General features: G+C 63.0%; 52 protein-coding genes and 2 tRNA genes (1 of these 54 only partly in view). 31 read left to right on the top strand and 23 right to left on the bottom strand.

The window, feature by feature from the left end:
* Positions 1 to 1,973, bottom strand: the 5' portion of a protein-coding gene (locus LB558_RS17010) for a caspase family protein (protein ID WP_224698624.1). The gene continues 1,048 nt to the left of window position 1, outside the view; only the first 1,973 of its 3,021 coding nucleotides appear in the window; the start codon lies at positions 1,971 to 1,973; the stop codon falls past the left edge of the window.
* A 110-nt stretch (positions 1,974 to 2,083) separates the two neighbouring features.
* Between LB558_RS17010 and LB558_RS17005 the strand changes: the two genes are divergently transcribed.
* The 3 genes from LB558_RS17005 to LB558_RS16995 all read left to right on the top strand — a co-directional run bounded on the left by LB558_RS17005 (position 2,084) and on the right by LB558_RS16995 (position 5,831).
* Positions 2,084 to 3,031 (top strand): AEC family transporter, encoded by a 948-nt coding sequence (locus tag LB558_RS17005; RefSeq protein ID WP_224698623.1) that lies wholly within the window; start codon positions 2,084 to 2,086, stop codon positions 3,029 to 3,031.
* A 226-nt stretch (positions 3,032 to 3,257) separates the two neighbouring features.
* Positions 3,258 to 4,715 carry an NAD-dependent succinate-semialdehyde dehydrogenase gene (locus LB558_RS17000; RefSeq protein ID WP_224698622.1) on the top strand — a complete coding sequence of 486 codons (1,458 nt, stop codon included), beginning with the start codon at positions 3,258 to 3,260 and terminating at the stop codon, positions 4,713 to 4,715.
* A gap of 93 nt (positions 4,716 to 4,808) precedes the next feature.
* Complete coding sequence (locus LB558_RS16995; RefSeq protein ID WP_224698620.1) at positions 4,809 to 5,831, top strand: aldose epimerase family protein; 1,023 nt, start codon at positions 4,809 to 4,811, stop codon at positions 5,829 to 5,831.
* Positions 5,832 to 5,841: 10 nt separating this feature from the next.
* On the opposite strand, the gene LB558_RS16990 is transcribed toward LB558_RS16995, so the two are convergent.
* On the bottom strand, positions 5,842 to 6,762 hold the full coding sequence (locus LB558_RS16990) for a sugar kinase (RefSeq protein ID WP_224698618.1): 921 nt from the start codon (positions 6,760 to 6,762) through the stop codon (positions 5,842 to 5,844).
* Between the two features lie 152 nt (positions 6,763 to 6,914).
* Between LB558_RS16990 and LB558_RS16985 the strand changes: the two genes are divergently transcribed.
* Together LB558_RS16985 and LB558_RS16980 are read left to right on the top strand one after the other, a co-directional pair.
* The gene (locus LB558_RS16985; protein WP_224698644.1) at positions 6,915 to 7,364 is read left to right on the top strand and encodes a FixH family protein; all 450 of its coding nucleotides are present in this window, start codon (positions 6,915 to 6,917) and stop codon (positions 7,362 to 7,364) included.
* A 7-nt stretch (positions 7,365 to 7,371) separates the two neighbouring features.
* Complete coding sequence (locus LB558_RS16980; RefSeq protein WP_224698617.1) at positions 7,372 to 8,571, top strand: cytochrome-c peroxidase; 1,200 nt, start codon at positions 7,372 to 7,374, stop codon at positions 8,569 to 8,571.
* 105 nt (positions 8,572 to 8,676) lie between these two features.
* Here the strand turns inward: LB558_RS16980 and LB558_RS16975 are convergent, their stop codons facing one another.
* A complete protein-coding gene (locus LB558_RS16975; RefSeq protein ID WP_127258631.1) occupies positions 8,677 to 9,129 on the bottom strand; it encodes an Lrp/AsnC family transcriptional regulator in 453 nt (150 codons plus the stop codon).
* 163 nt (positions 9,130 to 9,292) lie between these two features.
* Here LB558_RS16975 and putA point away from each other — a divergent pair, with 163 nt between their 5' ends.
* The gene (putA, locus tag LB558_RS16970) at positions 9,293 to 12,904 is read left to right on the top strand and encodes a bifunctional proline dehydrogenase/L-glutamate gamma-semialdehyde dehydrogenase PutA (protein ID WP_224698615.1); all 3,612 of its coding nucleotides are present in this window, start codon (positions 9,293 to 9,295) and stop codon (positions 12,902 to 12,904) included.
* Positions 12,905 to 12,976: 72 nt separating this feature from the next.
* Here the strand turns inward: putA and LB558_RS16965 are convergent, their stop codons facing one another.
* The 4 genes from LB558_RS16965 to LB558_RS16950 all read right to left on the bottom strand — a co-directional run bounded on the left by LB558_RS16965 (position 12,977) and on the right by LB558_RS16950 (position 17,094).
* A complete protein-coding gene (locus LB558_RS16965; RefSeq protein ID WP_023812250.1) occupies positions 12,977 to 13,291 on the bottom strand; it encodes an antibiotic biosynthesis monooxygenase family protein in 315 nt (104 codons plus the stop codon).
* 65 nt (positions 13,292 to 13,356) lie between these two features.
* On the bottom strand, positions 13,357 to 14,454 hold the full coding sequence (locus LB558_RS16960; protein WP_318011649.1) for a TonB family protein: 1,098 nt from the start codon (positions 14,452 to 14,454) through the stop codon (positions 13,357 to 13,359).
* Between the two features lies 1 nt (position 14,455).
* Positions 14,456 to 14,899, bottom strand: a complete 444-nt coding sequence (locus tag LB558_RS16955) for a hypothetical protein (RefSeq protein ID WP_224698613.1) — start codon at positions 14,897 to 14,899, stop codon at positions 14,456 to 14,458.
* Between the two features lie 5 nt (positions 14,900 to 14,904).
* Positions 14,905 to 17,094 carry a TonB-dependent hemoglobin/transferrin/lactoferrin family receptor gene (locus LB558_RS16950; protein ID WP_224698611.1) on the bottom strand — a complete coding sequence of 730 codons (2,190 nt, stop codon included), beginning with the start codon at positions 17,092 to 17,094 and terminating at the stop codon, positions 14,905 to 14,907.
* Positions 17,095 to 17,292: 198 nt separating this feature from the next.
* On the opposite strand from LB558_RS16950, the gene hemP reads away from it, so the two are divergent.
* Genes hemP through LB558_RS16925 form a run of 5 tightly spaced genes read left to right on the top strand, consistent with a single transcriptional unit; the run spans position 17,293 to position 21,396 of the window.
* Entirely contained in the window at positions 17,293 to 17,499 is a 207-nt protein-coding gene (gene hemP / locus LB558_RS16945; protein ID WP_224698609.1) for a hemin uptake protein HemP, read from the top strand.
* A gap of 22 nt (positions 17,500 to 17,521) precedes the next feature.
* Positions 17,522 to 18,583, top strand: coding sequence for a hemin-degrading factor (locus tag LB558_RS16940; RefSeq protein ID WP_224698607.1), 1,062 nt, complete (start codon positions 17,522 to 17,524; stop codon positions 18,581 to 18,583).
* A gap of 10 nt (positions 18,584 to 18,593) precedes the next feature.
* Positions 18,594 to 19,502 (top strand): heme/hemin ABC transporter substrate-binding protein, encoded by a 909-nt coding sequence (locus LB558_RS16935; RefSeq protein ID WP_224698605.1) that lies wholly within the window; start codon positions 18,594 to 18,596, stop codon positions 19,500 to 19,502.
* A 7-nt stretch (positions 19,503 to 19,509) separates the two neighbouring features.
* The gene (locus LB558_RS16930) at positions 19,510 to 20,601 is read left to right on the top strand and encodes a FecCD family ABC transporter permease (protein WP_224698602.1); all 1,092 of its coding nucleotides are present in this window, start codon (positions 19,510 to 19,512) and stop codon (positions 20,599 to 20,601) included.
* A 6-nt stretch (positions 20,602 to 20,607) separates the two neighbouring features.
* A complete protein-coding gene (locus LB558_RS16925) occupies positions 20,608 to 21,396 on the top strand; it encodes a heme ABC transporter ATP-binding protein (RefSeq protein ID WP_224698600.1) in 789 nt (262 codons plus the stop codon).
* A gap of 36 nt (positions 21,397 to 21,432) precedes the next feature.
* Here the strand turns inward: LB558_RS16925 and rirA are convergent, their stop codons facing one another.
* Positions 21,433 to 21,897 (bottom strand): iron-responsive transcriptional regulator RirA, encoded by a 465-nt coding sequence (gene rirA / locus LB558_RS16920; RefSeq protein ID WP_109668725.1) that lies wholly within the window; start codon positions 21,895 to 21,897, stop codon positions 21,433 to 21,435.
* Between the two features lie 273 nt (positions 21,898 to 22,170).
* Here rirA and LB558_RS16915 point away from each other — a divergent pair, with 273 nt between their 5' ends.
* The 3 genes from LB558_RS16915 to LB558_RS16905 all read left to right on the top strand — a co-directional run bounded on the left by LB558_RS16915 (position 22,171) and on the right by LB558_RS16905 (position 24,696).
* Positions 22,171 to 23,466 carry a DUF445 domain-containing protein gene (locus LB558_RS16915; protein WP_224698598.1) on the top strand — a complete coding sequence of 432 codons (1,296 nt, stop codon included), beginning with the start codon at positions 22,171 to 22,173 and terminating at the stop codon, positions 23,464 to 23,466.
* A 111-nt stretch (positions 23,467 to 23,577) separates the two neighbouring features.
* Positions 23,578 to 24,006, top strand: coding sequence for a phasin family protein (locus tag LB558_RS16910; RefSeq protein WP_224698597.1), 429 nt, complete (start codon positions 23,578 to 23,580; stop codon positions 24,004 to 24,006).
* 192 nt (positions 24,007 to 24,198) lie between these two features.
* Positions 24,199 to 24,696 (top strand): MaoC family dehydratase, encoded by a 498-nt coding sequence (locus tag LB558_RS16905; RefSeq protein WP_224698596.1) that lies wholly within the window; start codon positions 24,199 to 24,201, stop codon positions 24,694 to 24,696.
* 191 nt (positions 24,697 to 24,887) lie between these two features.
* Here the strand turns inward: LB558_RS16905 and LB558_RS16900 are convergent, their stop codons facing one another.
* Positions 24,888 to 26,345: an MFS transporter gene (locus LB558_RS16900; RefSeq protein WP_224698595.1), complete on the bottom strand. Its 1,458-nt coding sequence runs from the start codon at positions 26,343 to 26,345 to the stop codon at positions 24,888 to 24,890.
* 128 nt (positions 26,346 to 26,473) lie between these two features.
* Between LB558_RS16900 and LB558_RS16895 the strand changes: the two genes are divergently transcribed.
* Entirely contained in the window at positions 26,474 to 27,367 is an 894-nt protein-coding gene (locus LB558_RS16895) for a LysR family transcriptional regulator (protein WP_224698594.1), read from the top strand.
* A gap of 49 nt (positions 27,368 to 27,416) precedes the next feature.
* On the opposite strand, the gene cml is transcribed toward LB558_RS16895, so the two are convergent.
* Both cml and LB558_RS16885 read right to left on the bottom strand, forming a co-directional pair.
* Complete coding sequence (gene cml / locus LB558_RS16890; protein WP_224698593.1) at positions 27,417 to 28,613, bottom strand: CmlA/FloR family chloramphenicol efflux MFS transporter; 1,197 nt, start codon at positions 28,611 to 28,613, stop codon at positions 27,417 to 27,419.
* Positions 28,614 to 28,845: 232 nt separating this feature from the next.
* Positions 28,846 to 30,249: a PLP-dependent aminotransferase family protein gene (locus LB558_RS16885; protein WP_224698592.1), complete on the bottom strand. Its 1,404-nt coding sequence runs from the start codon at positions 30,247 to 30,249 to the stop codon at positions 28,846 to 28,848.
* 104 nt (positions 30,250 to 30,353) lie between these two features.
* Here LB558_RS16885 and LB558_RS16880 point away from each other — a divergent pair, with 104 nt between their 5' ends.
* The gene (locus LB558_RS16880) at positions 30,354 to 31,244 is read left to right on the top strand and encodes a DMT family transporter (RefSeq protein WP_127258660.1); all 891 of its coding nucleotides are present in this window, start codon (positions 30,354 to 30,356) and stop codon (positions 31,242 to 31,244) included.
* A gap of 18 nt (positions 31,245 to 31,262) precedes the next feature.
* Here the strand turns inward: LB558_RS16880 and LB558_RS16875 are convergent, their stop codons facing one another.
* Together LB558_RS16875 and LB558_RS16870 are read right to left on the bottom strand one after the other, a co-directional pair.
* Positions 31,263 to 32,303 carry a zinc-dependent alcohol dehydrogenase family protein gene (locus LB558_RS16875; protein WP_224698590.1) on the bottom strand — a complete coding sequence of 347 codons (1,041 nt, stop codon included), beginning with the start codon at positions 32,301 to 32,303 and terminating at the stop codon, positions 31,263 to 31,265.
* Positions 32,304 to 32,400: 97 nt separating this feature from the next.
* A complete protein-coding gene (locus LB558_RS16870) occupies positions 32,401 to 32,862 on the bottom strand; it encodes a winged helix-turn-helix transcriptional regulator (protein WP_127291610.1) in 462 nt (153 codons plus the stop codon).
* A gap of 102 nt (positions 32,863 to 32,964) precedes the next feature.
* Here LB558_RS16870 and LB558_RS16865 point away from each other — a divergent pair, with 102 nt between their 5' ends.
* Positions 32,965 to 34,206 carry an MFS transporter gene (locus tag LB558_RS16865; protein ID WP_224698588.1) on the top strand — a complete coding sequence of 414 codons (1,242 nt, stop codon included), beginning with the start codon at positions 32,965 to 32,967 and terminating at the stop codon, positions 34,204 to 34,206.
* Positions 34,207 to 34,209: 3 nt separating this feature from the next.
* Here LB558_RS16865 and maiA read toward each other — a convergent pair whose 3' ends face one another.
* Together maiA and LB558_RS16855 are read right to left on the bottom strand one after the other, a co-directional pair.
* Positions 34,210 to 34,860, bottom strand: coding sequence for a maleylacetoacetate isomerase (gene maiA, locus LB558_RS16860; protein WP_224698586.1), 651 nt, complete (start codon positions 34,858 to 34,860; stop codon positions 34,210 to 34,212).
* Positions 34,861 to 34,864: 4 nt separating this feature from the next.
* A complete protein-coding gene (locus LB558_RS16855; protein WP_224698584.1) occupies positions 34,865 to 35,560 on the bottom strand; it encodes a fumarylacetoacetate hydrolase family protein in 696 nt (231 codons plus the stop codon).
* 175 nt (positions 35,561 to 35,735) lie between these two features.
* Between LB558_RS16855 and LB558_RS16850 the strand changes: the two genes are divergently transcribed.
* Entirely contained in the window at positions 35,736 to 36,419 is a 684-nt protein-coding gene (locus LB558_RS16850; RefSeq protein WP_027039066.1) for a response regulator, read from the top strand.
* 32 nt (positions 36,420 to 36,451) lie between these two features.
* On the opposite strand, the gene LB558_RS16845 is transcribed toward LB558_RS16850, so the two are convergent.
* Positions 36,452 to 37,792, bottom strand: a complete 1,341-nt coding sequence (locus LB558_RS16845; RefSeq protein ID WP_224698582.1) for a hybrid sensor histidine kinase/response regulator — start codon at positions 37,790 to 37,792, stop codon at positions 36,452 to 36,454.
* 15 nt (positions 37,793 to 37,807) lie between these two features.
* Positions 37,808 to 38,992: an FIST signal transduction protein gene (locus tag LB558_RS16840; RefSeq protein WP_224698580.1), complete on the bottom strand. Its 1,185-nt coding sequence runs from the start codon at positions 38,990 to 38,992 to the stop codon at positions 37,808 to 37,810.
* Positions 38,993 to 39,255: 263 nt separating this feature from the next.
* On the opposite strand from LB558_RS16840, the gene LB558_RS16835 reads away from it, so the two are divergent.
* The 3 genes from LB558_RS16835 to LB558_RS16825 all read left to right on the top strand — a co-directional run bounded on the left by LB558_RS16835 (position 39,256) and on the right by LB558_RS16825 (position 43,044).
* The gene (locus tag LB558_RS16835; RefSeq protein WP_224698579.1) at positions 39,256 to 39,753 is read left to right on the top strand and encodes a (2Fe-2S)-binding protein; all 498 of its coding nucleotides are present in this window, start codon (positions 39,256 to 39,258) and stop codon (positions 39,751 to 39,753) included.
* Between the two features lie 129 nt (positions 39,754 to 39,882).
* Positions 39,883 to 42,234 (top strand): xanthine dehydrogenase family protein molybdopterin-binding subunit, encoded by a 2,352-nt coding sequence (locus tag LB558_RS16830; protein ID WP_224698578.1) that lies wholly within the window; start codon positions 39,883 to 39,885, stop codon positions 42,232 to 42,234.
* A 12-nt stretch (positions 42,235 to 42,246) separates the two neighbouring features.
* Positions 42,247 to 43,044 (top strand): FAD binding domain-containing protein, encoded by a 798-nt coding sequence (locus LB558_RS16825; protein WP_224698577.1) that lies wholly within the window; start codon positions 42,247 to 42,249, stop codon positions 43,042 to 43,044.
* A 59-nt stretch (positions 43,045 to 43,103) separates the two neighbouring features.
* Here LB558_RS16825 and LB558_RS16820 read toward each other — a convergent pair whose 3' ends face one another.
* Positions 43,104 to 44,318: an acyltransferase family protein gene (locus LB558_RS16820; protein ID WP_224698576.1), complete on the bottom strand. Its 1,215-nt coding sequence runs from the start codon at positions 44,316 to 44,318 to the stop codon at positions 43,104 to 43,106.
* 478 nt (positions 44,319 to 44,796) lie between these two features.
* Between LB558_RS16820 and LB558_RS16815 the strand changes: the two genes are divergently transcribed.
* Positions 44,797 to 46,176, top strand: a complete 1,380-nt coding sequence (locus LB558_RS16815; RefSeq protein WP_224698575.1) for an OFA family MFS transporter — start codon at positions 44,797 to 44,799, stop codon at positions 46,174 to 46,176.
* A 266-nt stretch (positions 46,177 to 46,442) separates the two neighbouring features.
* Here LB558_RS16815 and LB558_RS16810 read toward each other — a convergent pair whose 3' ends face one another.
* The 3 genes from LB558_RS16810 to LB558_RS16800 all read right to left on the bottom strand — a co-directional run bounded on the left by LB558_RS16810 (position 46,443) and on the right by LB558_RS16800 (position 48,225).
* Positions 46,443 to 46,940 (bottom strand): GNAT family N-acetyltransferase, encoded by a 498-nt coding sequence (locus LB558_RS16810; RefSeq protein WP_224698574.1) that lies wholly within the window; start codon positions 46,938 to 46,940, stop codon positions 46,443 to 46,445.
* The gene (locus LB558_RS16805) at positions 46,937 to 47,695 is read right to left on the bottom strand and encodes a copper homeostasis protein CutC (protein WP_224698573.1); all 759 of its coding nucleotides are present in this window, start codon (positions 47,693 to 47,695) and stop codon (positions 46,937 to 46,939) included. The genes LB558_RS16810 and LB558_RS16805 overlap by 4 nt, the downstream gene beginning before the upstream one ends.
* Before the next feature lie 98 nt (positions 47,696 to 47,793).
* Positions 47,794 to 48,225: a cupin domain-containing protein gene (locus LB558_RS16800; protein WP_224698572.1), complete on the bottom strand. Its 432-nt coding sequence runs from the start codon at positions 48,223 to 48,225 to the stop codon at positions 47,794 to 47,796.
* Positions 48,226 to 48,456: 231 nt separating this feature from the next.
* Here LB558_RS16800 and LB558_RS16795 point away from each other — a divergent pair, with 231 nt between their 5' ends.
* The 4 genes from LB558_RS16795 to LB558_RS16780 all read left to right on the top strand — a co-directional run bounded on the left by LB558_RS16795 (position 48,457) and on the right by LB558_RS16780 (position 50,265).
* Entirely contained in the window at positions 48,457 to 48,945 is a 489-nt protein-coding gene (locus LB558_RS16795; RefSeq protein ID WP_224698642.1) for an Hsp20 family protein, read from the top strand.
* 171 nt (positions 48,946 to 49,116) lie between these two features.
* A complete protein-coding gene (locus LB558_RS16790; RefSeq protein ID WP_224698570.1) occupies positions 49,117 to 49,470 on the top strand; it encodes a hypothetical protein in 354 nt (117 codons plus the stop codon).
* 44 nt (positions 49,471 to 49,514) lie between these two features.
* The gene (locus LB558_RS16785; RefSeq protein ID WP_224698569.1) at positions 49,515 to 49,814 is read left to right on the top strand and encodes a DUF982 domain-containing protein; all 300 of its coding nucleotides are present in this window, start codon (positions 49,515 to 49,517) and stop codon (positions 49,812 to 49,814) included.
* Between the two features lie 205 nt (positions 49,815 to 50,019).
* Entirely contained in the window at positions 50,020 to 50,265 is a 246-nt protein-coding gene (locus tag LB558_RS16780; RefSeq protein WP_224698567.1) for a hypothetical protein, read from the top strand.
* 382 nt (positions 50,266 to 50,647) lie between these two features.
* On the opposite strand, the gene LB558_RS16775 is transcribed toward LB558_RS16780, so the two are convergent.
* Together LB558_RS16775 and LB558_RS16770 are read right to left on the bottom strand one after the other, a co-directional pair.
* Positions 50,648 to 50,896, bottom strand: coding sequence for a hypothetical protein (locus tag LB558_RS16775; protein WP_224698565.1), 249 nt, complete (start codon positions 50,894 to 50,896; stop codon positions 50,648 to 50,650).
* Positions 50,897 to 51,228: 332 nt separating this feature from the next.
* Positions 51,229 to 51,303: transfer RNA gene (locus LB558_RS16770), tRNA-Asn, on the bottom strand.
* 223 nt (positions 51,304 to 51,526) lie between these two features.
* On the opposite strand from LB558_RS16770, the gene LB558_RS16765 reads away from it, so the two are divergent.
* From LB558_RS16765 to LB558_RS16745, 5 genes are all read left to right on the top strand, one after another.
* On the top strand, positions 51,527 to 51,784 hold the full coding sequence (locus LB558_RS16765; protein WP_024503836.1) for a hypothetical protein: 258 nt from the start codon (positions 51,527 to 51,529) through the stop codon (positions 51,782 to 51,784).
* Between the two features lie 261 nt (positions 51,785 to 52,045).
* Positions 52,046 to 52,119 (top strand) — tRNA-Cys (locus tag LB558_RS16760).
* Between the two features lie 90 nt (positions 52,120 to 52,209).
* Positions 52,210 to 52,878, top strand: coding sequence for a protein-L-isoaspartate O-methyltransferase family protein (locus LB558_RS16755; RefSeq protein ID WP_224698564.1), 669 nt, complete (start codon positions 52,210 to 52,212; stop codon positions 52,876 to 52,878).
* 181 nt (positions 52,879 to 53,059) lie between these two features.
* The gene (locus LB558_RS16750) at positions 53,060 to 54,451 is read left to right on the top strand and encodes a TolC family outer membrane protein (RefSeq protein WP_318011647.1); all 1,392 of its coding nucleotides are present in this window, start codon (positions 53,060 to 53,062) and stop codon (positions 54,449 to 54,451) included.
* Positions 54,452 to 54,666: 215 nt separating this feature from the next.
* Positions 54,667 to 55,485: a PopZ family protein gene (locus LB558_RS16745; protein WP_224698562.1), complete on the top strand. Its 819-nt coding sequence runs from the start codon at positions 54,667 to 54,669 to the stop codon at positions 55,483 to 55,485.
* Positions 55,486 to 55,528 lie beyond the last annotated feature (43 nt).

Below are 55,528 nucleotides of genomic sequence, written 5' to 3'. Positions count from 1 at the left end.
ACCGGCACCTTTTCGCGTGTGTATTCCTCAAGTGCCAGCCGGTAGGCCGCCTCGGCTTGCGTCAGATGTTCGCCGGCGGCCTCGCGCTCGGAAAGCGCGTACAGCGCCAGGCCGAGATTGTTCTGCGAAGCGGCCCAGTCGAGCGGCACTTTTTCGCGCGGGCGTTTCTGGAGCGTCGCGCGCATCGCCACCACGGCCTCGTTCAGGCGCTTCGGGTCGCTCTCGCGTTCGCCGATCTTCAACAGCACATTGGCCAGATTGTTCTGCGCGGCGGCCCAGTTGAGATCGTCCTTCTCGCGCTCGAACAGGACAAGGGAATCGCGAAAGATGCGCGCTGCCTCTTCGAGGCGCGCGGTCTCAGTCTCGCGCTCGCCGATGGTCTGCAGCACCACCGCCATGTTGTTGCGGGTGATCGCCCAGTCGCGATTCTGCTCGCCATTGGGAATGAAGTTCAGGATGGTGCGATAGGCTTCGATGGAGTGCTGCAGCGCATTGAGGTCGCGGGTGGCGTAGCCGTAGGCGTTCAACGCCTCGGCTTCCTGGTTCTTGTAGTTCCAGCGCAGCTTGTCGTCCCATTTTTCGGCCAGCGAAAACGCCTTGGCGTAGTCGCCGGCGGCGGATTTGTAGTCGAACACCAGGCCAGAGGCATCGGCGCGCCTCGCATAGATCGCGGCATCGGCAAGACGCTTCTGCTTGACGAGATCTTCGGCCTCATCGACCGCATCGTTGGTCTGCTCGACCCGGCCGACCGCATCGTCGAGGAATTTGCGCGCCGTCACGATGGCGCCCTGGCCGATCGCCTTGTCGGCCGAGGCGACAAGCCGTTTGATCTCCGGATCGTCGGTGCGCAGTGCGGCGCGCTCGGACATCATCTTCTTAAGACGCTCGGCCTGGGCGTCGAGGACCTTTTGCAGGTCGGTCGGATCTTCGGGGACTTTTTCCGTGCCGAGCGCTTTCAGCACGCCATAAAGCGCATCGAGCGGCACGCCTTCCTGCAGCGAGGCCAGTTCCACCTGCGCCCGTTTCGGGTCGGGCAGGTCTGAAATCGTCAGCAGGAGCTGGCGCCTTTCGCCTGTGATCAGCCCGTCGTCGCCGGTCGGCTCCGCCGGCGCGACGCCGAAATAGAGCAGCCGGCGCAGGCTTTCATTGACCCAGGGGCGCTGCTTTGCCTTTGTGTCGAGATAGACCTCCTCGGTCACCATGCGCATGACCGAGCCGAACTCCGTGCCCTTCATTGCCCCGAGGTGGCGCAGCAGGGCGGATGCGTAAGGGCTGTTTTCGCCGGCGGCACCATCGAGCGCCGGACGACCCGGTTCGGCGGCAAAGCCGACCACCGTACCCAGGCTCGCGTCGGCCGCCGGCGCATTGCCGAGCGCCTTGGCACCGCGTACCGGTTCCAGCCCGCCGGCACCGATGGGCGAGGCGGAAGCGGTCGGTGAGCGCCGTACCACTGCATCCGCGGGGAATGGATTGGTGCGGCAGGCATCGAGCAGCACGATCGTTACCGGCACTGTCTTTTTCAATGCCTCCATGACGGCGGATATCGGCACAAGGCTGGTGCCGGCATCCTTCAGCGACGAGACGTCGGCGTCGACCGGAACCAGATAGTTTTCGCCGCCGGCCTCGATGCCATGACCGGAATAATAGATGAAGGCGACATCGGCGCCGTCGGCATCTTCGGTGAACCGCTCCAGGTCGCGCTTCAGCTTGGTGGCGTCACGGTCGGTGACGCTGCGCGCGTCGAAGCCGAGGTCGGTCAGCATCTTGGCCATGTCGCGGGCGTCGTTGGCGGGGTTGGGCAGGGCGGCGATGTGCAGGTAATTCGACTGGCCGATGATCAGCGCCACGCCCTTGAGGCTTTTCGTCTCGGCAACTGCAAGCGCGGTCGCGGCAAGACAAAGCAGTGCGGCGACGAAAGCCGTCAGCCATGCCCGCAGCAAAAGATTAAGCTTCCTGGTTTCGACAAAGGTCATTTGTCGTTCGTGCCCGCCCTGATGATCCAAACCTCTATAACGCTGCCAGTGGACCATGATCAAATTCGGGCGCGATTGCGCTGCGGTCGTGGCTCGCCTATCCCTGAAAAATGTCGCCGCTCACCGAAACCGTTCTTTTCGTCTTCAGCCTCGTCGCGCTCGGCTATCTCACCGGGCTCACCGGTTATCTGAAACCGGCCAGCGGGGACGGCATCTCTGAATTCGCCATCAGCGTGGCGATGCCGCTGCTGCTGTTTCGGACGATGGTGAATTCCGATTTCCATGGCGTGGCGCCATGGTCGCTGTGGGGCGCTTACTTCACCGCGGTTGCAATGACATGGGCTGCGGGCCATCTGGTGACGACGCGGATCTTCGGGCGGGACGCACGCACAGGCATCGTCGGCGGAGTGTCGTCGTCCTTCTCAAATGTGGTGTTGCTGGGCATTCCCTTCGTTCTCGGCGTATTCGGGGCCAGTGGGTTCGAAGTGCTGTCGCTGCTCGTTTCGGTGCATCTGCCGACCATGATGATGGCTTCGATCATCATGTTCGAGATATTTGGCCGCGGTGACAGTGAGCCCGTACACCCGCTGCGGATCATCCAGAGCTTTCTGAGGAGACTGTTCACCAATCCCCTGATCATCGGCATTCTGGCCGGGCTGGCATGGCGCCTAACCGGCGCGCCACTGCCGAACCTTGCCACGCGGCTGGTCGATGCGTTGGCTGACACTGCCGGGCCAGTGGCGTTGTTTGCCATGGGGCTCAGCCTGCGCCGCTTCGGCATTTCCGGAAACATCCGACCGGCGCTGGCGCTGTCGGCGCTGAAACTGTTCCTGATGCCGGCTCTGGTTCTCGGTCTGGTCTGGCTGCTTGGCCTGCCGCCATTGACGGCCAAGGTGGCGGTGGTGGTGGCGGCGCTGCCATCCGGCATCAATTCCTATCTCATCGCCGTACAGTTCAACACTGGCCAGGCGCTGGCGTCGAACCAGATGACCATCGCCACGGCGAGCGCGGTTGTTACAACCGCCTTCTGGCTGACGGTGGTGCTCCACGTTTTCTGATAGGGTATGTCGATATTCAGCTGATGCCGCCCCGCGATCGGCATGGCATAGTCCGGCCTGCTCTCGCCTCGGGCTGGTCCAACCCCTATATGCCATCTTGCGATTGCTTGCGGGCCTTGCCCTCGGTAAAGAGCAGTGGCTCCGGCGTGCCGGCTTCAGTCCATGCGCACGCTCACCAAAGAATTCACAGACCGGCCCGTCAGGGCGCCGAAACGGAGGATAGACCATGCTTCAGAAAACCAGCCATTTCATGCGGCAGGCCAATCTCATCAATGGCGAATGGGTGCAGGCCGACAGCGGCCAGACGGTCGACGTCAACAACCCGGCCACCGGTCTCAAGATCGGCACAGTGCCGAAGTCGGGCAAAGCCGAGACCCGTCGCGCCATCGAAGCCGCCGCCGCCGCCTTCAAATCGTGGCGCAAGACGACCGCGCTCGAGCGCTCGAAGCTGCTGCGCAAGCTGCACGACGCGATGATGGACAATCAGGACGTGCTGGCCGAACTGCTGACCATCGAGCAGGGCAAGTCGCTGTTCGAATCGAAGGGCGAGATCGGCTCCGCCGCGGCCTACATATTGTGGTTCGCCGAGGAAGGCCGCCGCACCTATGGCGACGTCGTGCCGTCCCCGTGGGCGGATCGCCGTATCCTGGTGACCAAGGAGCCGGTCGGCGTCATCGCCGCCATCACGCCGTGGAATTTCCCGTCTTCTATGCTGGCCCGCAAGCTCGGCCCGGCACTCGCCGCCGGCTGCACTGCCGTGGTCAAGCCGGCCTCGCAGACGCCGTATTCGGGTCTCGCCTGGGGCGCGCTTGCCGAGGAAGTCGGCTTCCCCAAGGGCGTCGTCAACATCCTGACCGGTTCGGCCAGCGAGATCGGTGACGAGATCTGCGCCAATCCGCTGGTGTCGAAGATCACCTTCACCGGATCGACCGAGGTCGGCAAGCTTCTCATCCAAAAGTCGTCGGTCACCGTCAAGAAGGTGTCGATGGAGCTCGGCGGCAACGCGCCGTTCATCGTTTTCGACGACGCCGATCTCGAGCGTGCGGTTGCCGGTGCGATCACCGCCAAGTACCGCAATTCCGGCCAGACCTGCGTTTGCACCAACCGCTTCCTTGTCCAGGCTGGTGTCTATGACAAGTTCGTCGAGAAGCTCGCCGCCGCCAGCAACGGGCTGAAGGTCGGTTCCGGCCTCGAGGACGGCGTGCAGCAGGGACCGCTGATCGACGAGAAGGCGGTCGAGAAGGTCGAGGAACTGATCGCCGACGCCACATCCAAGGGCGGCAAGATCGTCGCCGGCGGCAAGCGCCATGCGCTCGGCGGTTCGTTCTTCCAGCCGACGGTCATCGCCAACGCGACACCCAAGATGCGCTTCATGAAGGAAGAGATCTTTGGCCCGGTCGCACCGGTGTTCAAGTTCGAGACCGAAGAGGAAGCCATCGCGCTCGCCAACGACACCGAATTCGGCCTCGCCTGCTACTTCTACACAGGCGATCTCGGCCGCGCCTTCCGCGTCATGGAAGGGCTGAAATACGGCATGGTCGGCGTCAATGAAGGCCTCATCACCACGCCGGAGGCGCCGTTCGGCGGCGTCAAGGAATCGGGTCTCGGCAAGGAAGGCGGGCACCAGGGCATCGAGGATTACCTCGACACCAAATATGTCTGCATCGGCGGCCTCGGCCTCTGATAGGCTATCCCGGAGATGGGGCAGGCCAATGGCTTGCCCATCTCTCACGGGAAAACCAGCCGAAGTCTTCTGGATCAACTGGCATTTACGGGCATGGCGATGAAGGACGGCGAGGTTTTCGGCACGACGCAGGCTGGCGAGCCGGTGCGTCGCTTCACGATCAGGGGCGGCGGCATCACAGCCAACATCATCGGCCTGGGCGCGATCATCCAGGATCTGCGCCTGACCGGGCACGATGCGCCGCTGGTGCTCGGCTATGACCGTCTGGAAAGCTACGAGACGGATACGGCCTTCTTCGGTGCTATCGTCGGCCGCTACGCCAACCGCATCCGCGACGGCCGCTTCACCATTGGCGGCAGCCGCTACCAGACCGAGCAAAACTTCCTCGACAAGCATACGCTGCATGGCGGCTCGCAAGGCTATTCCCACCGGCCGTGGACGGTTTCCTTGCATGGCAGGGATTTTGTCACGCTGACCCTGCACGATCCCGACGGCACGATGGGTTTTCCCGGTGCGCTTGATGTCACCTGCACCTACCGGCTGAAGATCCCCGGCACGCTCAGCGTCGAGCTGACGGCTACCTGCGAGGAGCCGACGCCGTGTAATCTCACCCAGCATTCGTATTTCAACCTGGATGATGGCGGCGCCGGCGACATTCTCGACCACAGGATGATGCTGAATGCCGGCGCCTACCTGCCGGTCGATGGCGACATGATCCCCACAGGCGTGGTCAAGCCGGTTGACGGCACGCCGTTCGATTTCCGCCAGGCACGGCCGCTGCGCATGGAAACCGAGGGCGAACAGCTGCCCTACGACCAGAATTTCTGCCTCGCTTCGGCACGCGGGCCGCTCAAGCAAGCGGCATGGTCGCAAGGCGCCAGTTCCGGTGTCGAGATGGAGGTCTGGACCACCGAGCCCGGCGTTCAGCTCTATACCGGCCAGTATGTGACCCCGCGAACCGGGCTGGAAGGGCGGAATTACAAAGCCTTTTGCGGTTTCTGCCTGGAGCCGCAGGTGTGGCCGGATGCGCCGAACCGGCCCTATTTCCCGCAGGCAACGCTGTGGCCGGGCGCGATCTACCACCATGTGACGGAATACAGGTTCCGACTGCCCTAGTTTTCAGACCTTAGCCTTCAAATGCCGCTCGCAATATCCCGAACGGCGCCAGCGCGCCGCGCACCTGCACGACGGCGGCGGCGACCCGATGGGCGCGGCGCGCGGCTTCATGCGGGTCGTGCCCGGCAAGACGTGCTGCAAGATAGCCGCCGTTGAAGGAATCGCCGGCGCCGGTCGTATCGGCGGGAGCGGCGACATGGATCGCCGGGACTTCGCGCAGCGTTCCTGCCTGGGCAATCAGTGCCGGCGCTTCGCCGTTCTTGACGACGACCTCGCTGACGAGTTGCCCGAGCCGCTTCGCTGTGGCTTGCGGTGTTGCATCGCCGAACAGCATCTGCTCGTCGGGGAAGGTCGGCAATGCGATGTCGGTGACGGCAAGGGCTTCGGCGATCGCTGCCTGCGCATCCTCGCGATTGCGCCAGAGCCGTGGCCGGTAGTTGGGGTCGAAGGCGACAAGTGAACCCGCCGAGCGCGCCTTGGCAACAGCCGCCAGCAAAACGGCGCAAGCGGCCTCGTCCAGAATTGCCAAGGTGATTCCGGAAAAGTAGACAAGCGCCTGATTTTGCAGGTTTTTCGACAGTGCAGCCGGGTTCGAGGCGAGCTGCCGCGCGGCGGCGTCGCCACGCCAGTAGGTGAAGGAACGCTCGGCCCCGGTCAGCGTGATGGCATAGAGGCCGGGCCGCGCGCCCGCTATGACCGGGCTGGAGCCGATGCCGATGCCGTTCTCGGCGAAGAAATCGATCTGGCCTTGCGAGAAGGGATCGTCACCGAAGGCCGAGACATAGGTTGCCGGCCGCTCGGTGCTCAACGCATGCAGCGCCCACAGCGTGTTGAACGTGTCGCCGGCAAAGCCCATGCGCCAGTTCGGTCCCGTCTGGCCCGACAGTTCGAGCATGCATTCGCCGATCGAGGCGACGCCGGTTCCCGCCATCTACAGTCCTCCAGTATTTCCCCGTGCTGTAGCTTTTTGCCACCGGCAGCGCCATGCTTGGCAAGCAGGGTTTTTTCCGCCACAGCGTTTTCCCACAGGCTGGCGGGATGCGATCCGCTCGGCAGAGCGTTGTCTGCAAAAGAGGAACTGGTTTGGCATCGATATGGCGTTATCTTCTGGCAGGTCTTGGTCTGGCTGCCTTGCTGGTCGGCATTCTCGCGGTCGTCTATCTGACGGCGCCGCGGTCGGCGCAGCCTGCCGGCCCGGATGTCTCGCGGACGAAGAAAACCGACAACGGGCTGTACATGGCGAGCTTAGTGCCAGAACGGGGCGTGGTGCGGCAGGGCGAACTGGAATCCTGGCTGCTAACCCTGAAAACAAAGACAGGGGCTTCGGTGGAGCGCGCCGCGATCGCCATCTCTGGCGGCATGCCGCAACACAACCACGGTCTGCCGACCAGCCCGCAGGTCACCGATTACCTGGGCGAAGGCCGTTACCGCATCGAGGGGCTGAAATTCACCATGAGCGGCTGGTGGCAACTTCGTTTCGCCATCTCGTCCGGCGCCGGCTCCGACACAGTACTGTTCAACGTGGTGCTGTGAGCAATCGATGAAGCGCCTTTTCTGCTTTCTGGCGCTGACGGTCGCCGCCATCCTCGTCGGCTGCGGCAAGCCTGACTTTTCCGACGCCGAAAAGAAAACCATCGCCTCGCTGGCGCTGTCGGCATTGCCGCCGCTGAGGTCCGACACCACCAACCGTTTTGCCGACGTGCCGGCTGCCGCCGCGCTTGGCTCGACGCTGTTCTTCGATCAGGGCATGAGCGGTGACGGCACAGTGTCCTGCTCGACCTGCCACAAGATCGACCGCCAGTTCCAGGACGACCTGCCGCAAGCGGTCGGCGTCGGCCGCACCAACCGGCGCACCATGCCGCTGGCCGGCGTGGCGCGCGATCCATGGTTCTTCTGGGACGGTCGCCGCGACAGCCTGTGGGCGCAGGCGCTGACGCCGCTCGAAAACCCATTGGAGCAGGCGGGAAACCGCACCGCCTACGCGCACTACATCAAGACGCGCTTCGGCGAGCGCTATGAACGCATCTTCGGGCGGCTACCTGACTTTTCCGGCATGCCGTTGAATGCCAACCCTTTGGGAACCGACGCCGAGCAGGCCGCCTGGAATGCGATGAGTGGTGCACAGCGCGACGCCATCAACGGCGTCTTTGCCAATATCGGCAAGGCGATTGCCGCCTTCGAACGGTCGATCGAGCCCGCGCCAACGCGCTTCGACCGCTTTGCGCTGGACCTCGCCACAGGCGCCGAGCCGAAAGGCGATGCCGTCCTTTCCAGCCAAGAAATCCTCGGCCTGAAACTGTTCATCGGCAAGGCTAATTGCGTGACCTGCCATAACGGCCCGCGCTTCACCGACAACAGCTTTCACAACACCGGCGTGCCGCCCGTCGCGGATTTGCCGCCGGATCGCGGCCGCATCGATGCGGTGCACCAAGTCGAGGCCGACCCGTTCAACTGCTTCGGCGCCTATCGCGATGGCGATGCCGCCGCCTGCGGTGAGCTGCGCTTCATGGTCAAGGATGCGCCGCAACTCATTCGCGCCTACAAGACGCCGTCGCTGCGCGGCGCCGCGACGCGGCCACCCTACATGCATGCCGGGCAGTTTTCGTCGCTCGACGAGGTCGTGGCGCACTACGCCAAGGCTGCCCCCAGCGTCGAAGGGGTGGCAGAGGTTCACCCGCTTGAGCTGTCGGATCGCGAGCGTGCGGCGCTAGTTGCCTTTCTGAAGACGTTGGCGGAGTGAGTTAGAGCCCGATCCATCCCGATGTATCGAGATGGATCGGGCTCTTTTCTTTTTGTTTGACCATGACCTTGTCCGAAAACCGGCTTCCACTTTTCGGGATCATGGTCATCGATCCTTCACCGTCTCCATTGCCACGAAGGTCGAGGTCTGGGCGACATGGGGCAGAGCCGAGATGCGCTCGCCGAGGACGCGGCGATAGGCGGCGATATCCCGGGTACGCACCTTCAGCAAATAGTCGAAGCTCGACGCCATCATGTGGCACTGCTCGATCTCCGGCACGGCCTGTACGGATCGGTTGAAGGCGTCGAGCGCGGCGGATCTGGTGTCGGACAATTTCACCTGGACGAATGCGACATGGCCTTCGCCCATGCGCTCGCGGTCGATGATCGCCTGGTAGCCTCTGATATAGCCGTCCTTCTCAAGCCGCTTCACCCGCGCTTGCACCGGCGTCTTCGACAGGCCGACCTTTGTCGCCAGTTCGGACATGGAAAGCCGGCCATCGCTTGCCAGCGCCGACAGGATGTTCCTGTCGATGCGGTCCAATTGGTCTTCTGTCATCGAAAATGCAGTCCGTATGTCAATTCTGGGCCGTTAAGATAGATCGAATGACCTTCAATGTCGATTTCTTTGGACCGGTCGAAATCTCGCGCCTGTGCTAGCTTGCGCCATTCGGTCCGGTGACCGCCGGCCGGCTCCCTTTTGCTCGATCCATGGGACCGCTATGCCGCTCGATACTATCCGTCAGCAGATCCGCGCCAACTACCTGCCCGACGAAGACGAGGCCGTGAAGCGGCTGGCTGAAGCGACGGGGCTTTCCCGGAGAGATCGTGACGCGATTTCGGCCCGGGCCGCCGATCTGGTGCGGGCGGTGCGCGGTTCGTCCGATCCAAGGCTGATGGAAGTCTTCCTCTCGGCCTATGGTCTCTCCACCAAGGAAGGCGTCGCGCTGATGTGCCTGGCCGAGGCACTGTTGCGCGTGCCCGATACCGAGACGATGGACGACCTCATCGCCGACAAGATCGCGCCGCACGACTGGTCGGCGCATTCGGGCGGTTCGAGCTCCATCTTCGTCAACGCCTCGACCTGGGCGCTGATGCTGACCGGCCGCGTCCTCGATGAGGGCGAGGGCGGCATAGAAGGCACGCTGCGTTCGATGGTGCGGCGGCTGGGCGAGCCGGTCATCCGCAAGGCGGTGGCCGCCGCCATGCGTGAAATGGGCGAGCAGTTCGTGCTCGGCCGCACCATCGCTGAAGCCGTCAAGCGCGGCCGGCCGATGACCCAGAAGGGTTATCTCTATTCCTTCGATATGCTGGGCGAGGCGGCCCGCACCGAGGCCGACGCGTTGCGCTACCTTAAGGCCTATGCCGACGCGATTTCCTCGCTGGATGCCGGCTCCAACGGCCCTGACATCAGGCAGAACCACGGCATCTCGGTCAAGCTTTCGGCGCTGCATCCGCGCTATGAGGTGGCGCAGAAGGACGAGATGCTGCCGGTCATGGCCGAGCGGCTTTTGTCGCTGGCGCTTGCCGCGCGCCATTCGCGCATGGGTCTCAACATCGATGCCGAGGAGGCCGATCGCCTCGATCTGTCGCTCGATGTTATCGAGCGGGTGCTGGCTGAGCCGGAACTCGCCGGCTGGAACGGCTTTGGCGTCGTCGTCCAGGCCTATGGGCCGCGCGCGGCCTTTGCCATCGACTGGCTCTATGCGCTGGCCAAGAAATATGATCGCAACATCATGGTGCGGCTGGTCAAGGGCGCCTATTGGGACACCGAGATCAAGCGGGCGCAGACGCTCGGACTTACCGGCTATCCCGTCTTCACACGCAAGGCCAACACCGACGTCTCCTACATGGCTTGCGCCAAGAAACTGCTTGGCATGACCGACCGCATCTATCCGCAATTCGCCACCCACAACGCGCATACGGTCGCCGCCATCCTGTCGATGGCTGATAGCAACCGCGATTCCTTCGAGTTCCAGCGCCTGCACGGCATGGGCGAGGCGCTGCACGAGACGGTGCGACGGTCCGAAGGCACACGCTGCCGGATCTATGCACCTGTCGGTGCTCATTCCGATCTGCTTGCCTATCTGGTTCGGCGGCTGCTGGAGAACGGCGCCAATTCCTCCTTCGTGCACCAGTTGACCGATGAGGATGTCGAGCCGGAGGACATTGCGCGCGATCCGCTCGAAACGATCGAAAGCCAGGGTCCGGCCGCCAATCCGGCGATTGCCCGGCCGTCCCAGATTTTTGGAGCCGGCCGTCGCAATTCGAAAGGATTCGACATCACCGACACGGTGACGCTGGCGGCGATCGACAAGGCCAGGGCGGCCTTCGCCGGGCCGGATCGCTGGCATGCCAAGCCGATCACCCGTGCCGCCGGCTACGGCAAGCAGCGTCCCATCGTCAATCCGGCAAAGCCTTCCGAAGTGGTCGGTACGGTCAGCGAAGCGGCTGCCAAGCAGGTCGCGACCGCCGTGCGCTTTGCGATGGAAGCGCAGCCGGCCTGGGCAAAACGTCCCGTCGCCGAGCGCGCTGCCATCCTCAACCGCGCCGCCGATCTCTATGAGGCCAATGCCGTCGAGTTCTTTGCACTCGCTACCCGCGAGGCCGGCAAATCGCTGGCCGACGGTGTGGCCGAAGTGCGCGAGGCTGTCGACTTCCTGCGCTACTACGCTACCGAGGCAGCCAATGCGGAGGCGGGCACGCAAGCGCGCGGCGCCATCGTTTGCATTTCGCCGTGGAATTTCCCGCTCGCCATCTTCACCGGCCAGATCGCGGCAGCGCTTGTCACCGGCAATTCGGTCATCGCCAAGCCGGCCGAGCAGACGCCGCTGATCGCCTTCCGGGCTGTCGAGCTGCTGCGCGAGGCCGGCGTGCCGGAAGATGTCATCCAGCTTCTGCCGGGCGACGGCCCATCGGTCGGCGGGCCGCTGACATCAGATCCGCGCATTGCCGGCGTTTGCTTTACCGGCTCGACCGAGGTTGCCAAGCTGATCGAGAAGCAATTGGCCGAGACGGCCGCACCCGACGCCATGCTGATCGCCGAGACCGGCGGCCTCAACGCCATGATCGTTGATTCCACCGCTCTGCCCGAACAGGCGGTGCGCGACATCCTCGCCTCGGCCTTCCAGAGTGCCGGCCAGCGCTGCTCGGCGCTGCGCGTGCTCTATGTGCAGAAGGACGTCGAGAAGAAGATGCTGGAGATGCTGAAGGGCGCCATGGAGGCACTCAGCATCGGTGATCCCTGGCAGATTTCGACCGATGTCGGCCCTGTCATCGACGACGAGGCGCAAAGCTCGATCCGCGAGTACTGCACGAAGATGGGCCTGCAGGACCGGCTCATCGCCAAGCTCGAGGCGCCGAAAGAAGGTCGCTTCGTCGCGCCGCATGTTTTCCGGGTCAAGGGTATCGAGGACATGGAGCGCGAGGTGTTCGGGCCGGTGCTGCATGTCGCCACCTTCGACGCCGACGAGATCGACACGGTCATCGCCGCCATCAACCGCAAGGGCTACGGCCTGACCTTCGGCCTGCACACCCGCATCGAGGGCCGCGTGCAGCATTTCGTCGACGGCATCCATGCCGGCAACATCTATGTCAACCGCAACCAGATCGGCGCCGTCGTCGGTTCGCAGCCGTTTGGCGGCGAGGGGCTTTCCGGCACCGGACCGAAGGCTGGCGGTCCGCACTACCTCCGCCGCTTCCGCAAGGGGCCGGAGGCTGGCACCCATTTGCAGGATGGCCATAAGGTGACGGCGACCGAGCTTGCCGACAATCTGCCCGATCCCGCACTTGGCGGCTGGTCGACGCGTCCGGACCGGATCGCCATTCTGAGGAAGCATCTGCGCGGCAAGGGTGCCGCGGCCATTGGTGCCGCCGCCGGGATCGATTTCGGCCAGGTCGACCTGCCCGGGCCGACCGGCGAGGCCAACACGCTCTCGCTATCACCACGTGGACGGGTGCTGTGCCTTGGTCCTGATGGCGACACGCTGCTCGCGCAGACGATCCAGGCGCTCGCCGCCGGTAATGCCGTGCTGGCCGTTGCGCCGGGTGCGCCGGCCGCCCTTTCCGCGCTGACCGGCAAGGGCCTGCCGCTGGCAGCCATCGACGGCCGCCCCGATCCGGTCGAAGCGCGCTCGCTGCGCGTCGATGTCGTCGCTTTTTCCGGTACGCTCGAGGCCGCGCGCATCGTGCGCAAGGTCATCGCCGACCGCTCAGGCCCGATCGTGCCGCTTGTCAGCGAAGTGCTGAACCCGGCGGCCTATGCGCATGAGCGTGCTGTCTGCGTCGATACCACCGCCGCCGGCGGCAATGCGAGCCTGTTGGCCGGAGCCTAACTCCGGCCAGTCGTTAGAGCTCTTTTATGCATGTCGTTGTCCCAAAACCGTAACCACTTTTGGCGACATGCACTATGCGCCTTCGACGACCGAAAAACCCTCGAACTGGGGGTGGCCGAGATAGTGGACTTTTGTCGTGCCGACATTTCGATGGGCGGCGCGGAAATTCTCCGACTTGGTCCAGGCGATGAAATCCTCGTGGCTTGCCCACACCGTGTGCGATGCAAACAGCGTGTAGCCTTCGGTCTCGTTGACAGGGCCACGCAGCAAATGGAATTCCCGAAAACCCTTCATCTCCGCGAGGCTGGAATCGCGGTTCTTCCACACGGCTTCGAAATCGTTCTCCGAGCCGGTCTGCACCTTGAAGCGGTTCATGGCGATGTACATGGCGGTTCCTTTCAATGTTGGTGAACTGTGATGATTGACGGATGTTCGAGCGGCGAGGCGGGCTCTCAAAACGGACCGATCGCGCCGGTGAACACAAGACTGTCGCCGACCTTCGGCGGAATGGGTGGGAAGGGTGCCGCCTTGCGCACGATGCCGAGCACGATCTGATCAAAATTTGGCGATCCGGAGCTTTGCAGAATGCGCAGCTCGTCAATGCCGCCACGGCTGCCGATGACGAATGTCACCACGGCATTGTTGCGGGCGGTCAGTTGCACCGAAGGCGGCACCGCACGATTGACGCGGCTGAGCTTTCTGATGACGTCGCTGCGGTAGCTGTCTTCCGCGGCACTGCCTGCCTCGTTCTGCTTGTTGCCCTTGCTGGCGGCCTGCGCCAACCGGTCCTGACCATCCGCCGTGCCTCGCTTCTCATCCGCCGTCTTTGAAGGGGCAGCTGCCGGAACCGGCTTGGCGCTGGGGATCGGCGGCTGTTCTGGAACCGCGACGGGCACTTCGGTGCTCTCGGGCTGAACGGTCGGCTGCGCCGGTGTTTCGGCCTTGGGAGCCACGCTCTGGTCATCGGGGCGAGGGGCGCCGGCCACCAATATGTCCGGCGTCACCGCTGGCTGTTTAGCAGGTTCCGGCAAAGGCTTGGTCGGCGGCTTTGCCGCTTCCCCGGCTGGTCGAGAAGGCTCTGTTGGCGGCGTTGGCTTGGGCGGCGTTGCTGGCTGTGGTTTGGCCGGTTGCGGGCTCGGCACCAGTGCAACGCTTATTGCCGCCGGGTCCTTGTCCAGCGCGCTGCCGGCCACATTGGTGCCCGACTGTTCACTGCCTTCCGGCTGCTCGGCATCTTGGAAACTGGAAATCGCCGTAGGCGAGATCAGAAAAGCCGCCGCCACCGCGGCATGGAGCAGACAGGAGACGACGACCGCCGCCGTCCATTTGCGGTTCCAGGCCAACGGCCGCGGCTGCGTAAGCGGCTCGGTTGGTTCTATGGCCAACTCGACGCTGGCTTCGGGGAGGGGACTGATATCCTGCATGTCTCGCCGCGAGACCTGCAGCGACAAGAGCGGAATTGTCAAATCAAGATCGTTCGCCGGCAGCCGGCCGTGGCGGGCAATCGGCCATGTCACGGTGTTCCGCGGGAATGCAGGATGCAGTCCCACCTTAGACTCCGAAAGCGATCCCGGTCTTGGTGTCCGTTTTCAGATTGCGCATGCAGGCGCTCGGTTCGACGCCGGTACCGGTGCATTCGGTCGCGCTGTTGATCAGCACGCGGCTGACTTTCGAGCATTCGGTGCCGGCCAGATCGAAACGTGTGACCTTGGTCTTGCCCGCCGGCAATTCCTTGAAGTCGAGCACGGTCAGCCGGTCGACAACGCCGGCCTCGTTGAACAAGGCGATCTCGAACGCCGCCTTGGACAGGTCGGCGCCGAGATTGTTGTTGACCACGAACGTCAGGCGGCAACCCTTGTCGGAAGGTTGCGCACCATTGAGTTCGAGGCTGAGCGCGGGGACCGGCGCGGACTCTTGCGCCAACGCCGGAACCATCGCAAGCGACATCCCCAGCATCGAGGTCAGCAGACGAAGGGATGTCGTGAAGCTCGTCATGGTCATCAGCCTCCAAACCGCATCGTTGCCGCGAGCTTCAGCGTTATGCCGGGTTCATAGACCGCAACTGTCGTGCTGCCGTTGAGCGGGTTGGCGTATTTGACATCGAACAGATTGTCGGCGCGGAAATCAATCTTCAAATTGTCCGTCGCCTGGTAGCTGGCAAAGGCATGGACCAGCGTGTAGTCCTTGGCCACCGCATTGCCCTTCGGCTTGCCATTGTACTGCACTTCGCCGCCGACAGTCAGTTTGTCTTCGAGGAAGCGCAAGCCGAGCTGCGCGGTGACCTGGGATGAGGGGATCGTGGCGAGATCCGCCCGGTCGCCTTCATACGATATCGTATGGCCATTGGTGATGGAGGCTGAAAGTCCGGCATAGCCCCATGCCGCGTCGTAAACGCCCTCCAGTTCGAAGCCGTTGATCTTGGCCTTGGCGAAATTCTGATACTGGAAGCAGATCGGGATGCCGGGGCCGAACGGGCAGCCACTCGTCGGGTCGAATGCCGACAGCGTCACGCCATCGATGTAGTCATCGACATCATTGTTGAAATAGGCCGCCTTGAGACGGAACGCGTCGCCGGCCTCAAGGATATCGTTCTGCTTGTAGTTGATGCCGAATTCGGTCGTCTTGCCGGTCTCAGGCCGCAGATTGGGATTGGGCAGGAACGGAAAGCTGACGCCTGCCGGATGATTGCCGCTGATCAGCGTCTCGGTAATCGATGGCGAGCGATAGCCCTCGGCGTAGGTGCCGTAAAACTGAAGGCCGGCAAGGCTCGCGGATTCGAACGGGGAGACGCCGACGGTGATGCGCGGCGATACCCTGTCGCCAGAAATGTCGTGGGTGTCATCCTTGAGGCTGTAATTGTCGTAACGCAGCCCGGCAATGACTTCGAGCCACTCCCAGGTGAGCTTGTCCTGGACATAGGCGCCGGAGACGTTGCGCTTGCCCGACGGCGTGTAGAAGCTGTCGCCGCCGGCGGTGCCGCCTGTCTTGACATTGTCGCCAGCCCAGTCGCCGCCATAGGTCAATTCATGTGCGACATTGCCGGTCTCGAACCGGGACGTGTTCCAGATGTCGATGCCGGTGGTGCCGACGTCGAATGTCGACTGCGATCCCGCCGGCAAGACAACGGGAAGGCCGGTGACCGGATCAAAGCGGTTTTGCGGGACAAGGCTGGTCAGATCGAGGTTGGTCTTGTTGTAGGAGGTGTTGATGTGGAGATCGAGCCAGCTCTTGTCCTCATCGGAGATGTTGTAGCGCGCCGTGAAGGTGTTCGACGTCAGGTCGACGTCATTAACCGGCACGCCGCCGCTGATCTCGTTCCAGCCATCGCTTGAGCCGACCCAGCCGAGCTTCAGTTCACTGTTGTCGGTCGGCCGGATGGTGGTCTTGAGCAGGCCGCTAAGCACATCGAAGCCGGTGCCCTTGACGGTGTCGCCACCGCCATCCTTGTAGTCGTCATAGTTGCGGTAGACGATGTTGCCGAGCACGTCCCAGTTCTCGTTGAGGCGATAGGCACCGGATGCGCTTGATGTCCAGCCCTTGCCGTTGCTTTCATAGCGTCCCGTGACGGAGCCGGCCCATGTCTCGTCCGGCTTGAGAAAGTCCGCGGCATCCTTGGTGTCAAAGAAGACGACGCCGCCGATGGCACCCGAGCCGTAGGTGTTGGCGACAGGACCGCGGATAACATCCACGGATTTGACGAGTTCGGGGTCGATGTAGAAGGTCGACTGCGTGCCGTGGTCGGAACGCTGGAAGTTCTGACGGGCGCCGTCGACGATGACCGCGACGCGACCGAAATCCTGCAAGCCGCGAATGTTGATGCTGGTGCTGACGCGCCTGGCGTCGGCCTGAGCGGCGACACCGGGCACGCCGAGCAGCATCTCATTCGGCGTCGTCGCCATGCGGCGGTCGAGCTGTTCCTGATCGACGTGGCTGGCTGACGCCAGCGATTCAATCGCCGTCTCGCCGGTGCGGCTGATGACGAGGATCTTGTCGAGCAGCGTTGCGCCCGCTTGTGCCGCCTTTTCTTCGTCGGCCTTCTTCGTTTGATCTGTCTGCTGGTCCGCCGGCTGCGCCGCCTGCTGAGCGTTGGCCAGCTGCGCTGACAAGGCGATCGCCGCCACGCTTGCCAGCAAAGCCGCCGCGCCGTTCGCCGCCGACCGGCCGCGCCATTCCCAAGTCACAAACCCCATGCCCCAACTCCAAAGTCCAGGTTTCATGCTGGCTGGCCCGGGGCTGGCTGGCATTTTTGATCGTGTCCGGCGTCTTAAATGTTGACTCACTTAATCCGGTATTGCACTGACTAGTAAACATGATTATTCAAGTCAAGAAATGAATCGGATTACGCAACGCCTAGCCAGACGCCCGGCACAGGAAAGGGATCCATCCAGATGAACACCCACAATCCCAACGATTTTCGCTATCGCGTCCGCCGTTCCGACGATGCCTTCCCCCGTTTCGACCGGGTTCCGCTGGCGGTACGAACCCTTTCCAGCAACACCCTGTTCCAGGGTGAGCACGAGATCGGCATCGAGCATCACGGTGCGCTCTACCGGCTGAAGATCACCCGTCAGGGCAAGCTCATTCTCAACAAGTAAGACAAGGCAACAGGGACGAGACATGGACCAGCGCGTAAAACCCGCCCCGCATGAAATCCGGCGGGCACGGACAGACAATCCGAAGACGCGCGAGCGTGATCTGGCCGCCCAGCTCGGCATTTCGGAAGCCGAACTGGTCGCCGCGCATTGCGGCGACGGCGTCGTGCGCGTCGAGCCGCGCGTGAACGACCTTCTGACCGGCCTTGAGGCCGTCGGCGAGGTTATGGCGCTGACCCGCAATGAGAGCGCGGTGCACGAAAAGATCGGCGTCTATGACAAGGTCGTCACCGGCAACCACAATGCCATGGTGCTTGGCGAAAACATCGACCTGCGCATCTTCCCGAAAATCTGGGCACACGGCTTTGCCGTCGAAAAGCGCGACGGCGACGAGATCCGCCGCAGCCTGCAGTTCTTCGACGCGGCAGGTGAGGCCGTGCACAAGGTGCATCTGCGGCCGGCCTCCAGCCTCTATGCCTATCAGAAGCTGGTTGCCGCGCTCGAATCGTCCAACCAGGAACCGACTGTCGACATTTCCGGGCCACTCCCCGATGACGAGATCCATGGCGACGAAGCGACCGCCAATCTCGACGATCTGCGCGACCGCTGGAGCCGGCTGACCGATGTGCACCAGTTCTTCGGCATGCTGAAGACGCTGAAGCTGAGCCGCCGGCAGGCGGTGCGGCTAGTGGGGCAGGACTATGCCTGGCAACTCGACAATGATGCCGTCCGGGCCATGTTCCATCACGCCGCGGAGGGCGAGATGCCGATCATGTGCTTTGTGGGAAACCGCGGCTGCATCCAGATCCATTCGGGGCCGATCAAATCGATCAAGCCGATGGGGCCGTGGATCAACGTGCTGGACGAAACCTTCCACCTGCATCTGCGCACCGACCACATTCAAGAGGTCTGGGCGGTGCGCAAGCCGACCAAGGACGGTCATGTCACCTCGCTCGAGGTCTATGATTCCGACGGCAAGATGATCATCCAGTTCTTCGGCAAGCGCCATGAAGGCGAAAGGGAGCGTGACGACTGGCGCTTCGTGGCGGAAAACCTGCCGCGCATCCCAAGCCCAACCGTAGCCTGAGGAAAGTAAGATGCGTTTTTTCCCCGGACTGTCGGCTGTGCGCGGATCGATCCTTGGGTCGATGGCCGGTGTTTCTCTGGTTTTTGTCGCGCTGCAACCTGTCGGCGCCACCGAAGGCACGGCCGTGTTTGCCGATCCCTCCAAGATAGCGGCCATTGGCGGCTCGATCACCGAGATCGTCTATGCGCTCGGCGAGGAGAAGCATCTGGTGGCGCGCGATTCCACCAGCCGGTACCCAAAAGCGGCGCTTGAGCTGCCCGATCTCGGCTACATGCGCGCGCTGTCGCCGGAAGGCGTGCTGTCGGTCAATCCAACCGGCATCCTGGCGCTGCATGGCAGCGGTCCCAAGGAAGCCGTCGATGTCTTGAAGAAGACGAGCGTCCCGTTCATCGAAGTGCCCGAGCACTATAGCCACGAAGGCATCCTCGAGAAGGTCCGCATCGTCGGCAAGGCGCTCGGCGTCGACGCCAAGGCCGAGGTGCTGGCCAAGGAGCTTGATGCCAAGCTCACGGCCGCCGAGAAGCAAACGGCGTCGATCAAGGAGCGCAAGCGCATCCTGTTCGTGCTGTCGATACAGGGCGGCAAGATCCTGGCGGCCGGCAACGAGACCGCGGCCGACGGAATGGTCAAGCTGGCTGGCGGCGTCAACGCGGTCGAGGGCTTTTCGGGCTACAAGCAGATGTCCGACGAGGCGATCATAACCGCCAGGCCTGACGTGATCCTGATGATGAGCAATGCCGGGCCTCCGGTCTCGGACGACGAACTGTTCGACAATCCGTCGATCGCCTCGACGCCGGCCGGAACGGCGCGCAAGCTGATCCGCGTCGACGGCGCCTATCTGCTCGGCTTCGGGCCGCGCACGGCTGATGCCATCCACGACCTCGCTGCCTCGCTTTATGGCGGGCAGGTGACGGACTGAACGGATCATGGTCGATCAATCGATCGCCGGCCTGGCAAGCGTATCCGAAGGTGACCGGTCGGGCCGCGCCCGAATCGTCATCCTTCTGCTGTGCCTGGGGCTCGCGGCTGCCGTTTTTCTGTCGCTGACATCGGGGGCTTCGGACGCATCGGCCGTCAACGTCATTGGGGGCTGGCTGTTCGGCGCCGTGCCTGATGACGCCGCGGTGAGTGCCCGCGACGGCCTGATCGTCTATGACATCCGCCTGCCGCGCATCATGCTCGGCATGCTGGTCGGTGCGGCGCTCGCGGTCTCCGGCGCGGTCATGCAGGGGCTGTTCCGCAATCCGCTGGCGGACCCCGGCTTGATCGGCGTCTCGGCCGGTTCCAGCCTGGGCGCGGTTGCCGTCATCGTGCTCGGCGCGACGATATTGGCTCCGGTGACAGTCTTGCTCGGCACGCTTGCACTGCCGCTGGCGGCCTTCTGTGGCGGGCTCGCCACCACGCTGGTGCTTTATCAGGTCGCGACGCGGCGGGGGCAAACCTCGGTTGCCACAATGCTGCTCGCCGGCATCGCGCTGGCGGCGCTCGCCATGGCGCTGACCGGCATCCTCATCTTCATGGCCGACGATCGCCAGTTGCGCGACCTGACCTTCTGGCAACTCGGATCGCTCGGTGGCGCGACCTGGGCGAAGATCGCGTCGGTAGGGCCGATCATCGTGCTGGCGCTGGCGGCGATGCCGTTCCTGGCACGCGGCCTCAACGCGCTGGCGCTTGGCGAGGCGACCGCCGGTCATCTCGGCATTCCGGTGCAGCGGCTGAAATACACGGCTATCGTCGGCGTCTCCGCTGCGGTCGGCGCATCCGTCGCCGTCAGCGGCGGCATCGGCTTCGTCGGCATCGTGGTACCGCATCTGCTGCGCCTGCTGATTGGTCCGGACAATCGCTATCTGCTGCCGGCGTCGGCGCTGCTCGGCGCCTCGCTGCTGCTTCTGGCCGATGCGGTCGCACGCACCATCGTTGCGCCGGCCGAACTGCCGATAGGCATCGTCACCGCGATAGCGGGCGCACCGTTTTTCCTTTGGATCCTGCTGCGCAAGCGCGGCGTGGTTGATTTGTGAGGCTTGATGATCGAGGCCAAGGATGTTTCGGTTGATATCGCCGGCAAGCCTATCGTCAGTGGTGTCGATTTCCACGCACGGCCCGGCGAGATCGCCGCCATCGTCGGCCCCAATGGGTCGGGCAAGACGACCTTCCTCAAAGCACTCTCCGGCGAACTCGCCTATACCGGGCGTGTCGCCCTCAACGGCCGAGATCTCTCGACGATGAAGCCGGTAGAGGTGGCCGTCCATCGCGCGGTGCTGCCGCAGGCGACGACGCTGTCGTTCCCGTTCACCGTGCGGGAAGTGGTCAAGCTTGGTCTTGTCGGCGGCCGTTCAGGCGCCTTGCCGGGCGAGGATGCGCGGTTGCCGGAACGGGCATTGGCGCGTGTCGATCTCGACGGCTTTGCCGGCCGTTTCTACCAGGAGCTTTCCGGCGGCGAGCAACAGCGCGTTCAGCTCGCGCGCGTGCTGTGCCAGGTCTGGGCGCCGGTGCTTGACGGCAAGCCGCGCTTTCTGTTCCTCGACGAGCCGGTTTCCAGTCTCGACATCAAGCACCAGCTGATCATCATGAACATTGCCCGCGACTTCGCCAGAAGGGGCGGCGGCGTGGTCGCCATCCTGCACGACCTCAATCTGACAGCCATGTATGCCGAGCGGATCTTCGTCATGCATCGCGGCAGGCTGGCCGCCACCGGGTCGCCGCAGGACGTGCTGAGCGATGATCTGATCGAAAAGGTGTTCGACTGCCGGCTTAGGGTCGGCGTGCTGCCGGCAGGCAACATGCCGTTCGTGCTGCCGCAGTCAGCCGCCTAATTTATTGCAAAAACCTAGCCCGCGTCCCTGGCTGGATTAGGCAGCCGGGGCGCGACGCTCCATCAGCATGTCGATGCCGAGCAGGTTGCGCACATTCGGCCTCGCCGCCACCAGATCGGCGATGGTGTAGCGCGACAGCACGGCGAAGAACGCATTCAGCGCCTCGCGCAGCGCCGAATTCAACGCGCAGCTGTCGACCAGCGGGCATTCGGCGGCGTCGTTCTCGAAGCATTCGGCCATGGCGAAGCTCTCTTCCGTCACGCGCACGACATCGAAGAGGCTGATGGCTTCAGCCGCCCGGCCAAGCTTGACGCCACCATTCCTGCCACGCACGGTCTGGACGAGGCCGTGCTCGACCAGCGGCTGCAGGATTTTGAACAGGAAAAGCTCCGACACCGAATAGGCGGCCGCGATCTCGGGAATACGGCTCAATCGGTCATCATTTGCCGCGCAATACATCAAGATGCGCATGGCATAGTTGGTCTGGCGCGTAAGCCGCATTTTGTCCTCACAAGGCACTGGTGCGGTGCAACCACGCCAGATCTGGAAATTTTTGCTGATGCGGCTTTGACCCGAATTCCCGGATTCGCCACATTGGCCTCCGCGGAATATGGCCTATACCTTGGAATAATTCCAGACTGGCTTCACGCGATAGATGAATTTTCTCCTCAACTTTGCGTGCGCAGGGGAAAATTCCGGGCAAACCCCGCTGTAGCGGGTATTTCGGCCGTCGGAACACTAGATAGGCTGAGATCGACGAGGAGCGGCTCACCCATGTCACAATCGGCTTCGCCCCTGGCGCCGGTCCGTTTCGATGCCGAAGCGGATGCCAAGCTTTCCGCGTTACGGCGGACGAAATTCCTCGCGGCGGCCGCGCTGGCGCTTTGCGTGCTGGTGTTTGCGGTCGCCAAATCGTTCGAGCACATCCATCCGTGGCTCGGCTTCGTCGCTGCCTTTGCCGAGGCGGCGACCATTGGCGGGCTGGCCGACTGGTACGCAGTGGTGGCGCTGTTCAGGCGACCGCTGGGGCTGCCGATCCCGCACACCGCCATTATCCCCGAGAACCAGAACCGCATCGCCGACAATCTCGGCCGCTTCATCGAGGTCAACTTCCTGGCGCCCGAACCGGTGCGCGAAAAGCTCGCCGAGGTCGATTTTTCGGCGTTGGTCGCCGACTGGCTGGCCGATACCGAGCGCGCCGCCGGCCTGTCACGTTTCGTCGTGCGGCTGGTGCCGCAGACATTGGCCGCCGTCGAACAATCCGGCCTGCGCGGCTTCGTCACCAGCCGCATGCTCGAACAGATCGAAAAGGTGCCGCTGGCGCCGTTGGCCGCCGAGCTGCTCTCGGCCCTGACCGACGACCGCCGCCACCAGAAACTGTTCGACGAGTTCACCAAGGTGATCGGCCGATTCCTCAACGACGAGCAGGCGCTGGCGACGATGCGCGAAAAGATCCGCGAGGAACTGCCGTCGCTGTTCAACCTGTTCCGCGCCGACGCCTATCTCCTGAAGAAGATCGTCGCTTCGGCGGGCTCGCTGCTCGATGAGGTGAGGGCCGATCCCGACCACCCGATGCGTGCCGAATTCGACCGTTTCGCGCAGAGCTTCATCGAAAAGCTGAGGACATCAAAGCAATACGCCAAGCGCGCCGAGAAGCTGAAGCGCGACTTCCTGGCCCGTCCGGAGGTCAAGGGATTGGCCGGCGATATGTGGGCCAGTCTCAGCCAGTTCATCGAGCAGGATGCCAAGGCGCCGAATTCGGTCATCCGTGCACATCTTGCCAACATGTTCGTCGAAGTCGGCCGCCACCTTGCCGGCGATGCGCAGATCCGGGCCGACATGAACCAGGGGTTCGTGGTGGCGCTGGCGTCGTTCGTGGAGAGCCAGAAGGCCGGCGTGTCGACATTCATCGCCGACCAGGTCAAGCGCTGGGACCTTGCGCAACTGACGCGGCTGATCGAGATGAACATCGGCAGGGACCTGCAATACATCCGCTTCAACGGCATGATCATCGGCGGGCTCGCCGGTGTCGTGCTTTATGTGGCTGAGCGGTTGTTCCTCGTGAACTGATGCGCGGCCAGACTGGCGCTCATTCCTCCGCGTCCGAATGGACTCACGGCACGCGAGTGTTATTCTCCATCCGAGGGTGCCCGCATCCGCGGCAAAGGGGAGCAGACCAGCATGGCAAAACAACCGGAATCCGATTCCTTCATGGACATGTTCGGCAGGTTCGGCCGCGACCTGAAGGTGCCGAATGTCGATGTCGAGGCAATCCTTGCCCATCACCGCAAGAACCTCGAAGCGCTGGAGAAATCGGCACGAGCGGGTGCCGCCGGCGCCACCTCGCTGTTGTCTAGGCAGCGCGAGATGCTGCAGGATACGCTGCGCGAGGTGACCGATATGGCGCAGAGCTACAGGGCGCCGGGCAATCCGCAGGAACTGATGGCCAAACAGACGGAGTTTGCCAGAAAGTCCTTCGAGGCCGCGTTGAAGAATGCCGGCGAAGTGGCTGAACTGGTCAAGAAATCCGGCGCCGAATCGGTCGACATCCTGCGCAGCCGCATCAAGGAGGCGATGGAGGAAATCCGCGCCGGCTACGAGAAGAAGTAGCGGATGTGGCCGGGACCGGCTCATTGCTGCCGGCAGCGCCCTGAAGCCCGGAAAGCCCCATTTGACCTGCGACTGCGCCGGCGGCATGGCACGATTGCGGCCGAAATCGACGGAACGGATTCGCGCAGAGCGAATTGACAGAGGCCGTCAGTTCGTGGTCCGGAGGCTCTGGAAGCGATCGGGAAACCAGGAATGAACGAAATACGGCCTAAAACGCCGCCGACTTTCGACCAGTTGAGGACGATGGCCGGGCAAGAACTCGGTGTGTCGGAATGGACGACGGTCGACCAGAACCGCATCGACCAGTTCGCTGAATGCACCGGCGACCATCAATGGATCCATGTCGATCCTGAAAGGGCGCGGCGGCAAAGCCCGTTCCGCACGACGATCGCGCATGGCTATCTGACGCTGTCGATCATCGGCGCACTGGCGCTCGGCATGGGTATCGTGCCCGAGAATACGCAGGCCGCCTTCAACTATGGCTTCGACAAGGTACGCTTCCTGGCGCCGGTCAGGGTCGGCGCGCGCATCAGACTGCGCATCACGCTGCTGTCCATGGAGGACAGGGGCCCCGGCCAGTATCTGATGAAGGCCGCCAACACGGTCGAGATCGAAGGCGAGGAAAAGCCTGCCTTGACGGCGGAAACGCTGGTCATGCTCTATGAGCGCCGCAAGCGGGCAGGCGCCTGAGAGCCTATTTGGAAATTCTACTCCGGCGGCCATCTGATGGCGTTTTCTGCGCTTCCGGTGCTCACGGATCTAGTGTCCGCTCCGCTCCGGTTCTCGAAACCACCATCATATGACTCGCCAGAGCGAATTTCGGAAACAGGCTCTAAGCGGCGTCCACCGGGACGTCACGCCTCGATCGAACAAGTCGCGCCTTACGAAACATTGGGTTTCGCTCGGCCATTGGTGCGAGCCGAGAGCAGCGCGAGGAACAGAGCGACTAGCGCAAGCACCGTCGCCGCCTGAAAGGTGACCTGCATTCCCCGGGCGGCGGCCTCGGAGCTCAGAAGACCAATGCCTTCGTGCCCTTCGGCCGAGGCGACGGCGAATATGGCGCCCATCACCGATGCGCCCGTGATCAGCCCGAGATTGCGCGAAAGGTTGAGCAGGCCGGAGACGACGCCGCGCTGGCCGGCGTCAACACCGGTCATGACGGCTGCATTGTTCGACGTCTGCAACAGGGCGTAGCCGATGCAGGTGACGGTGATCGCAACGACATAGCCGGCAATGCCGAGTTTGGTCATGGCGAGCGACAGCAGGAACGTGCCTGTCGTGAGGCTGAGCAGGCCTGCGACCATCATCCTGTGGGCGCCGAAGCGGTCGGTCAGGCGTCCGGCCGCCAGCGCCGACAAGGTCGAGACGAGTGGTCCGGTCGACAGCACGAGGCCGACCATTGCGGCATCCAGCCCAAGCCCGCGGGAGAGGTAGAACGGAGCCACCACCAAGGTCGCCATCATCACCGTGGCGACGATCAGGCTCATGGTCAGGCTTGCACTCAGTTGGAGGTCGCGGAAGCTGGCAAGCCGGATCAAGGGGTTGTTCACCCTCGCCTGCACGGCAGCGAAAAGAAGAACGCCGGTGCCGGCAGCGATCAGCAGGCCGATGTTGAGCGTGCCGAAATTGCCTCTGCCCAGCGTCATGGCCAGCGCATAGGCTGCCAGCGTCAGGGCCAGCAGGGAGGTGCCCACGACATCGAACGCGCCTCGGTCGACCTGCAGCGCTGTCTTGCTGTGTGCCGGCAGGGCACGCCAGGCAAGAGCGAAGGTGAGCACACCCAGCGGGACATTGACGAGGAAGATCGCTCGCCAGCCGAAGCCGGCGATCAAAAGGCCGCCGAGCGAGGGGCCAAGTGTCGTGCCGATCGCCGACATGGCGCCGAGCAGGCCCATAGCGCCGCCGGTCCGTTCCTTGCTCACCGTTTCGGCGACAAAGGCCAGCGTCAGCGCCATCATCAGCGCTGCGCCAAGTCCCTGCACGGCGCGCGCGGCAATCAGAAGCCAGAGTGTCGGCGCCAGGCCGCAGAGCACCGATGCAGATGTGAACAGCGCGATGCCGCCAAGCAGCAACGGCCGGCGCCCGAACATGTCGGCCAGCCGACCGGCGCTGACGATCAGCGTGGTGATGGCGAGGAGATAGGCCAGAACAACCCATTGCACGGCCTGGAACGTCGCGCCGAAATTCTGCATCAGCGACGGCAGCCCGACGCTGGCAATGCTGGTTCCCAGCGACGACAGCAGCGTGGCGAGCGACAGGCTTGCCAGCGCCCAGCGGGCAGATTGGGTTTGTGCCTGCGCCGACACGTACTCATTCCGATTTTGCTCAGCGATTGCCACGGCGATCTCCTTCCATCAGTCCCACAACCGGAACTGCTGGAGATCTATTCCCTTGGCCTATGTGGCGGAAGGCGCAGCATTTGCATCTTATTCGTGCGTTTGGCGCCATATCATGTCATGATCTGTGGATGACATCCCCAGATCTCAATTTGCTGTTCGCTCTTGATATCCTGCTGACCGAAGGCAGCGTGGCGCGCGCCGCCAGCCGCCTGCGGCTCAGCCCCTCGGCGATGAGCCGCACCTTGGCGCGGCTGCGCGAGGCTACGGGCGACCCGTTGCTGGTTCGCGCCGGTCGCGGCCTTGTGGCGACGCCGCGTGCGGAAGAACTGCGACAGCAGGCTGGTCGTGTCGTCCAGGATGCGGAGGCGCTCCTGCGCCCTGCCACCTTGCTCGATCTCACGAGCCTGGACAGGGTCTTCACGCTGCGCACCAATGAGAGCTTCGTCGAAGAGTTCGCACCTCGTCTCGTTGCCCGTATCCAGGCCGGTGCGCCCGGTGTGCGGCTGCGCTTTGCACCGAAGTCCGACAGGGACGTCATGTCGTTGCGCGACGCGGCGATCGACTTGGACATAGGTGTCGCTGGCGAGACCGGACCGGAGGTGCGCATTCAGGCGTTGCTTCGCGACCGCTTCATCGGCGCCGTGCGAACGGGCCATCCCTTGACCGAGGGCGGGGTGACGCCGGAGCGCTATGCCGCAGGCCGGCACATCAGCGTTTCACGACGTGGCCGCGAGAAAGGGCCGATCGACGAGGCTTTGAACCTGCGCGGGCTGCAGCGGACAGTCGTGTGCATGGTTTCCGGTTTCTCGGCAGCCCTTGCCATGGCCCGCACATCAGACCTGATCGCCAGCGTTCCGGAGCGGCATACCGAGGGCGCACGCACGGGCATGCACAGTTTTCCCCTGCCGGTTGCCACCGCTGGGGTCACCATCTCCATGCTGTGGCACCCGCGCCTCGATGCCGATCCGGCGCAACGCTGGCTGCGCGACTGCGTGCGGGAGGTCTGTGCGGCGCCGCGCTGACAACGATGAGAGGTCTGCGCCAACCGCCCAGGCTTCTCATCTGTCCCATCTATTCGGTTTGGCGTTTCTGCAAATGCCTCAATGCGCCTAGTGTGAGCGTCGCCATGACCGAACAGTAGGCGACCAGCGGCCACGCCGTGTCTCCGCCGAGCCTGATGACAAACAACGTGCCGAGGATGCCGACGACAAGGCTCTGGATGCAGAAGTAGAATGCGACTGCGGTTCCCGCGACATCGCCGAACGCCTCGAGTGCACCGTTCGCGGTGACTGAGACAGTGAAGACGATACCCACGGCAACGACCCACATCGGCAAGACGAATGTCGCGAAGGACGGCTGTGCGAACAGTTGCCCCACTGCCAGCAGCGCCGCGCCGAGCAGCAACATCGCCATGCCGTGCGCGACGCTGCCCGCGGTGCCCCAGCTTGCAACGAACCTTCTGGCGAAGCGGGTGGTGGCGATCATCACCAGCGCCGCGGTGGCGAAGGCAAGACTGAAACCGAGCTGTGAAAAGCCGGCGCGATCCATGAGCACCCGTGGCGCTGTCGAAAAGAACACGAAGAAGGCGCCCATGGCGGCACTGAACGCAAGAGTGTAGGTCCAGAAGGCAAGACTGGAGAGAATGGGTCGAAGCGCCATTCGCCTGGTATCGGCATTCGAGGGGTGGGTTTCGTGCCATTTCGGCCATGCGTAGAGAGTGGCTGCCGTGGCCAGGCATCCGAGCGTCAGGAAGATTGCCCTCCAGCCGAAATTGTCGGCAATCAACGCGCCGGCAACCGGCCCCAATGCCGGCACGAAAGCCAACATCGAGCTGAACAGGCCGTAAATGACGGCACTTTCGGGCCTTTGCGCATAGACGTCGCGAACCGTTGCAAAGGTTGCAACGAGAATGGCGGACGCACCAATGGCCTGCGCGACCCGCAGGACGACGAAGACAGTGGCCAGCGAGGTGCCGGCGAGCAGAAAGGAAGCGCCTGCAAACAAAAGCGCGCCACCGATCAGCACCGGGCGCCTGCCGATCCTGTCGGAAATCGGGCCGAAGACGACTTGGCCGAGCCCAAGACAGATCATGTAGAGGCTCAGCGTCAGTTGGATGACATCAGGCGATGTCTTGAGGATTCTCGGCATCGCCGGGACAATCGGGAGGTAGATGTCCATAGCCAGCGAGGCCAGGATGTCGAAAGGCGCCATCAGCACCATGGCTGCTGGCAGGGAAGTGGTCCATGTCGGCTTTTTTGGAAAAGGCATGATTGAACGTCCGCTCAAATGGGTACATTTGGCGGCGATCTGCCATTCTCACTGAAGACAGGATGACGGGCCGCCGCAACAACGAAGTGCTGTTGCGGCCTACTTGTCTGCTGACTTGCTGGTTCCCATAAACGCTATCCCGGAAAATGATGGCGCAGACATTCTCTCGAGTGCGCTTGCGGTTGCCTAGCAGTCGAAGGTTGCACAGGCAACAGGGTCCGCTTGATGCGCGTCACCGCGCCATCGCAGCCTCGATCACCTCGAAAATCCGCTCGTCCGCGCATTGGGCAACGTTGAAGCGCAGGAAGCGGCTGGCAGTTCCAGACAGGCTGAAAGCGTTGCCGGGCGCCAGCACGATGTTGTCGGCCAGAGCGCGGCGGGCCACTTCGGCCGCATCGACGCCATCCGGCAGGCTGCACCACAGGAACAGGCCAGCCGGCTGGTCGATCCAGGGTATGACGCCGATCGCCTTCAGGCGGGCGCTCGTCTCGCCCATGGCGCGCGCAAGTTTCGCGCGCAGCAAGTCCATGTGCTTGCGGTAGCTGCCGTCCTTGAGCAGTGTCAGCACGAGTTCGGCCGCGAGCCGGCCGCCGCCGAAGGTCGTGGCGATCTTGAGGTCGGTCAGGGGCTCGATCCAGTCGCGCGGTGCGGCGATGAAGCCGCAGCGAACCGACGCCGACAGCGTTTTGGAGAAGCTGCCGATATGGACAACGCGGCTGAGACCATCGAAGGCCGCGAGCCTTGGGGCCGGCGCATGTTCGAAATCGGCGAAGATATCGTCCTCGACGATTGTCAGATCCGACTGGTCGGCGAGCTTGAGCAGCCGGTGTGCGATGACCGGCGACAGCACCGCGCCGGTCGGGTTGTGGATGGCGGAATTGGTGATGTAGAGGCGCGGCCGATGCTCGGCCAGCGCCTGCGCGAACAGATCGATATCCGGCCCCGACGGCGTGTAGGGAACGCCGACGACCTTGGCCCTGTGGGCGCGCAGCAGAGCATGAAAATTGAAATAGCAGGGGTCGTCGACCAGCACCGTATCGCCGGGTTCGATCAGGAACCGGCACAAAAGGTCGATGGCCTGCGTGCCCGACTCCGTCAGCATGATCTGCTCCGGCGAGGCTTCGATCCCGTACCCGGCCATGCGCCGCGCCAGCAATTGCCGTAGCGGCGGCAGGCCGAGCGGCGTGCCATAATCGGCCAGTGCGACATCGTCGGCACGCGCTACCGTGCGCAGTGCCCGGCGCAGACCTGTCTGCGGCATCCACGAGGCCGGCAGCCAGCCGCAGCCGGGTTTCAGCATGTCGTCGCCGGCCTCCAGCGACTGGCGCGAGATCCAGAGCGGATCGATCGCGCGGTCGAGGCGGGGACCGATCTCGGCCAGCGACAGCGGCGCCAGCGATCCGGCGGCATAGAAGCCGGAGCCCGGCCGCGAGCGGATCGCGCCTTCGGCGGCGAGCCGCTCATAAGCTTCGACCACGGTGGATTTGGACACCCGCATGGATTTGGCAAAGGCGCGGATCGACGGCAATTGCGCTCCCGGCGTGAGGCTGCGCGCTGCGATCCGCTGGCGGATCGTCGCCATGACGCCTTCGACCAGCGTACCGCTGCTCTCGCTTCCTGTGGTCTGTTTGTCCATCCGTACTGCTCTGCTGACCATGACAGTTTTGCATAATTGTACCGCATTGTCTCTGGCGATACTACGGGCTCCGCGCGATACGGAGCCGACAAACGGAGCATACGATGGACAAGACCGCGAGCGGCTGGATGAATGGATTCATCGGCGTGTTGATCTTCAGCGGCTCGCTGCCGGCAACGCGCGTGGCGGTGAGGGATTTCGATCCGACATTCCTGACCTCGGCCCGGGCGGCGATTGCCGGACTGCTTGGCCTGGCACTGCTGCTCCTGTTTCGGCAAAAGCGCCCGGAGCGCGGCGATCTGCTGTCGCTGGTGATCGTCGCCCTTGGCGTGGTTGTCGGCTTTCCCTTGCTGACCGCGTTGGCGCTGAAGCACGTCACCACGGCCCATTCGATCATCTTCGTCGGCCTGCTGCCGCTGGCAACCGCAATCTTCGGCGTGCTGCGCGGCGGCGACCGTCCGCGCCCGGCCTTCTGGCTGTTTTCATGCATCGGCAGTGCGCTGGTCGCGGGTTTTGCCCTGACGCAGGGCGTGACGGCCTCGCCGGTCGGCGATGGTCTGATGCTTGCCGCCATCATCGCCTGCGGTCTGGGCTATGCCGAGGGTGCCGCGTTGTCGCGCAGGCTCGGCGGCTGGCAGGTGATCTGCTGGGCGCTGGTGCTGTCGCTGCCGATCATGCTGGTGCTGACGCTGATGACCATGCCGCCGTCGTTCGACGGCGTCGGCGTCAGTGCGTGGATCGGGCTTGCCTATGTCTCGCTGTTCAGCATGCTGATCGGCTTCGTGTTCTGGTATCGCGGCCTGGCGCAAGGCGGCATCGCCGCCGTCGGACAGTTGCAGTTGCTGCAGCCCTTCTTCGGCCTCGCGCTGGCGGCGACGCTGCTGCACGAGCAGGTCAGTTCGCTGATGGTCGTCGTCACGCTTGGCGTGGTGCTTTGCGTCGTCGGCGCCAAGCGCTTCGCGAAGCAAGAATTGCCACGACGTGCGATCGCCTGACGACGGTGCCGTCCTCGCCTAAAACTTCGTGACCACCCCAATACCAATACCCTCGAAGCCGCCCATCGCCATCAGGGCCGCGGGCGCCTCGTCGAGGCTGATCCTCTTGCCGACCAGCAGTTCGGGCTTCAGCTTGCCGTTGCGGATCATGCCCATCATCGCTTGGTAGCGGTAGGCCTGCATGCCGTGGCTGCCGAGGATTTCGAGTTCGAAGGCGATCACCTTGTCCATCGGCACTTGCGGCCGGGCATGCTCGCCTAGCATCAGACCGACCTGCACATGGCGGCCGCGCCGGCGCAGATTGGATATCGAATTGAACGAGGTGGTAGGGTGGCCGAGCGCGTCCATCGACATATGCGCGCCGCCATTGGTGATCTGCTTGACCGCCTTGACCACGTTAGGCGTCGTAGATGCATTGATGGTGGCGACGGCGCCGATCTTTTTGGCGAAATCCAGCTTCTCGTCGGTGAGATCGATGGCGATGACATTGGCGCCCATGGCACTGGCGATCATGATCGCCGACAGGCCGACGCCGCCGCAGCCATGCACCGCGACCCATTCGCCGGGCTTCACCCGGCCCTGGTCGACAATGGCGCGAAACGAGGTGACGAAGCGGCAGCCGAGGCTGGCGGCGGTGGCGAATTCCATCTCGTCGGGCAAGCGCACCAAGTTGGTGTCGGCGTGTTCGATGGCGACATATTCGGCGAACGAACCCCAGCCGGTGAAGCCAGGCTGCGTCTGGTGCTCGCAGACCTGGTGATTGCCCGAATTGCACTCGAAGCAGCGGCCGCAGCCGACGGCGAACGGCACGGTGACGCGCTCGCCGGCCTTCCAGCGCGTAACCTGCTTGCCCGCGGCGACGACGATGCCGGCAAGTTCGTGGCCCGGCACATGCGGCAGCGTGATGCCGTCGTCATGACCCATCCAGCCATGCCAGTCGCTGCGGCACAGGCCGGTCGCCTCGACCTTGATGACGACGCCATCGGCTGCCGGCTTCGGATCGGGGACGGTCTGGATCGTCGGCGCTTCGCCGAATTTCTCGAAGACGACGGCTTTCATCGGTCACTCCACACTGCTGCAGCTGGGGAAACGATAGCCGATTCCCTGTCCGGTCAAGCGGAAATCGATTCCGCCAGACATGGCGGGGCGCAGGCGCCTATCCGGTTTCCCGGGTGCGAAAGTCGGCAAGCCGGGTCTCGCCGGGGGCAAGTCGCCGCCCGTCCTCGGCATGAACTTCCAGGCGCTTGATCGGCCGCCCGGCGAGCGTGTCGACCATGAAGGTGTAGGGCTCGCCCGGCCCGGCGAAGTAGGTCTCGCCCCATTGCCGCAGGGCAACCAGGACATAGAACAGGCCGCGTCCCTTTTGCGTCAGCACATATTCATGGTGTGCGCTGCCGTCGGGTGCCGGAACCGTTTCGAGGATGCCATGCGCGACGAGATTACGCAGCCGCGACGACAGGATGTTCTTGGCGACGCCGAGGCTCTTCTGGAACTCGCCGAAGCGCCGCAACCCGTCGAAGGCGTCGCGCACGATGAGCAGCGACCACCAGTCGCCGATCGCGTCCAGTGGTCGCGCTATGAGGCAATCCGCCTCGTGGTGGCTCGTTCGTTTCACCATGGCAGTCGTTGGTCCAGCATTCGATTTTCGGTTGCAACATAAAACTGTTCTGCCTATCCAGCAAGGAGTTTCAAGTTGAAACCTTTTATGGAGAGAGCTGACATGAATGTGCAGGTGGCGAACAGCGGTGCAACAAGCCTCGAGCAATCCGATGGCCCGCCTCGGGTGGCGCCGCCGCCTGCGGGATTGTCACGATTGACCGCGCTGATCTTCGCCATCGCCTGCGGCCTGAGCGTCGCCAATGTCTATTTCGCTCATCCGCTGCTCGACGCCATGGCACATGATTTTGCCATCGCGCCGGCCTCGGTCGGCATCGTGGTGACGGTCACGCAGATCGGCTATGGACTCGGCCTGTTCTTCATCGTGCCGCTGGGCGACCTGTTCGATCGCCGCAAGCTGATTGCCGGGCAGGCGATTCTGTCTGCCGTGGCGCTGGTGGCGGTCGGGGTCGCGCCCAACGCGGCGATGCTGCTGGCGAGCCTGGCGTTGGTCGGGCTGCTGGCGGTGGTGGTGCAGGTGCTGGTTGCCTTCGCTGCCGACCTCGCAGTGCCGTCGCAGCGGGGACGGGCGGTCGGCACCGTCACCAGCGGTGTCATCCTGGGCATCCTGCTTGCCCGCTTCGCTTCGGGCGTGGTCGCCGATTTCGCCGGCTGGCGCTGGGTCTATCTCGTCTCGGCCATGTTGACGCTCGTCATGGCGATGGTTCTCTACCTGATCCTGCCGCGCCATGAGGCGGAGCGGCCACGCACACCCTATCCGCGCCTGCTCGCTTCGGTGCTGCTGCTGTTCGCGCAGGAGCCGCTGCTGCGCGCGCGGGCGGTGCTGGCCATGTTGATCTTCGCCAGTTTCAACGTGCTGTGGGCGCCACTGGTGCTGCCGCTGAGCGCTGCGCCATTTTCACTCTCGCACACCGAGATCGGGCTTTTCGGCCTTGCCGGGGTGGCCGGCGCGCTGGGCGCGCGCTGGACCGGCGGTCTCGTCGATCGTGGACGCGGCCAACTGGTCACCGGCCTCAGCCTGCTGCTGATGATGGCGGCCTGGCTGCCGATCGCCTTCATGGGCATCTCTCTGTGGTTGCTCGTCGCCGGCATCGTCATGCTCGATCTGGCGATCCAGGCCGTCCACGTCACCAACCAGAGCCTGATCTTCGCCCGCCGCCCGGATGCGCGCAGCCGCCTGGTTGGCGGCTACATGATCTTCTACTCGATCGGCAGTGCCCTGGGCTCCATCGCCTCGACCATGGCCTATGGTGCAATGGGTTGGAGCGGCGTCTGTGTGCTCGGCGCTGGCATCGGCCTGTTGGCGTTGCTGTTCTGGGCGCTGACGCTGCGCGTCGGCAGATGAAACCTATTCCGCGTCGATCTGGTTCTGGGGTGCGGCTTTCTGGAAGGCCGGCAGCGCCATGCAGGCGGCGTTGATGCGCGCGATCGTCGGGTAGGGCGTCAAGTCGACGCCGAAGCGGGCATTGCTGGCAATCTGCGCGGCGAGGCAGATGTCAGCCAGACCCGGCGCGTCGCCATGGCAGAATGTTCCGGTTTCCGCCGACGAGGCCAGGATCTTTTCAAGCGGCTGGAAACCTTCGTTCACCCAGTGGCGGAACCAGTTGACGACGTCCTCGTCGCCGGCGCCGAATAGAGTGCGCAGCGAGGTCAGCACGCGCAGATTGTTCACCGGGTGGATGTCGCAGGCGATCATCTGCGCCAGCATTCTCACGCGTGCCCGTCCGGCCGGGTCCTTCGGCAGCAGCGGTGGTTCCGGGCTGGTCTCGTCGAGGAATTCGATGATCGCCAGCGATTGCGTCAGCAGCGTGCCGTCGCCGAGGATCAGCGCCGGCACCAGCCCTTGCGGATTGACCGCGAGATAGGCGGGCTCCAGATGCTCGCCATGGCGCAGATGATGCGGGACATAGGCGTAGCTCAGCCCCTTCATCTCCAGCGCGATCCGCACCCGGTAGGAGGTGGAGGAGCGGTAGTAATTGTGCAGGACGAGTTCGCTCATGGCCTCACTTCGGTTGGCCGATGGTCACTTCGATGGTCCCGATGCCGTCGACGCCGCCGGTCATCGTGTCGCCGGGGCCAACCGCGCCGACGCCTGCCGGCGTACCGGTGAAGATCAGGTCGCCCGGCTCGAGCTCCATCGCTTCGCTGCAGATCGACACGATATCCGATATCGGCCAGATCAGCTCGGCGAGATCGGCATCCTGCCTGACCTTGCCGTTGACGGCGAGCCAGATGCGGCCCTTCTGTGGGTGGCCGGAATCCTGGGCTTGCACCAGCGGGCCGCAAGGGGCGGAGCGGTCGAAGGCCTTCGACCAGTCCCAGGGTCGGGCGGCCTTCTTGGCTTCGTCCTGCAGATCGCGGCGGGTGAGGTCGATGCCGACACCATAGCCCCAGACATGGTCCAGCCCCTTGTCGCGGGGAATGCGGAAGCCGGCTTTGCCGATCGCAGCCACCAGTTCGATCTCGTGGTGCAGATTGGCCGTCAGCGGCGGGTAGGGGATAGCGGTGCCGGAATCGACCACCGCGTCGGCCGGCTTGGTGAAGAAGAAGGGCGGATCACGCTCGTCATTGCCGAATTCGCGGGCATGCGCCGCGTAGTTGCGGCCGACGCAGTAGATACGGCGCACCGCGAAACGCTCAAGCGAGCCCGCAATGGCCACCGATGCGGTTGCGGGCAGGGGAAGGACGAATTCTGTCATCAAGGGTCTCTGCTTGGTTGCCGGAACATTCGACCGATTTGGGGGCCTGGACAAGGCGATTTGGTCGAGAAAGTGCCGGCGGCACTTTCCGCCGGAGATGGCGATATACTATTTGGCAATAATCTGACCATGGTGACGAGGTTATTCTAATCGCTCACGAACTGAAATGAACCCCATGACCGCAACCCACGATCGCGCCCGGTTCCTGATCATCGACGACCATCCGCTGTTTCGCGAGGCGCTGCACAGCGCCGTGCAGATGGCCTATCCGGAAGTCGACACGGTGGAGGCGCGCTCGATCACCGAGGCGCTCGATCTTCTGGCCGATGCCAAGCCGTTCGACCTCGCGCTTCTCGACCTCTCGATGCCCGACGTGCACGGTTTTGACGGGCTGCTGCAACTCCGGACCCGCTATCCGCGCCTGCCGGTGGTGATCGTCTCTGGCTACGAGGAGCCGAAGATCATTTCCGAGGCGCTGTCCTATGGCGCTGCCGGCTTCATCCCGAAATCGGCGCGCAAGAGCGACCTAGCCGCCGCCATACGCTCGGTGATGGAAGGCGCGATCTATGTGCCTGAAACCTATGAGGGCCGCACGCCCGACGCCGAAAGCGTCGACCGCGCCGACATGGTGCAGCGCCTGTCGACACTGACGCCCCAGCAACTGCGCGTGCTGCAGATGCTGCGCCAGGGCCTGCTGAACAAGCAGATCGCCTACGAGCTGCAGGTGGGAGAGACGACCGTGAAGGCGCATGTCTCGGAAATCCTGCGCAAGCTCAACGTCTACAGCCGCACCCAGGCGGTGATCGAGGTTTCGAAGCTCGACAATGCGGAGTTGTTTCGCGATCAGGCGGGGTTTTGAGCTTAACCTTCCCTCAGGGGGAGGGTATCAAGCTAAGCCAGCAGATGCGCCAGCAGCGCCCTTAGCTGCGCCGGCTTCAGCGGCTTGCGCATCAGTTCGATGCCGCCGGCGCGGGCGGCCTTGGCGACGGCTTCGGAACTGTCGGCGGTGACGATCAGCGCCGGCACGGCGCGGCCGAGATAGTCGCGGACTTCGGCGATGGTCGTGGTGCCGAGATCGCCGCCGTCGAGATGCTGGTCGGCAATGACGATGTCGGGCACCCAGTCGGTGTCGCCGAGCATGTCGAGCGCATCGTTGGTCGAGGTCGCGGCCCGCACCAGGCATTGCCAGCGTTCGAGCAGGAAGGTCATGGCCTGCAGCACTTCGATATCGTTCTCGACCAGCAGCACCTTGGTGCCGAACAGGCCATAGCCGCGCGGCCGTTCCATGTCGGCAAGGCTGGCGATGGCATCGGCTGGCGCACCGATGCCGACGGGTACATCGATGTGGAAGATCGTGCCGCGTCCGACCTTCGACGAGAATGTCACGGGATGGCCGAGCGCGCTGGCCATGCGGCGCACGATGGCAAGCCCGAGCCCGAGACCGCCACCGTCCAGTTCGGCATTGGCCGGCGAGGTGCCGCGGTGGAACTCCTCGAACACCGCCTCGCGCTGGTCGTCGGGAATGCCGCAGCCCGTATCGGCGACGTCGATGCGGATGGTGTCGCCGCGATGTCTGGTGCCGACAAGCACGCCGCCCGAGCGGGTATAGCCCAGCGCGTTGGAGAGAATGTTCTGCAGGATGCGGCGCAGCAGTGTGCGGTCGGAGCGGACCACCGCATTGACCGGCCGGAATTTCAGCGACAGGCCTTTCATCTCCGCCACCGGCAGGAAATCCGAGCGGAGCGACGAGAACAGCGCCTCCAGGCTGACGTCGCCTATGTCGGGCTGCACCACGCCGGCATCGAGCTTGGAGATGTCGAGCAGGGTTCGCAGCAGGTCCTCCATCGTCTCCAGCGAGCGCTCGACCTGCCGCACCAGTTTCTTGCCCTCGTCGCTGGTCTGAACTTCGGCGAGTGCCGAAATCGAGAGATGGGCCGCGTTCAGCGGCTGCAGCACGTCGTGGCTGGCCGCGGCGAGGAAACGGGTTTTTGACAGGTTCGCCAGTTCGGCGTTTTCCTTGGCAGCGCTGAGGTCGATGTTCGACTGCTCCAGCCGGCGCAAGGTCGAGTGCAGTTCCTCGGTGCGGGTGCGCACCCGGTTTTCCAGCGAAATCGCGGTCTGGAACAGCGAAAAGGCGTTGCCTTGCTGGTCCATAGAGCGCTCGACGCGGCTGACCAGTGCCGCGTTGATCTTCTTCAGCTTTTCAAGATCGTTTATGTCCCTCAGCGGCATCTTTGTTCCGCCGTCCTATTCCGCCGCCTGGCGCTCGCCGAAGGCGATGCCGGTAAAAGTCTGGTTCAGATGCATCGACCGGTACTGTTCGCCATAGGTGCCGAAGCCGATGACATTGTTGACCCGGTAGAGTTCCGAGATGTCGCGAAACACCTGCCGATTGCGCGCGTCCAGCCGGCGCAGCACGCAGTCGAAGCCGAGGATCATGTCGATGCCGCCAAGCCTCTCCTCGACGTCGCGCAGGGCGGCGCGCGTCGATTCGACCATGTCCTTTGGTTGGGCGATCGACAGCACGACGCCATCGTCGATGGCGCAGAAGAACGACAGCGAGCCGTCGGCATGCATCTTCTGGATCGACCGGCAATAATATTGGCCGCCCACCTTCACCACCACGGGATGCGAGGCGAAGCTCAGTGGCGTCAGCATCTGCGCGACGATGCCGACGGACGCGGCATATTCCTGCGCCGCATTGGTGGCGTTGAACTCGCGCACGATGCGGTGATCGGGATCGGAAGCCGTCACCACCAGTTTTTCATCGGTGGGAACGAAATTGTCGGTCTTGAAGACATGGAAGGGAATTTCGGTCGATATCAGCACGATGATGGCGCTGTCGGAGGTGACCTTGCCGTTCGAGATCAGGCGCGTCGTCTCGAATTTCAGATCGTCGCCGGCGGAGCCGCCAAGCAGCGGTATGTCGTCGAGGCCCCAGTGGATGGCTGAACTCACCGCTTCCTCGGCATAGGAGAGCCCGTCGATGAAGCAGAGCGCGAAAGTGCCTTTGGTACGATTGCAACCGAGGCGCGCGCGCAGCGATCGCCGCAGGGCCTCGACCTCGCCGGTGATCCTGTCCATACCCGACGAGGACAGATTTTCGACCATCACGCTAACGGCGGTGAACGCGGTGGACGGAAGCAGCATGGCCAGCACATGACCATCCTCGAGACCTTGCGGCGTGATCTCGCCGGCAGTCGAGCAGCCGGCGTGGTGGAGCGTCGGCGCGTGGGTCATGAGCGCTTGGGAAAGGGCGCTGGCTTCGACCAGGCTCTGGGAAAAGAACAGCAGGGCAAAGCCAGCGTCGATGGCGGCCGCTTCCAGTGCGATCGCCTTGGCGAACGCCTCCATGTCGGGCTCGTCCGTGGTGAGCGCCGACAGGCCGCATGCATAGCGCGTCCGTGAATTTGCCAGCGATGTTCTCCGCATTTCCTCCGACGCTTTTTTGTGCGCGGCTGTTTTACATGCTTTTGGTGCGCTGGCGTCGACCCACATTGTTGCCTTCAATCGGCGGTTTGGCAATGGGGCCACCGGCACCGCACGTTTGGGCGCGGCCATGACCGAAAGTACAATGTGCCGCGTTTGCGACGTGCTGTTTTTTGTCCGATGTGCGGTGTACCAATAACGCATGGCCGATGCGCCAACGTCGCGTTGGCAACGTGATGACCAAGGTTGATACCCAGGGAGGGACCATGTCGGACGTTTCGTTGATGGTGAACGGAAAGCGGGTCAGCGGTGCTGCCGAGGACCGAACACTTCTGGTTCACTTCCTGCGGGAAAATCTCGGCCTTACCGGCACGCATGTCGGTTGCGACACCTCGCAATGCGGGGCCTGCGTCGTCCACGTCGACGGCAAGGCGGTCAAATCCTGTACGATGCTCGCGGTGCAGGCCTCCGGCTCGACCGTGTTGACGATCGAGGGCCTGGCCAATGGCGCCGACCTGCATCCGGTGCAGGCCGCCTTCAAGGAACATCACGGGCTGCAGTGCGGCTTTTGTACGCCCGGCATGATCATGACGGCGACCGACATGATCAGCCGCCACCCCGAAGGGCTCGACGAGGCGACGGTGCGTGCCGAGCTCGACGGCAACATCTGCCGCTGCACCGGCTATCACAACATCGTCAAGGCGATCCTCGCCGCATCGGAAACGATGAAGGGGTCGAAGGGTAAGGCGAAACAGGCTGCGTGAGATGAAGTGAGTAGCGAATAGCGGGCGCGAATTGTCAGTATTCCACTGACCGAACACGTCTCTCGATCTTCACTACTCGCTACTCGCTACTCGCTATTCGCTATTTCAGCATTTCGGGAGGAATTTCTGATGGGCATTGAAGGTGTTGGCGCTCGGGTCGCGCGCAAGGAAGACAAACGGTTCATCACCGGCGCCGGCCGCTATGTCGACGACATGGTGGTTCCCGGCATGAAGCACGCAGCCTTCGTGCGCAGTCCGCACGCGCATGCGCAGATCAAGAAGATCGATGTGAAGAAGGCTCAAGGCATGCCCGGCGTCATCGGCGTGCTGACCGGCAAGGAACTCAAGGCCGACGGCATCGGCAATCTCATCTGCGGCTGGATGATCCACTCCAAGGACGGCTCGCCGATGAAGATGGGGGCATGGTCGCCACTCGCCTTCGACCGGGTCCGTTATGTCGGCGACGCCGTGGTGATCGTCGTCGCCGAGACCAAAGGGCAGGCGCGTGATGCCGCCGAGGCGGTCGAGATCACCTACAAGGAGCTGAAGGCCGTCGTCGACGCCTCCAAGGCGATGGACAAGGGTGCGCCGCAGATCCACCCCGAAGCGGACAACAATCTGATCTTCGACTGGGACATCGGCAATGCCGACGACACCGCGGCGGCCTTCGGGAAGGCAGCCCATGTCGTCAAGATGGACATCATCAACAACCGGCTGGTGCCCAACGCCATGGAGCCGCGCGCCGCACTTGGCCATTACGACAAGGCCGAGGACCACTACACCTGCTGGACGACCTCGCAGAACCCGCATGTGGCGCGGCTGGTGATGAGCGCTTTCTACAATGTCGCGCCGGAAAACAAGCTGCGCGTGATAGCGCCCGATGTCGGCGGCGGTTTCGGCTCGAAGATCTACATCTATCCCGAAGAGATCGTCTGCCTGTGGGCGTCGAAGAAGACCGGCGTGCCGGTCAAATGGGTGGCCGACCGGACCGAGAGTTTTCTGACCGACGCGCATGGCCGCGACCATCACACCCATGCTGAAATGGCCTTCGACAAGGACCACAGGATCCTCGGCCTGAAGGTGGAAACCCAAGCCAACCTTGGCGCCTACATGTCGCTGTTCTCATCGGCGACGCCGACCTATCTCTATGCGACGCTGCTGTCGGGCCAGTACAACATCCCGGCCATCCACGCCAATGTGAAGGCGATCTACACCAACACCGCGCCCGTCGATGCCTATCGCGGGGCAGGGCGGCCGGAAGCGACCTTCGTCATGGAGCGCATGATGGAGACCGCGGCCCGCCAGTTCGGCGTCTCGCCGGCCGAGCTGCGGCGCAAGAACTTCGTCACCTCGTTCCCACACCAGACGCCGGTCATCATGTGCTATGACGCCGGCGACTATGCGGCTTCGCTCGATGCGGCAATGAAGGCGTCGGATTATGCCGGCTTTGCCGGGCGCAAGGCCGCCGCCGCCAACAAGGGGCTGCTGCGCGGCATCGGCATGAGCTGCTACATCGAGGCCTGCGGCATCGCGCCGTCTGCGGCCGTCGGCTCGCTCGGCGCCGGTGTCGGCCTTTGGGAATCGGCGGAAGTGCGCGTCAACGCGGTCGGCACGATCGAGGTGCTGACCGGCTCGCACAGCCACGGCCAGGGCCATGAGACGACCTTCGCGCAACTGGTCAATGAGCGCTTCGGCGTGCCGCTCGATTCGGTCTCGATCGTGCATGGCGATACCGACAAGGTGCAGATGGGTATGGGCACCTATGGCTCGCGCTCGGGTGCGGTCGGCATGTCGGCCATCGTCAAGGCGCTCGACAAGGTCGAGGCCAAGGCCAAGAAGATCGCGGCACATCTGCTCGAGGCCGACGAAGGCGATATCATCATCGAGAATGGCGCGCTGAAGGTCGCCGGTACCGACAAGAACGTGCCGTGGTTCCAGATGGCGCTGGCCGCCTACACCGCCCACAACCTGCCGGGCGGCATGGAGCCCGGGCTGAAGGAGACGGCCTTCTACGATCCGTCGAATTTCACTTTCCCGGCGGGCTGCTATATCTGCGAGGTCGAGGTCGACCCGGAAACCGGCGTCACCGAGATCGTCCAGTTCGTCGCCGCCGACGATTTCGGCAACATCATCAACCCGATGATCGTCGAGGGCCAGGTGCATGGCGGGCTGGCGCAAGGAATCGGCCAGGCGCTGCTCGAAGGCGCCTATTATGACAATAGTGGCCAGCTTTTGACCGCGAGCTACATGGACTACACCATGCCGCGCGCCGGTGATCTGCCGTCGTTCAAGGTTTCGACCTCGAATACGCCATGCCCGGGCAATCCGTTGGGGATCAAGGGCTGCGGCGAGGCCGGCGCCATCGGCTCGCCACCGGCGGTGATCAACGCCATCACCGACGCCATCGGCAGCAACGATCTTGCCATGCCGGCTTCGCCGTCCACCGTGTGGGCAGCAATCCGCGCGACGACGAAACACTGAGGAGGAACGAGCATGTATTCAGTCAACTATCACCGCGCCGCCTCGGTCGCCGATGCCGCCAAGCTGATCAAGACCGGCGACGCCAAGCTGCTTTCGGGCGGTATGACGTTGATCCCGGCGATGAAGACGCGGCTTGCCGCGCCGTCCGATCTAGTCGACCTGTCGCGGATCACGGAGTTGCAGGGCGTCACGGTGTCGGGCAAGACCGTCACCATCGGCGCCGCCACCACGCATCACGCTGTTGCCAATGACGAGAAGCTGAAGAAGGCCTGTCCGGCGCTTTCCCATCTGGCATCGCTGATCGGTGATCCGGCGGTGCGCCACAAGGGGACGATCGGCGGTTCGATCGCCAACAACGACCCGGCGGCCGATTATCCGGCGGCGCTGCTGGCGTTGGGCGCCACCATCGTCACCAACAAGCGCGAGATATCAGCCGACAAGTTCTTCAAAGGCCTGTTCGAAACGTCGTTGAAGGATGGCGAAATCGTCACCGCCGTCACCTTCACCGTGCCGGCCAAGGCGGCCTATGAGAAATTCCGCAATCCGGCATCGCGCTACGCCATCGTCGGTGTGTTCGTGGCCAAGGGCAAGGATGGCGTCAGCGTCGCCGTCACCGGTGCCGGCGACGACGGTGTTTTTCGTTGGAAGGAGATCGAAGCAGCATTGGCCGGGAATTTCGCGGCCTCGGCACTCGACGGCGTGAAAGTGCCGGCCAAGAATCTGATGACCGACATCCACGCCTCGGCCGACTATCGCGCCAATCTGATCGCGGTGATGGCCAAGCGCGCGGTGGCTGCCGCCAACGCCTGACGCGGGGTCGGTGGCGGACAAGGAAGGTGCAGTCTCGGCTCCTTCCTGCGCAGTGATTCCTATCCGAAACGTCCGGTGGTCGGGAAGGCAGGCGAGGCACTCGCAGAACTGTTTTCCCTGTCGCGCGATGTGGAGGGTTCCGCAACTGCGGGTAGTTTCTCGTTGAGGTCACCTTTGCGCGCAGTGAAACTGTATTTTTTGCGCAATCCAAGGGTGGGCTTCTCAATGAAGTGCCATGAGAGCATCGCCACTCCTGTCACCAGCGCCAGGGAGATGCCGAAATGCAGCCATGGCGATGTCAGCTTTGGGAAAAGGGTCACCAAAGCTTGCTGAAATGGGTAGCCGTAGAGGTAGATGCCGTAGGAGTAGTCGCCTCGATCATAGATCGGAATGCGCGGGATCGGCGATAGCCCAATGTAAACTGTCACGTAGGCGACAATGGGAATCAGCAGAAGCTTCACCGACATTTGCGGGAGCGCGCTAAACACGTCAAACGCCGCCAGGAAAAACAACAGGACCGCAGCGCCGAAAATCGCGGGATGGAAGGGTATTTTGTTACGAAACAGATACAACAAAATGCCCGCTAGAAAGTAGACGTACAGGGCTCTGCCATCGCTTCTGAGGAAATGGTTCGCGGCCGTGAAGACACGACCTTCACCACCAAATGGAACCCACTCATAGGCGAGAGATAGGAAGACCAGCACGGCGAAACAGAGTGCAGCGCACAAGAGAATTCGCGGGCGCCTCAGCAGGCTTGTGAGGATGACGAGCGCCATGAGCGCATAACATCCAATTTCGAATGGAACCGTCCATAGCGAGCCGTTTACCGTGTTGGGAAATGGGTTGTTTTCGAAAACACCAGGCAGGGTATAATGGATCAGCCCAACGATATTCGCAAAGTAAGACAAAAAAGCGTAGTTTGAAAAATATTCACTCAGACTATACGTTGTGAAAATTGGCCCTATAATTATAGCAGCAAAGAATATATCCATAGCCAATGCAGGGACGATCCTCATACCTCTATTCAGGATGAAGTTTTTTAGACTGAGCCGCAACGCGCTTCCTGTTATAAGAAATCCACTCAGGGTGAAGAACATGGGAATGATGCTTGCATGCATCAGCGCCAAGGGTGGGGTGCTGTATTGAAATTTCTCACCTTCGGCAATCAGAAAGGAATGGGCGAACAGCACTGACATAGCCAGCGCGATACGTAAGAAATCGAAGCCCGGCCCGATGCCCTTGTTCCGGTCGAGCGCTTCGCCGATGGTCCGCATATGGGCACAGCCTCCTACATCAACACCCCGAAGCGTAGGCGGTTTTGTTGCGCTGCACAATAAACGAATTCTTTATCCGCGACATATTGCGCCGATCCATGAGATTCGGATGCATTCTGAAAGAATAGAGAGGATCGGGCCAACTGACGTCAATCGCGGGAGGCTTCGCCTGCGCGCTCTGCGGCTGCTATCTCATCGACGACCCGCGCGCGAATGGCTTAGCCGCGACTGGTGAATGCCATCTTCCCTGCCAGACGATCATGAGTGCCCGTGAAGCGCCTCTGCCTATTGAGCAGATCATCAATTAATGATTACTAATGTATCTTGCCGCGGCGCGGGATCTGTTGCCGATAGATAGGTCTTATTTAGACATTGGTCTTATGACAGGCATTCCTTATTGCCTCACCGGCTTGCCCGCCTAGTTTGTTCGCAGGACACATCTGAGAAGATGGTTCGAAGATGCATCTGGGAGGATGGAATGGATACGACCGGGGAAAGGGCGGGCGGCTGGCTCGACCGCTCACGCATCGTCGCCCAGCCTGGCTTCAGCAGGTGGATGGTGCCGCCGGCGGCGCTCTGCATCCACCTTTGCATCGGCCAGGCCTATGCGTTCAGCGTTTTCAACTTGCCGATGTCGAAGCTGATCGGCATCACCGACTCAGCGCCCGACGACTGGAAGCTGACCGGTCTCGGCTGGATTTTCTCGATCGCGATCCTGTTCCTGGGCATTGCGGCGGCGTTCGGCGGCGGCTGGCTGGATCGTGTCGGGCCGCGCAAAGCCATGGTCGCTTCTGCCTGCTGTTTCGGTGGCGGCTTCGTTGTCTCGGCGCTCGGCGTCTATCTGCACCAGTTGTGGATCATCTATCTCGGCTATGGCGTGCTGGGCGGCATCGGTCTCGGCCTCGGCTATATCTCGCCGGTCAAGACGCTGATCACCTGGTTTCCGGACCGGCCGGGCATGGCAACCGGCATGGCGATCATGGGCTTCGGCGGCGGTGCCTTCATCGCCTCGCCGCTGTCAGTTTATCTGATGAAGCTGTTTTCGACGCCTGAGCATATCGGCGTCGCTGAAACCTTCCTCGTGCTGGGTATCGTCTATTTCGTCTTCATGCTGATTGGGGCTGTTATAGTCAGGGTCCCGCCGGAGGGCTGGCGGCCTGCCGGATGGACGCCGCCGGTGGCACAGAATGCGATGGTGACGATGTCCAATGTCCATCTCGACGATGCATTGAAGACGCCGCAGTTCTGGCTGCTGTGGGGTGTACTGTGCCTCAACGTGACGGCAGGCATCGGCGTGCTCGGCCAAGCCTCGGCCATGAGCCAGGAGATGTTCCCGGGACGCATCTCGCCGGCCGCTGCCGCCGGTTTCGTCGGCCTGTTGTCGATCTTCAACATGCTCGGCCGCTTCTTCTGGGCCTCGACGAGCGATTATATCGGCCGCAAGACAACCTATGCCATCTTCTTCGCGCTGGGCGTCGTGCTCTATGCGGCGGTGCCTTGGACCGGCCAGACCGGCAGCGTCTTCCTGTTCGTGCTGTTCTACGGGATCATCCTCAGCATGTATGGCGGCGGCTTCGCCACCATTCCCGCCTACCTGCGCGACGTCTTCGGCGTGCGTTACGTCGGCGCCATCCACGGCCGATTGCTGACCGCGTGGTCGGTGGCGGGCGTGCTTGGCCCGGTGCTGGTGAATTATATCAGGCAGTACCAGATCGACAGCGGCGTGGCGAAGGCCGACGCCTACACCGTCACCATGTACATCATGGCCGGCCTGCTGGTTGTCGGCCTCCTGCTCAACCTGATGATGCGGCCGGTCAATGCGCGCTTCCACATGAAGACCGAACCAGCGGTGGCTTAGAGCCAGTTCCATCCTGGTAGAATCGGAATGGGCTCTATCTTACTTACTGTTTGGGCATGATCTTTCCCGGAAACCGGGGGTCCGCTTTTCAGGACCATGCTCTGAGGAGACCGACCATGGCGCAAGGCAACCGCAATTCGATCAAACTGACGCTGGCCTGGCTGCTGGTCGGCATCCCGTTGGTCTGGGGGTTTTGGATGACGCTGGTGAGTGCGACAGCCCTGTTCCAGTAGTCCCCGTCTTCGGGCGCGGATCTGCCTGGTCTGTCAGACGGAGATTCGTCTGATGTAATAGCGGACTGCTTTTTTGCCGCCATGGATGACGGCATCGCCGGCCTCAGTGAAGCCAAGGGCTGCGTGAAAGGCATCCGAGGCGGGGTTTGGCGGGTCGGTGTTGACCTCGCAGGTGACCAGCGTGTGGCCGGCGCGCGCGACATGGTCGAACAGGTCCTTATAAAGCTGGCGGGCATGGCCTCGGCCGCGCGCACGTGCCGCCACGACGACCCGGTCGACATAGACGAAGCGCTCATAGCGCTCGCGGAACCACAGGAAATTCGGGCTGTCGTAGCGGGCGTCCTGGTCGAAGGTCATGATGAAGGCTTCGAGATGGCCGATGCGCCTGGTGTAAAACGCTTCGCCAAGCAGGAAGGACAGCCGCTCAGCCTCCAGCCACGACAGTTCTGCGGCATGCTCGTTGTTGAGCGCCAGGATCGCCGCCTCGTCTGCGGCCGATACACAGGCTATCGGGGCAGGGGTCGAGGTCATGCTTTGGCTGCCGCGATCGTTGCCGCCACCAGCGGTGTGTCGGTGAGCGTGTTGCGGTACTCGCGATCGAGATCGGAGCCACCCATGCCGACATGGGGATTACGGTAGTCCATGGCACTCGGCACATCCTTGAGGGCGGCAAAATGCATTTCGGACAGGCCGGTTTTGCTGCGCACTTCGGCGATGTTGTGCAAATCCAGGCCGCCGCAGCCGAGGATGACGATGCGGTCGCCGGCCTGCCGCACCAGATCCGCCAACAGCGGCAAGCCTTCGATGGCAGTGTCACGCTGGCCGCTGGTCAGCACGCGGCCGACCTTGCTGCGGATCAGCGATCCGAGCGCCTCGGCCGGGTCACGCGTCATGTCGAAGGCGCGATGGCAGGTGACGTTCAAGGGGCCAGCCGCCTGCGTCAGTTCGCTCATGCGCGCCTCGTCCATGGTGCCATCGGCGTTCAGGCAGCCAAACACCACGCCGGGCACGCCGAGTTCGCGCAGTGCCGAGACATCGGCCAGCATCGAGGCGTATTCCGTCTCACTATAGAGAAAATCGCCGCCGCGCGGCCGCACCATGACGTGAAACGGCACGCTTGCTTGCTCAATGGCGGCGCGGACCGTGCCGAGACTCGGCGTGATGCCGCCTTCGATAAGGCTGGCACATAGTTCGACCCGGTCGGCGCCGGCGGCTTGCGCCGCGAGAAGGCCGTCAATGCCTTCGACACAGATTTCGATCAGCGGCAGGCGGAGAGCTTTGGTCAAGGGGCGATCCAGTCCATGGTTTCCCGGCCAGCCCTACCACCGGGCCGGTTGCTGCGAAAGCGCGAACAGCCTTCCACCTTCGGGCGCAGACTTGGCGGTTATTGACGCAATTCCGTATTCTTGGCGCCTTGCTCGACCTGATCGATCACCAGGAGCTTCACCTCGATATCACCGATATTGGTGGCCTGATGCCACTGGCCGATCATTTCGATGATGAAATCTCCAGCCTTGTAGGTGTTGCTGTTGCCGGTCTCGACATTGGTGACCTTTAGCGTGCCGGCCTGGACATAGGCATAGCGCGGGAAAGGGTGCCTATGGACCGGCAAGGTCGCGCCCGGCGCGATGTCGTAGGTCGAGACCAGCACCTGCACGTTCTTCTGCGGCAGCGTGATCGGCTGGCCGGACGCGGTCGTGGTGCGCGACGCAAGAGGGGTCACGACGACAGGCGTGCCGCTGCTGTCCAGCGCGTGGGCCGGGTTCGCGGAAAAGGCCACCGCGAGCAGCAGTCCGGACATCAAAATTTTTCGCATGATTCTCTCCACCCCTAGCGTCAACATCGCGCAGTGACCATCAGCGCGCAAGGCAGCGCCTTGGCAAGCTCGCTGGATCTGCCTGCCGGCCAAAAAAATTTAGACGCCCCTCTTGACGGAAAAAAACACCATTACCAGATCGTTTTCCGTCGAGGCTTCGGCTCGACATACTGGCGTCGCGGCGACGCTGCGACGGCCTCGTAACCCATGTTGCTCACGGAGGATATGGCTATGAGAAGCTCTGATTATACCCCTCTTTACCGCACGACGGTCGGCTTCGACCGTCTCTTCGATATGCTCGAAAAAAGCGTGCGCTCTGACTGGCCTCCCTACAATATCGAGAAGATTGGCGAGAACGACTATCGCATTACGATGGCTATCGCTGGCTTCGCGCTCGATGAGGTCGAACTCATGCAGAACGGCCCCGAATTGTCTGTCATCGGCCAAAGGAAACCCGATCAGGAAAATCGGGAGGTCCTTCATCGCGGCTTGGCGACGGGCAACTTCCAGCAGGTGTTCAAACTTGCCGACCACGTAAAGGTCAAGGCGGCCAACCTCGAGAATGGCTTGCTGTCGGTGGATCTGATCCGCGAAGTGCCCGAGGAACTCAAGCCTCGGCGCATAGAGATAGGGTCCGAAGCCAAAGCGGTTTCGCTCGAGCAACCCGACAAGAAGCAGTCGATCGATTGGCATGCGGAGCCTCAACGCGAGGTCGCCTGATTCCCTGCAACTTAAATCTACGGTCCGCCTCCCGGTTCTGCCGGGAGGCACAGATCGCGGAGAATGGAGATGAGAACCGAAGCTCACAGTTTTCACCAACCCGAACCGAAAAATTCTGCCGCGGAACCCGCTGGGTTGCGGACGCCGGAAGATGTTCTGAACGAGGAGACGATGACGATCGGCGCAAAGCGGGCTTTGCTCGCTTTCTGGGCTTCCGACATTCATGCGGTTCCTGACAATCCCGCGTTGCGGCAATTGGACAACGGCGCCATCGTGGAGGTCAGCGACATACTTCGCGCCCTCCGCCTCCTGGACGAATCCGGGCGGGAAACGCGTGTTTCAAAGGTGTCGGGAACCGTCAGCCTGTCTTTCGACCGTCGCCGCAGGAAGAGCCGTCTCGGTTGGATGCGGCACCCCTGGCGAGATGACGACGATGATCCGCCGCCAATCCCGGCCTTCGCAACGGTGCCGCCCGGACGTGGAGGTGGCGGCATGCTGGCCGAGCCGGAGCATGCAACCGCATGATGACCCGCACCAGCAACAACCCACCGTGCCGAATGGAGGATTACATGAGCGACAAGACGTTCGACCGACCGGTCCTGATCAAGAACGGCGAGTTCATTCAAGAAATAGGGTGCCTCGACGACGCGTTCGACTTCTTCGACGAGTGGCCAACGGAAAGGCGGGGTCCGATTTTCGAAACGGCCTTTCGAGCCTGCCAGCGTGCTTACCACGGCCAAGTTCCGATGACGGTGGCGCGCGATGCGGTGGCCGGCTTCGCAAGATCCGTTAAAATCTTGCAGGATCCGCTTGCTCAATTCCCTTGGATGGACGGCACAAAGTCAGGTCACGGTGGGGTAACCGCTTAGCCTTGATGAGGGGCGCTATCGGAGTGGCCCGGCTGCATGGCTGCCGTTTTCGCATCGCTACAAGGTGAGCTGCCCTACCAGCTCACCTTTGGCGGGGCTCGGTCGTTTGTTCGAGCCCTCTGAGTGTGGGTTTTGGCGGCTGGCAAGGTCAGCCTCGCAACAGTCGACGCTAATATAATGTTCGAGCGTCACCATCGGAGGTTTAATGGTTTCCGTGATTGCAACTCAACATTCGCCTATGCTGGAAAAACAAACGGCAGTGGGGAAGCCGCAAACCGGCGAAGGATTTTCACCGGGCCGCAGCGCGGATGCCGTGGGACATCTGGCCAAAATCATGGTTGCCGCAGGCGGCGATATGGACGCTGGTGCGCAAGGCCGCGCGGCATCCAAGATCGCCAGGATGGACATCACGGTTTTGACCCCGCCACCCGCCGAAACACCAACAGAGTAAGATATTCTCGTTCGGGCGCGTCCGCGCCGCCACCGGCGGCATGCGCCGCTCTCGCGGATTACGCCACGGCTCTCAGCGGAGGCTCCGCCCTCGTCCCCATGCCGTCGCATTCCGTGCAGGCGCTCGTCTCTCCGGGGCAGCCACCCCGATGGGTTCCCTGCGGGCAGCAGTGCCCGTTTGAGGCGTGCCATTTGGAGCAGTCGAAAACCCTGCCGCTGCCGTGACAGCGCAGGCATTCTATATTCGATGAGATCATTACCAATTCTTGCCCAACCCAAACGCACTCGCCCGACGCCGCAAGTAACAGGAATCATTGCGCTTTCAAGCACATTGCCCTGACTTAAATTGGGGAGATCGACGGATGGGCGGCATCGATGGCGAACTATCGCTGTGCCGTAATTACGTTCCTCGTGAAAACCTTGCTCGCCACAACCCGCGTTGGGCATTGGTCGGCACCAACAGGCTGCGCCGGCTTGTCCCGTTCCTTCTCGGCGGTGACAGCGACTGCGTCATCGGACTGCGCGTTGGCGGCCTGTGTGGCCGCGGACGCGAACAGCACCGTCTGAGTGATGAGAGCCGAAAACGCGGCAACCTGAACCAACACGGCGGCGAGGGCGATCTTCTTGAGCATGCGAGAAAACGCTCTTCGATGTTCCCGGTTCCCCACGCATTCAGGTTTTCGGCTTGCTACGGGAACAAGGGACCGGCAGTGCGGTTAACTCGATATGACGTTAATGCATGCCCATAATGCGGGCAGGTGGCGATGCGGCCTTTGCAACATTCAACGCTTCTACATGCCCTTGGAACTGAGAGAGGTTGATCAGAATGACCATTGGGCAGGTGCGAGCGGAGGTTCGCTCCGAAAAATGCGGACACAAGGAGCCTTTCCATCCAATCGGACCTAGGAAAGCCCGCAAGTCGTGTGGCGGTTCCTGGCAATTTCAATTGGTTATGAGCAGAAATTGGCTCCCCGGGCCGGATTCGAACCAGCGACCAACCGGTTAACAGCCGGTTGCTCTACCACTGAGCTACCGGGGAACGGGGGCTCTTATGTGAGTGGCGCAGCCTATAGCTGCCCTTTTCGGCTTTGCAAAGGAGCTTTTCACATTTTTCCGAGGCTTTTTCGCGCAGGCGTTTCTCGCAATCGTCGACGGATGCCCTCATATTAGCCGTCTTGGCAGGGATATGGAACCGAAAGCGCGGCGGCGGCTTTGGTTCCAGTAGGCTAGCGAACGATCAAACGGGTCAATTTTTCGGGACGATGACAGCACAAGACAACCAGATGCCGGCGCGGAAAATCTCCGTTTTCGGGCGCGAGTTCAAAATGCCGCGCTCGCGCGGGCTCAGAATCACGATCGGCATCCTGCTGACCATCGGCGGCATCCTCGGTTTCCTGCCGATCCTCGGCTTTTGGATGGTTCCGCTTGGACTGCTGGTGCTGTCCTATGAATTCGCCATGGTTCGCCGTCACCGGCGTCGCTTTGTCGTCTGGTGGGAACGGCGTCGCCGGCCCGATTGACCGCTGAGAGCGCAAGGTGGGGTGTTCAGCGGGCGGCGTGCTCTTCCAGAGCCTCACGGATCTGGGCGAGAATCGCCGCGGCCGAGGCAAGCCTTGCCCTGTCGTGCGGCGACAGGCTGCCCGCACTAATGGCGCGGTCAGGGCCGGTCCTGCCGGATGCCGTCGGACTGACGCGAGGAAACCGGTCGGAATGCACGGTGGCCGCTTGACGGCATTTTCGCCGCAACCTATTGGAACCGGGTGGAACGCCGGGAGCAATGAGGCCTCGTGGCGGAGTGGTTACGCAGAGGACTGCAAATCCTTGCACCCCGGTTCGATTCCGGGCGAGGCCTCCAATGCCCGGGCCCCCGCGCGGCAGCGCAGGGGCCTGAAGTTCCTGACACAATGGACCGCGGTTCTGGCGCGGCAAGCGGACTGGTTGGGACATGAGCGCTGATTTCTCCGAACTACGCGTCAAAATGGTCGACGGCCAGGTCCGCACCACCGATGTGACCAGCGCCCCGCTGCTCGATGCAATGCTTGTCGTCCCAAGAGAGATGTTTGTCGGCGCCGCCCAGCGCGATCTGGCCTATATAGACGAGGACATCCGCATTGCCGCCGGCGCGGACGGCGCGCGCTACCTGATGGAAGCATCGCCGCTGGCCAAGCTTATCCAGCTGGCCGAGATCAACCCGACCGATTCGGCGCTCGATGTCGGCTGCGGAACTGGCTACGCCTCGGCCATCCTGTCGCGGCTCGCCGGGTCCGTGGTGGCGCTTGAAAGTGATTCGGCGCTGGCGGAAATCGCCAGGTCGACGCTTTCGTCTCTTGGCTGCGGCAATGTGACCGTCGTCCAGGGCGCATTGCCGCAGGGGCATGCCGCCAAGGCGCCTTATGACGTCATCTTTGTCGGTGGCAGCGTCGCGGAAGTGCCGGTGACGCTGCTGGACCAGCTCGCCGAAGGCGGCCGCCTTGTCGCCGTCGAAGGGCAGGGCAATTCCGGCGTGGCTCGTCTTTTTTTCAACGCCGGGGGGGTTGTAACTGGTAGACGTGCATTTAATGCGGCAATTAAGCCACTACCGGGGTTTGAACGCATTCGTGCATTCGACTTCTGAATGATTTGGCCTTGCAGGAGAGGCTTTGTCATGGTCGCTTGCATTTGAACGATCGCTGCTGATGCCAGACTGGGGGCACTTTGGGGTGAGCAGCAGGGAACATCGAACACGCGGCGCCGGCTGATCAATGAGAGAAGCAGGCGCGGCGCGGTTCCCATGGAAAACGAATGAGGGTTTAACCGTGCCGTCTTTACGCAAGTCACTTTTCACCGCCGTCCTCGTTTCGGCGACCATGCTGTCCCCATTGGCCGCTTCGGCCGAAAGCATCTCCGGCGCGCTTGCAAAGGCCTATCAGTACAATTCTTCGCTGAATGCATCCCGCGCCGGCGTTCGCGTCACCGACGAAGGTGTCGCCATCGCCAAGTCGGGCTACCGCCCGATTGTCACCGGCTCGGCGGATATTGATTATTCAAGCAGCCATCTCAACGGCACCAATTCAAGCGTGCGGCTGACCACCGGTAATTTTGGTGTCCAGATAAACCAGATGCTGTTCGATGGCTTTCAGACCAGGAACAACGTCGCTGCCGCCGAAGCGCAGGTCCGCGCTTCCGTCGAAAGCCTGCGCAACACCGAAGAGGGTATCCTTTTCAGCGCGGCCCAAGCCTATATGAACGTGATTCGCGACCGGCAGGTCGCTGTGCTGACCGAGCAGAACCTGCAGTTCCTGACCGAAACGGCACGCGCGGCGCGTTCGCGTTTCGAAGTTGGTGAAGGCACGCGCACCGATGTCGCCCAGGCCGACGCTTCACGCGCCGCCGCCGTGGCGTCGCTGAGTGCTGCCCGGGCGCAGGCGCTGGCAAGTGCGGCGCTATATCGCCAGATCGTTGGTGACGAGCCGGGCAAGCTCAAGGGCGCTTCGCCGGTGGCAAAGCTGTTGCCGTCGAGCCTCGCCGCCGCCGTCGGGGTGGCCTCGAACGAGCATCCGGCTATCCTTGCCACGCAGCATTTGGTCGACGCCGCGGCGTTTTCGGTGAAGTCGGCCGAAGGCGCGCTGCTGCCGCAGCTGTCGGCTTCCGCCGGCGTTTCGAGCGCCTATCGCAACACCTCGCCTTTGCCGGGCGTCGGTTCGCAGGATGGCACGACCAATTCGGCCAGTGTCGGGGCAACGCTGACCATCCCGATCTATTCGGGTGGCCGCACCTCGGCGATCGTGCGCCAGGACAAGGAATCGCTCAGCCAGGCCCGTATCCAGGTCGATGTCAGCCGCGACCAGGTGCGCCAGGCCGTCACCGCCGCCTGGACCGAGTATACCGCCGCGCAGCAGCAGTTGGCGGCGAACAGGCAGGTGATCGAGGCCGCGAAGCTGGCACTGAACGGTGTCATCGAAGAGCGCAATGTCGGCCAGCGCACCACGCTCGACGTCCTCAACGCGCAGGCGACGGTCATCACCGCCCAGATCAACCAGGCCGGTTACGAACATGATGTGGTGGTGGCGAGCTACGCCATCCTGCAGGCGACCGGCCGTCTGTCCGTCGACCGCCTAGGCTTGCAGGTAGCGAAGTACAAGCCTGAAGAGCATTACAACGCGGTCAAGGACAAGTGGTACGGCCTGCGCACGCCGGACGGCCGCTGAGGCGTTCGGCCAGGACTGGCCGTGTTGCTCGTTTGAGCAGGATCTTTCGTACTGCGGCTCTCGGGTTCAGATCGCGCTAATCTGTTGAAATCCCACAAGTCCCCAGATTGGGGATTCTCGTGCGGCGATCCGTCGGTTACGCTGTCGCCATGATTCGATCCGGCTCTGCCGGAGCGGAAAACCCAACAGGGGTCACAAGGGCGGCGGATGTGACGATGGCAACGGCAAGCAGCGCACAGCGCGAACCTTCCATGGAAGAGATACTGGCTTCCATCAGGCGGATCATCGAGGACAGCGACGGCGGCCGCAAGCAGCCGGGCGACGATGAGTTAAGCCAGGATCTGGAGCGCGCGTCGAGCGCCTATGCGACCCCTGATGTGGAAGCATTCCGTGCCGACCTGCATGCTGCCCCCGAGGTCAGGAAGCCGGTCACGCTGGCGGAAGTCCAGGCGCAGTTGCCGGCGGCCGAGCCGGTGATTGCGCGCATGGAAACGCCGGTACGCCCCGATCCCGCCTCGGCAAGGCCATTGATGACACTCGCCGAGGTCAGCGCCCGCGTTGCAGCCGAGCCGGCTGCGGTCGACGCACCAGCATCGCGTCCTGTCCCTGCTGCCGACCTTGCCGACTGGCGGCGCGAGATCGCCGCGGTTGGCGAGCAGGCGAGGGCGGCGGTGCCGGACAGGGGCGAGGCCCGCAAGACGGTTGCCCAGCCGCCGGTGGACAATCTCAGGGACGAGCCGGCCGCGGAACCGGTCGTCGAGCCGCCTCGTCCGGATGCAAGCGTGGTGCGGCCGGTGGCGGCCAGCGACGCGCCGCGTCCGGCGATCGTTTCCGAGCACACCGGCCGGCAGGTCGCCGCCGCCTTTGGTGAGCTTTCCGACGCGTTTGCCAGCCGCAGCAAGAAGACATTCGACGAGATGGCCGAAGAGATGCTGCGGCCGATGCTGCAGGATTGGCTCGACAACAATCTGCCGACACTGGTCGAAAGGCTGGTACGCGAGGAGATCGAGCGCGTGGCGCGCGGGGCGCAGTAGTTCTCCATACCCATCGCCCAGGAGAAACGGCGCCTTCGTGGCG

Source organism: Mesorhizobium sp. CO1-1-8 (genome assembly GCF_020164875.1).
In the GTDB taxonomy this organism is placed as follows: Bacteria; Pseudomonadota; Alphaproteobacteria; order Rhizobiales; family Rhizobiaceae; genus Mesorhizobium.
Note: the sequence above shows the minus strand (reverse complement) of the source record. Positions and strands in the feature narration are given on the sequence as shown.

Bases quoted from the DNA above. Each gene is read 5' to 3' on its own strand.
- LB558_RS16790 (WP_224698570.1), top strand. From the start codon at position 49,117: ATGACGATCGGCGCAAAGCGGGCTTTGCTCGCTTTCTGGGCTTCCGAC.
- LB558_RS16895 (WP_224698594.1), top strand. From the start codon at position 26,474: ATGACATCCCCAGATCTCAATTTGCTGTTCGCTCTTGATATCCTGCTG.
- maiA (WP_224698586.1), bottom strand. From the start codon at position 34,860: ATGAGCGAACTCGTCCTGCACAATTACTACCGCTCCTCCACCTCCTAC.
- LB558_RS17000 (WP_224698622.1), top strand. From the start codon at position 3,258: ATGCTTCAGAAAACCAGCCATTTCATGCGGCAGGCCAATCTCATCAAT.
- LB558_RS16910 (WP_224698597.1), top strand. From the start codon at position 23,578: ATGGCAAAACAACCGGAATCCGATTCCTTCATGGACATGTTCGGCAGG.
- LB558_RS16990 (WP_224698618.1), bottom strand. From the start codon at position 6,762: ATGGCGGGAACCGGCGTCGCCTCGATCGGCGAATGCATGCTCGAACTG.
- LB558_RS16935 (WP_224698605.1), top strand. From the start codon at position 18,594: ATGCGTTTTTTCCCCGGACTGTCGGCTGTGCGCGGATCGATCCTTGGG.
- LB558_RS16885 (WP_224698592.1), bottom strand. From the start codon at position 30,249: ATGGACAAACAGACCACAGGAAGCGAGAGCAGCGGTACGCTGGTCGAA.
- LB558_RS16785 (WP_224698569.1), top strand. From the start codon at position 49,515: ATGAGCGACAAGACGTTCGACCGACCGGTCCTGATCAAGAACGGCGAG.
- LB558_RS16800 (WP_224698572.1), bottom strand. From the start codon at position 48,225: ATGCGAAAAATTTTGATGTCCGGACTGCTGCTCGCGGTGGCCTTTTCC.
- LB558_RS16815 (WP_224698575.1), top strand. From the start codon at position 44,797: ATGGATACGACCGGGGAAAGGGCGGGCGGCTGGCTCGACCGCTCACGC.
- LB558_RS16830 (WP_224698578.1), top strand. From the start codon at position 39,883: ATGGGCATTGAAGGTGTTGGCGCTCGGGTCGCGCGCAAGGAAGACAAA.
- LB558_RS16775 (WP_224698565.1), bottom strand. From the start codon at position 50,896: ATGCTCAAGAAGATCGCCCTCGCCGCCGTGTTGGTTCAGGTTGCCGCG.
- cml (WP_224698593.1), bottom strand. From the start codon at position 28,613: ATGCCTTTTCCAAAAAAGCCGACATGGACCACTTCCCTGCCAGCAGCC.
- LB558_RS16865 (WP_224698588.1), top strand. From the start codon at position 32,965: ATGAATGTGCAGGTGGCGAACAGCGGTGCAACAAGCCTCGAGCAATCC.
- LB558_RS16995 (WP_224698620.1), top strand. From the start codon at position 4,809: ATGGCGATGAAGGACGGCGAGGTTTTCGGCACGACGCAGGCTGGCGAG.
- LB558_RS16955 (WP_224698613.1), bottom strand. From the start codon at position 14,899: ATGACGAGCTTCACGACATCCCTTCGTCTGCTGACCTCGATGCTGGGG.
- LB558_RS16820 (WP_224698576.1), bottom strand. From the start codon at position 44,318: ATGCGGACCATCGGCGAAGCGCTCGACCGGAACAAGGGCATCGGGCCG.
- LB558_RS16855 (WP_224698584.1), bottom strand. From the start codon at position 35,560: ATGACAGAATTCGTCCTTCCCCTGCCCGCAACCGCATCGGTGGCCATT.
- hemP (WP_224698609.1), top strand. From the start codon at position 17,293: ATGAACACCCACAATCCCAACGATTTTCGCTATCGCGTCCGCCGTTCC.
- LB558_RS16925 (WP_224698600.1), top strand. From the start codon at position 20,608: ATGATCGAGGCCAAGGATGTTTCGGTTGATATCGCCGGCAAGCCTATC.
- LB558_RS16950 (WP_224698611.1), bottom strand. From the start codon at position 17,094: ATGGGGTTTGTGACTTGGGAATGGCGCGGCCGGTCGGCGGCGAACGGC.
- LB558_RS16980 (WP_224698617.1), top strand. From the start codon at position 7,372: ATGAAGCGCCTTTTCTGCTTTCTGGCGCTGACGGTCGCCGCCATCCTC.
- LB558_RS16870 (WP_127291610.1), bottom strand. From the start codon at position 32,862: ATGGTGAAACGAACGAGCCACCACGAGGCGGATTGCCTCATAGCGCGA.
- LB558_RS16880 (WP_127258660.1), top strand. From the start codon at position 30,354: ATGGACAAGACCGCGAGCGGCTGGATGAATGGATTCATCGGCGTGTTG.
- LB558_RS16780 (WP_224698567.1), top strand. From the start codon at position 50,020: ATGGTTTCCGTGATTGCAACTCAACATTCGCCTATGCTGGAAAAACAA.
- rirA (WP_109668725.1), bottom strand. From the start codon at position 21,897: ATGCGGCTTACGCGCCAGACCAACTATGCCATGCGCATCTTGATGTAT.
- LB558_RS16835 (WP_224698579.1), top strand. From the start codon at position 39,256: ATGTCGGACGTTTCGTTGATGGTGAACGGAAAGCGGGTCAGCGGTGCT.
- LB558_RS16940 (WP_224698607.1), top strand. From the start codon at position 17,522: ATGGACCAGCGCGTAAAACCCGCCCCGCATGAAATCCGGCGGGCACGG.
- LB558_RS16905 (WP_224698596.1), top strand. From the start codon at position 24,199: ATGAACGAAATACGGCCTAAAACGCCGCCGACTTTCGACCAGTTGAGG.
- LB558_RS17005 (WP_224698623.1), top strand. From the start codon at position 2,084: ATGTCGCCGCTCACCGAAACCGTTCTTTTCGTCTTCAGCCTCGTCGCG.
- LB558_RS16810 (WP_224698574.1), bottom strand. From the start codon at position 46,940: ATGACCTCGACCCCTGCCCCGATAGCCTGTGTATCGGCCGCAGACGAG.
- LB558_RS16845 (WP_224698582.1), bottom strand. From the start codon at position 37,792: ATGCCGCTGAGGGACATAAACGATCTTGAAAAGCTGAAGAAGATCAAC.
- putA (WP_224698615.1), top strand. From the start codon at position 9,293: ATGCCGCTCGATACTATCCGTCAGCAGATCCGCGCCAACTACCTGCCC.
- LB558_RS16975 (WP_127258631.1), bottom strand. From the start codon at position 9,129: ATGACAGAAGACCAATTGGACCGCATCGACAGGAACATCCTGTCGGCG.
- LB558_RS16825 (WP_224698577.1), top strand. From the start codon at position 42,247: ATGTATTCAGTCAACTATCACCGCGCCGCCTCGGTCGCCGATGCCGCC.
- LB558_RS16915 (WP_224698598.1), top strand. From the start codon at position 22,171: ATGTCACAATCGGCTTCGCCCCTGGCGCCGGTCCGTTTCGATGCCGAA.
- LB558_RS16840 (WP_224698580.1), bottom strand. From the start codon at position 38,992: ATGCGGAGAACATCGCTGGCAAATTCACGGACGCGCTATGCATGCGGC.
- LB558_RS16765 (WP_024503836.1), top strand. From the start codon at position 51,527: ATGACAGCACAAGACAACCAGATGCCGGCGCGGAAAATCTCCGTTTTC.
- LB558_RS16745 (WP_224698562.1), top strand. From the start codon at position 54,667: ATGGCAACGGCAAGCAGCGCACAGCGCGAACCTTCCATGGAAGAGATA.
- LB558_RS16755 (WP_224698564.1), top strand. From the start codon at position 52,210: ATGAGCGCTGATTTCTCCGAACTACGCGTCAAAATGGTCGACGGCCAG.
- LB558_RS16795 (WP_224698642.1), top strand. From the start codon at position 48,457: ATGAGAAGCTCTGATTATACCCCTCTTTACCGCACGACGGTCGGCTTC.
- LB558_RS16850 (WP_027039066.1), top strand. From the start codon at position 35,736: ATGACCGCAACCCACGATCGCGCCCGGTTCCTGATCATCGACGACCAT.
- LB558_RS16965 (WP_023812250.1), bottom strand. From the start codon at position 13,291: ATGTACATCGCCATGAACCGCTTCAAGGTGCAGACCGGCTCGGAGAAC.
- LB558_RS16875 (WP_224698590.1), bottom strand. From the start codon at position 32,303: ATGAAAGCCGTCGTCTTCGAGAAATTCGGCGAAGCGCCGACGATCCAG.
- LB558_RS16930 (WP_224698602.1), top strand. From the start codon at position 19,510: ATGGTCGATCAATCGATCGCCGGCCTGGCAAGCGTATCCGAAGGTGAC.